This window comes from Pseudomonas sp. GZJR-8 (assembly GCF_002916705.1).
Classification (GTDB): Bacteria; Pseudomonadota; Gammaproteobacteria; order Pseudomonadales; family Pseudomonadaceae; genus Aquipseudomonas; species Aquipseudomonas synxantha_A.
This window is the reverse complement of record NZ_JXSI01000008.1, coordinates 115,343-172,341: the sequence shown is the minus strand read 5'-3', so window position 1 is coordinate 172,341 and position 56,999 is coordinate 115,343. Positions and strand designations below refer to the sequence as shown.

Genomic DNA, 56,999 nt, shown 5'->3' with positions numbered 1-56,999 from the left:
TTCTTCACACCCAGCTTTTTCAGTTCTTCATCACGCAATTCACGCCGCAGAATCTTGCCGACGTTAGTTGTAGGCAACGCATCACGGAACTCAACAGCCTTGGGCACCTTGTAGCCGGTGACGTTGGCGCGCATGTGCTCCATCACCTGGTCCTTGGTGAGGGTGGCGCCTGGCTTGACCACGATGAAGATCTTGATGTGCTCTCCGGACTTCTCGTCCGGCACACCGATGGCTGCGCACTGCAACACGCCCGGCAGGCCTGCCAGTACGTCTTCCAGTTCGTTGGGGTAGACGTTGAAGCCGGAGACCAGAATCATGTCTTTCTTGCGGTCGACAATGCGCATATAGCCGTCTGGCTGGATGATCGCGATGTCACCGGTTTTCAGCCAACCTTCGCTGTCGAGCATCTCGGCGGTGGCGTCTTCGCGCTGCCAGTAGCCCTTCATGACTTGCGGGCCCTTGACGCACAGCTCGCCGGTTTCACCCAGCGCCAACTCGGTACCGTCGTCGGCGATGACTTTACACACTGTGGACGGTACCGGAATGCCAATGGTGCCGATCTGGATATGCTGGATCGGGTTCACCGTGGCCACCGGGCTGGTTTCGGTCATGCCGTAGCCTTCGCAGATACCACAGCCGGTCACGGCCTTCCAACGCTCGGCGGCCGCCAATTGCAGGGCCATGCCGCCCGACAGGGTGACTTTGAGCGCGGAGAAATCGAGTTTGCGGAAGGCTTCGTTGTTGCACAGCGCCACGAACAGGGTATTCAAGCCGACGAACCCGCTGAACTTCCACTTCGACAGTTCCTTGACCATCGCCGGCAGGTCACGCGGGTTGCTGATCAGGATGTTGTGGTTGCCGATCAGCATCATCGCCATGCAGTGAAAGGTGAAGGCATAGATGTGGTAAAGCGGCAGCGGTGTGATCAGGATCTCGCAGCCTTCGTTGAGGTTGGACCCCATCAGCGCCTTGCATTGCAGCATGTTGGCGACGAGGTTGCGGTGGGTCAGCATCGCGCCCTTGGCCACACCGGTGGTACCACCGGTATATTGCAACACCGCCACATCGCTGCTGGCCGGGCTGACATCATTCACCGGCTGGCCATGGCCCTTGGCAAGCACGTCATTGAACGTGATGGCCTGGGGCAAGTGATAGGCCGGGACCATCTTCTTCACGTACTTGATCACGCTGTTGATCAGCAGGCGCTTGAACGGCGACAGCAGGTCGGCGACTTCAGTGACGATCACATGCTTGACGGCGGTCTTGGGCACGACTTTTTCAGCCAGGTGCGCCATGTTGGCCAGGCAAACCAGGGCCTTGGCCCCGGAATCATTGAATTGATGTTCCATTTCCCGTGCGGTGTACAGCGGGTTGGTGTTGACCACGATCAGGCCGGCACGAATGGCGCCGAACACGGCGACCGGGTATTGCAGGACGTTGGGCAGTTGCACGGCGATTCGATCGCCAGGCTTCAAGTCGGTATGCTGTTGCAGATACGCGGCAAATGCCCCGGACAATTCGTAGAGTTCACCGTAGGTGATGGTCTTGCCCAGGTTGCTGAAAGCCGGTTTGTTGGCGAAGCGCTGGCAGGACTGCTTCAGTACCGCCTGAATATTCGGATACTCGTCTGGATTGATCTGTGCAGCAATCCCGGCGGGGTACTTATCCTTCCAAAAGTCTTCATTCATGGAAGCCCACTCCTCAGCGACGCGAATTCATCATCGCATTTGATGCGATTATTATTGGTGTATGTTTTTAGGTGAATCTGGCGCTTTCAAGCAGGCCGAGACGTCACAAAGCGCGCCGAGAGTAGCAGCTTTGCCGAGGGCCGCCTAGAGCCAAAAGAGGGCCCTACAGTCATAAACATGACTCAAGAATATCCAATGGTCACTTTTAGAGCAAAAATTCTATATCAATGAAATACGCTCTGGAATGGGCTTTCCTGGGCGACGGATAACAAATGTGGGAGGGGGCTTGCTCCCGATAGCAGTGTGTCAGTCAACAGAGTCTTTGGCTGATCCACCGCTATCGGGAGCAAGCCCCCTCCCACATTTTGACCCTATTTCAATTCAGGCGATGTCGCGAAGCTCGCGCCGCAGAATTTTCCCCACCGGCGTCATCGGCAAAGACTCCCTCAGCACAATGTGCTTGGGCACCTTGTACCCCGTGAAATTGGCCTTGCAGTACGCCTTCAGCTCCTCAATGCTCACCCCTTGGGCCCGCGCTACCACGAACAGCTTCACCGCCTCCCCCGTGCGCTCGTCCGGCACGCCGATCACCGCGCAGCTGGCTACGGCCGGGTGGGCCATCACCACATCTTCGATTTCGTTGGGATAGACATTGAAGCCGGAGACGATAATCAGGTCTTTCTTGCGATCAACAATGCTGACATAGCCGTCGGTGTCGATCACGGCAATGTCACCGGTCTTGAGCCAGCCTTCAGCGTCCAGGGTTTCGGCGGTGGCCTGGGGTTGCTGCCAGTACCCCTTCATCACCTGCGGGCCCTGGATGCATAACTCGCCGCGCTCACCCAACGGCAGTTCGTGCCCTTGATCATCAACCACTTTCATGGCGGTGCCCGGCACCGGAATGCCCACGGTCCCCAGGCGCGACAGGCCGCCGTACGGGTTGGTGCTGGCCACCGGTGAAGTTTCGGTGAGGCCGTAGCCTTCGCCGATGGAGCAACCGGTCAGCGCCTTCCACCGTTCCGCCGTGGCCTTGACCAGAGCGGTGCCGCCGGAGTTGGTGATCTTGAGATGGGAGAAATCCAGGCTCTTGAAATCCGGGTGATCCATCAACGCCACAAACAGGGTGTTGAGCCCCAGCAGCCCGGTGAAGCGCCACTGCTTGAGCTCCTTGATAAAGCCGCCAATGTCCCGTGGGTTGGTGATCAGCACGTTGTGGTTGCCGGACACCATCATGCACATGCAATTCGCCGTGAATGCATAGATATGGTACAGCGGCAGCGGTGCGATCATGACCTCCTGCCCTTCCTTGATCAGCGGGTGGCCGTCTTCACCCAGTTGCGACATGCACGCCCGCACCTGCTGCATGTTCGCCACCAGGTTGCCATGGGTGAGCATCGCGCCCTTGGCCAGGCCGGTGGTGCCGCCGGTGTATTGCAGCACGGCAATATCGTCCAGGGTTACCGGATGGCGCGTCACCCCAAGGCCCGCGCCCATGCGCAACGCACGCTTGAACGACACGGCCCGTGGCAGGTGGTAGGCCGGGACCATCTTCTTCACCTTGTCGACCACGGTGTTGACCAGCCAACCTTTGGCGGCGGGCATGAAGTCGCCCATCCTGGCTTCGATCAAGTAGTCGATCTCGGTGTCGGTGCAGACCTCCTGCACCCGCGAACCGAACAGGTTGAGGTACACCAGCGCCCGCACACCTGCGTCCTTGAACTGGTGGCGCATCTCGCGGGGAGTGTACAGCGGGTTGGTATTGACCACGATCAGCCCGGCGCGCAATGCGCCGAATACCGCAACCGGATAATGCAGCACATTAGGCATTTGCACCGCGATGCGCTCGCCAGGCTTGAGGTCGGTGTGCTGTTGAAGGTAACCGGCGAACGCCGCACTCTGGCGTTCAAGCTCGGCGTAGGTCAGGGTAATGCCCATGTTGCTGAACGCCGGACGGTCGGCAAAGGTCTTGCAGGAACGCTCGAAAACTTCGATCACCGACTTGTAGGTGGTGAGGTCGATGTCATTGGGAACGCCCGCTGCGCGTTTGTCATTCCAGAAATCAGGTTGCATTATTCTTGTCCTCTTACCTGAGTATGTCCGGCCGCTTTAAGCGTTTATAAAAAGCGGAGCTTTGGGGACGTTAGCAGCTATGAGCAAACAGGCAAATACGCTAAATCGTGTCATTGATTGTATGAATCTTGCGTCTAACGTGTAGGCAGATACCCCGCAACTCTGCGAATGAGCTATACACTGCAACGACCCTGAGCAAAGGAAGCCGCCATGACCCACAGCACCTTCTGGCTGACCGCGAATGACCACAGCCGCCTGTACGTCAATCAATGGCTGCCAGACACCCCGCCCAAGGCGGTGGTGATGCTCTCCCACGGCATGGCCGAACACAGTGGTCGTTATGCTCGCCTGGCCGACGCCTTGTGCAGCGCCGGCTACGGGGTGTATGCGCTGGACCAGCGCGGTCATGGGCGTACTGCCGATGAGGGCACCCTGGGGCTGTACGCTGAAAAGGATGGCTGGAACAAAGTGGTCGGCGACCTGGCCAGCCTCAACCAGCATATCGGCCAGCAAAAACCGGGCCTGCCGATTATTTTGCTCGGCCACAGCATGGGCAGCTACATCGCCCAGGGCTATTTGCTGCACCACAGCGCCAGCCTGCATGGCGCGATTCTCAGCGGTTCGAATTTCCAGCCGGTAGCGTTGTATAGCGCGGCACGGCTGATCGCACGTATCGAACGCATGCGCCAGGGGTTGCGCGGCCGCAGTGCGTTGATCGAGTTCCTGTCATTCGGCTCGTTCAACAAAGCGTTCAAACCCAATCGCACCGCCTGCGACTGGCTGAGCCGCGACCCGGACGAAGTCGACAAGTACATCAACGACCCGCTCTGCGGTTTTCGCTGCACCAACCAGTTGTGGATCGACCTGCTGGGCGGCTTGCAGCAAATCAGCAAAGCGTCCAATCTCGCGCAGATCGACCCGGGCTTGCCGATCCTGGTGATGGGCGGCGAATGTGATCCGGTAAGTGAAGGCAAGCGTCTCAAGGACCTGGCCCATGCCCTGCGTGAGGCCGGCTGCCAGAACATACAATTGAACCTCTACCCGCAGGCGCGGCATGAAGTATTCAACGAAACCAACCGTGATGAAGTCACAACGGATGTATTGACCTGGCTCGACCAGGCCCTGGCCCTGCGCAGGCCGGCCCGCTGTGAATAATTTTTCGTTTAAAATCAGTCAATTAATTACCGCTTAGCCACAGGATGCAGCTTTAGATGACCCAGGTAACCAACACCCCGTATGAAGCCCTCGAAGTCGGCCAGACGGCCAGCTACAGCAAGTTGGTAGAAGAGCGCGATATCCAGCTGTTCGCTGCCATGTCCGGCGACCACAACCCGGTGCACCTGGATGCCGAATACGCCAAGGCAACCATGTTCAAGGAGCGCATTGCCCACGGCATGTTCAGCGGTGCGCTGATCAGTGCGGCCGTAGCCTGCGAGCTGCCTGGGCCGGGCACTATCTACATCGGCCAGCAAATGACCTTCCAGAAGCCGGTCAAGATTGGCGATACCCTTACCGTGCGTTTGGAAATCCTTGAAAAACTGCCGAAGTTTCGCGTACGCATCGCTACACGCGTATTCAACCAGCGTGATGAGTTGGTGGTAGATGGCGAGGCAGAGATTCTGGCGCCGCGCAAGCAGCAGGTGGTGACGTTGACCGAGTTGCCGCCGATCAGTATTGGCTGAGGCTGACTGCAATCTCAGCATTTACACAATACAAATGTGGGAGGGGGCTTGCCCCCGATGGCGGTGAGTCAGTCACTGAATAGGTCGACTGATTCACCGCCATCGGGAGCAAGCCCCCTCCCACAGTTGCTACAGTGCAGGTCTTACGACTGAGCACGAGCCTGGTTACGCAGGGCTTTTACTTGGTCGTGGTTGCGCTGTACGCCGTGGTACTGACGCTCCACCAGGTCACGAATGCCCAGCAGGTTGTGCTTGTTGATCTTCTCGATCGCTTCACGGTAAGCCTTCAGTGCGTGGTCTTCACCGCGCTCGGCTTCGTTCAGTACCGCTTCTTCATCCTTGCCAGTGACCATCGACTTCACGTCGACCCAGCCACGGTGCAGAGCACCTGCTACGCTGCCGGAATCTTCCGGATCGCCACCCAGGGCACGCACGGCGGTTTTCAATTCAGCGGCGGCAGTGGCGCAATCAGCAGAGCGCTTGGCAAACAGAGCCTTGAGTTCCGGATGCTTGATATCTTCAGCGCATTCCTTGAAACCCTTTTGGCCGTCGATGCTGGTTTCGATCAGGTCGTTCAGTACGGAGATCGATTCTTTATTGATGTCAGTCATTTTTCAATTCCTTGTACGGGTTAGAAGGGTGTCTTGGTTATTGCAGCGCCCGTGCCAGGTTTTTAAGAATTAACTTATCCTTTAATTTCAATAACTTATGAAATATTGAACCATCTGTATGTGCGTTATTTGCATGATCTGTCATTTGGCCTTCATGCAGAATGCCTGTATTTTCGAAGACCTCGCCTCAATCCCGCGAAGCTTATGAATCCTGAAAAACTCGAACTGCTGATCACCCGCGAAATGCCCTTCGGCAAATACAAGGGCCGGATCATCGCCGACCTGCCTGGCCCCTACCTGAACTGGTTTGCCCGTGAAGGTTTCCCCCACGGCGAATTGGGCGGTCTGCTGGCCTTGATGCAGGAAATCGACCACAACGGCCTGGCCGAACTGCTCGAACCACTGCGGGCCAAACACGGCAAACCTGCCCCCCGCCATTAAGAGACTCGCCATGCCAAGGAATGCCGACAACGAACGCCACTGGCACACCATCGCCCAGTGCTATGACCTGCAACCCGGGCCGATCAACCTGGAAAACGGCTACTTCGGGCGTATGAGCCGTGCAGTGCAGGCGCAATACCTTGAGCACATCAGCTTTATCAACCGCAGCAACTCGGTGCATGTGCGCCAACGTTTCGAGCAAGGTGAAAACGTCGAGATTCGCCGCACGCTGGCGGCATTGATTGACGTCGACCCCGAGTCGATCGCCTTCACGCGCAACGCTACCGAAGCCTTACAGTCGCTGATCCGCAACTACAACCGCCTGCAACCCGGCGACCAGGTGCTGATCAGCGATTTGGAGTACGACACGGTCAAGGGCGCCATGCGCTGGCTTGCCGATGTTCGCGGCGTGGAGGTGATCGAGGTGTCACACACCCACCCGGCCAGTTTCGACAGCCTGGTGCAGACGTATAACAAGGCGTTCGCGCAGTATCCGCGTCTTAAACTGATGGCCCTGACGCATGTCACTCACCGCACCGGCCTGGTGATGCCCGTTGCGGCCATTGCCAAGGCCGCACGCGAACAGCATATCGACGTGATCCTCGACGGCGCCCACGCCCTGGGCCAGTTCGAGTTCAACCTGGCTGAACTGGGCATCCAATTCGCGGGGTTCAACCTGCACAAATGGATGGGTGCACCGCTGACCCTGGGCTTTTTATATATCGCCCCCGAGCGCCTGGCCGATATCGACCCGGACATGGGCGAGTTTCACTACCCGGCCACGGATGTGCGCGCTCGTACGTCCTACAGCACACCGAACTTTCCCGCGCTGATGACCTTGCCGTTGGTGTTTGAAGAACATCGGCAATTGGGTGGCGCCGCGGCCAAGGGTGCGCGGGTCAATTACCTGCGGGATCTGTGGGTAAACCAGGTGCGCCCCTTGCAGGGTATTGAAGTGCTGACCTCGGATGATCCGCGGCTGTATTGCGGGATCACCGCGTTCAAGTTCCTCGGGCGGGATCAGCAGGTGATGGTGGATCGTATGCGCAGGGACTACGACTTGTTTACCACCACGCGTGTGGGTGCGTCGTTTGGCACCTGTATTCGGGTGACACCAGGGTTGGTGACATCGGCAGCGGACATCGACGTGCTAGTCAACGCCATTAACCAGTTGAGCACAGATTAAACATGTGGGAGCTGGCTTGCCTGCGATGGCGGTGTATCAGCGCAAAAGATGTCAGCTGACCCACCGCTATCGCAGGCAAGCCAGCTCCCACAGTTGAACATCGGTGTTCTTGAGGTTTCTGCAGGCAAAAAAAAGCGGCACACCGACCAAGTGCACCGCAAAAATGCCGTTAAGCACAGCAACAACGATTCTGTAAATCCGCTCAGTCCAGCAGCGCCAGCGCCTCGGCGGTAACTTCCTGGATGCGTGCCCAGTCGCCGTTCCTGACCCACTCAGGATCAAGCATCCAGCTACCGCCCACGCACATCACGTTTTTCAACGCCATGTAGCTTTTGATATTGGCCGGGCCAACGCCGCCGGTCGGGCAGAATTTCACTTCGCCAAACGGGCCGCCCAGCGCCTTGATGGCCGCGACGCCGCCGCTGACTTCGGCCGGGAACAACTTGAAGCGGCGGTAACCCAGGCCGTAGCCTTCCATGATGCCGGAGGCGTTGCTGATGCCCGGCAGCAGCGGGATCGGGCTGTGTACCGAGGCTTCCAGCAGGTCGCGGGTAATGCCAGGGGTGACGATAAATTGCGAGCCCGCCACTTCGGCCGCTTCGAGCATGTGACGATCAAGCACGGTACCGGCACCGGTGCACAGCTCAGGACGTTGCTCACGCAAGACCTGAATGGCCTTGAGGCCGAACTCGGAACGCAGGGTCACTTCCAACGCGGTCAAACCGCCAGCTGCCAGGGCATCGGCCAGCGGCAGGATGTCCTGCTCGCGGGCGATGGTAATCACCGGCAGGATCCGCGCCTTGGCGCAGAGACTGTCGATCAAGGCAACTTTATCCGCCATGGACACGGTCGGTTGAGGGCTTTTCATAGCGGCTGATCCTTGGCTCATGGGCACCAGTAAATCTCGAGAGTAGGTTGCAAAAACGCGCGAATCGGCATGGCAGCAACATCGTCGCTGGCCAGCGCGGCGCTCAAGGTGGTCAATTTCGAACTGCCGGAAATAGACAGCACGGTGTAGTTGGCCGTCGCCAGCAGCGCACGACTCATGGTCAGGCGCTGGTGCGGCACGGTTGGCGCCAGCATCGGCCAGCAACGGCGAGTACCGTCGGCCTTCAGTGCCTCTGCCAGGTTGGGGCTGTTGGGGAACAGCGAGGCGGTGTGGCCGTCATCGCCCATGCCCAGCACCAGCACATCAATGCCGGGCAGTTCGGCCAGCAGCCGATCGGCCTGCTCGGCAGCGTCTTCAAGGTTGGCGGCGGCACTGTACAGGCTGAGGAACCTGGCCGCGGCTGCCGGGCCTTGCAGCAGGTGCTGCTTCAACAGGCCGGCATTGCTGTCGGCGTGTTCGACCGGTACCCAGCGTTCATCGGCCAGGGTGACGGTGACCCTGGACCAGTCCAGCCCCTGCTTGGCCAGGTTCTGGAAAAACGCCACGGGGCTGCGTCCACCGGACACCACCAGCGTCACCTCGCCACGGGCGCTGATGGCAGCGCGCAGTTGTTCGGCCACGTCATGGGCCAGGCCATCGGCCAGCAGCGTGGGCGTACGGTACTCATGGGCAGTAACGCCCTGAGGCAGTTTCAATTCAGATATCGCCATACCACGACCTCCCATCCCGCGTAATCAGTGCAATCGAGCTCATCGGCCCCCAGGACCCCGCCGCATACGGCTTGGGTGCATCACCGGACTTTTTCCAGCCGGCGATCAACTGGTCACACCACTTCCACGCAGCTTCGATTTCATCTTTGCGAACAAACAGGTTCTGATTGCCGCGCATCACTTCCAGCAACAACCGCTCGTAGGCATCCGGGATGCGTGCGCTGCGATAGGTGTCGGAAAAATTCAGTTGCAGTGGCCCGCTGCGCAGTTGCATGCCCTTGTCCAGGCCCTGCTCCTTGGTCATCACGCGCAAGGAAATACCTTCGTCCGGTTGCAGGCGAATGATCAGCTTGTTGCTGATCTGCAGGCGCTGCTCGGGGGCGAAGATGTAGTGGGACGGTTCCTTGAAATGGATGACAATCTGCGACAGCTTTTGCGGCATACGTTTGCCGGTACGCAGGTAGAACGGCACCCCGGCCCAACGCCAGTTGCGAATATCGGCACGCAGGGCGACGAAGGTTTCGGTGTCGCTCTGGGTGTTGGAATTGTCTTCTTCCAGATAACCCGGCACGGCTTTGCCCGCACTGTAGCCGGCAATGTATTGGCCGCGTACCACCTGGGTGGTCAGGCCCTCGGGGCTGATCGGCGCCAGGGCCTTGAGCACCTTGACCTTCTCGTCGCGGATACTGTCGGCGGACAGGTCGGCCGGCGGGTCCATGGCGATCAGGCACAGCAACTGCAGCAGGTGGTTCTGGATCATGTCACGCAGCTGGCCGGCCTTGTCGAAGTAGCCCCAACGGCCTTCGATGCCGACCTGCTCGGCCACGGTGATTTCCACGTGTGAAATGTAGTTCTGGTTCCACTGGGTTTCGAACAAACTGTTGGCGAAACGCAGGGCGATCAGGTTCTGGACGGTTTCTTTGCCCAGATAGTGGTCGATACGGTAGGTGCGGTTTTCCGGGAAAAACTGCGCCACCGCATCGTTGACCTTGCGCGAGGATTCCAGGTCCGAACCGATAGGCTTTTCCAGGACCACGCGGGTGTTTTCCGCCAGGCCCACCTTGGACAGGTTCTCGCAGATAGCCCCGTACACCGCCGCGGGGGTGGCGAAGTAGGCGATCAGGCGTTGTTCGCCGCCGACCTTCTCGGCAAGAGCGACGTAGTCGTCAGCCTTCATGAAGTCGACATGCACGTAGGCCAGGCGCGCAAGGAAGCGCACGGCCACGGCTTCGTCGAGTTCCTTGCCGACGTATTTACGCAATTCTTTTTCGATATGGGCCAGGTGTTGCTGCTCGCTGCCGGCTTCACGGGCCAGGGCCAGGATGCGTGTATCGTCGTGCAGCAGCCCGGCGCCATCGAGTTGATAGAGGGCAGGAAATAACTTGCGCAGCGCCAGATCACCCAAGGCGCCAAACAGGGCAAAGGTGCAGGGTTCTACGGTTATCGAAGGCATGATGTTTGTTCTTTTATCAAGTTAAGCTACAAATACCTTTTTTCAAGGCATCACTCAAGGAAAAATGTAGTAATAACCACAACATTTTCCGGAAATACGCATTGCGAGTGGTGGTGTTCAGCTACCCTCAGTAGGATAGGCCACCGCGAAAAGCCAGTCGTCGATTGGTTGCCGCCCTTTATTTGCATCGTCGCCCGAAGGAAAGACTGAATGGACCGCGTGCGAAATCTTCTGGAACAGATCCGGAACCGCCTCGAAGAATTAAACAAGGCCGAGCGCAAAGTCGCTGAAGTCATCCTGCTCAACCCGCAGCAGGCTACACGCTTCTCGATCGCCGCCCTCGCCCAGGCCGCCTCGGTCAGCGAACCGACGGTCAACCGCTTCTGCCGTTCGTTCGGCGTCAGCGGTTACCCTGAACTTAAATTGCAGCTGGCGCAAAGCCTGGCCAGTGGCGCCGCGTATGTCAGCCGTGCCGTGGAGGCCGATGATAACCCCGAGGCCTACACCCAGAAGATCTTTGGCAGCGCCATCGCGTCCCTGGACAGCGCTTGCCAGGCCCTGGACCCGGCGCTGATCAGCAAGGCCGTGGATTTGTTGATCCAGGCGCGCCAGATTCACTTCTTCGGCCTGGGCGCCTCGGCGCCGGTGGCCATGGATGCGCTGCACAAATTTTTCCGCTTCAACCTGGCAGTGACCGCTCATGCGGACGTGCTGATGCAGCGCATGATCGCTTCGGTAGCGCATACCGGCGAGCTGTTCGTGATCATTTCCTACACCGGACGCACACGCGAACTGGTGGAAGTGGCGCGTATCGCCAGGGAAAACGGTGCGTCAGTGTTGGGCGTGACCGCCGAAAACTCGCCGCTTGCCAAGGCCAGTACAGTAAGCCTGAACATCCCGTTGCCGGAAGACACCGATATCTACATGCCGATGACTTCTCGGATCATCCAATTGACCGTGCTGGATGTGCTGGCGACCGGCATGACGTTGCGTCGCGGGGTGGATTTCCAGCCGCATTTGCGCAAGATCAAAGAGAGTTTGAATGACAGCCGGTATCCGGTGGGGGATGAGTTCAACTAAGCCTGGACCTGTGTTGGCTGCACTGGCCTCATCGGGAGCAAGCCCCCTCCCACAGTTTGATGTGTGAATACCTTCAAATGTGGGAGCTGGCTTGCCTGCGATAGCGCCATCAGCCACACCGCTAAGCTCCAGCCCGAGCCTGCAGACTCAAATGCGCCCTCTCCCCCGGCGCCAGGCTCGCACCGGCCATCGCCGACTCCACGCACACAAACCCCGACGCCTCGTTAAAGCTCACGCCCAACAGCGGTCGGCTACCTGGATGCCACACCACCGTGTCGGCGCTGTCGCCGGTGTCGATGCACAGCTCACGCTGCCAGGCGTGGTCCTTGAGCTGTAGTTCGCCCTCATGCTGGAACACCCGCTGGCAACCGCCATCGACCCGCAGTTCACCTTCCTGCTGGCAGACCTGACGGTTGAGCTGATCATAACCTTGCGCGCCGTCGAGCCCAGACAGCGCTACCTCGTCAACGTGACCAATACGCCAGTAAGCGTGCAAAGCATGGCTCAACTGGCACGGCAACTCGTCCTGGTGCTCGGTGCTCAGGCGCAGTTCCAGGGTTTCGCCCAAGTGCGCGTGCAAGTCCACCTGCCAGTCGCACAATTGCAATTGCCAGTGCAGGCGCACGCCATCGTCATCGGTGCTGCTGTCGAGCAGCTTCCAGTCAATCAGGCGCGCCCAGCCATGGGACGGCCACGCGTTTTCGCTGGGGTGACGGCCATACCACGGCCAGCACACCGGTACGCCACCACGGATAGCCCCGACTTGCGGCCATTTGGCGGCACACCACAGCCACGGCTTCTGGCCCGTCGGTTGAAAGTGCAGCAATTGCGCACCCTGGCGACTGAACACCGCCTGGCACAGGGGGTGGTCGATCACCAACACATCGCGCATCTGAAAGCGCTCCCAGGCGAACACCGGTCGCTCGCGCAGGGATTTGAAAAAGCGTTGCAGCGGTTGCTCATGCATGTGCACAGGTTCCGAATATCACAGTGCAAGCCAAAAAAAAGCGGATAGCCATGGCTACCCGCAAATGCGCACAGAGAGAGGAGCTTATCGCAACAGCGTTAGAAGGTAGACTGAATTTTCAGGCCGGCGACCAAGGCGTTGTCGACTTGATCCACACCACCTGGGTGGGTGATGTATTGCAGGTTAGGGCGTACGGTCAGCCAATTGGTGACATGGAAGCCGTAGTTGATTTCGTAGTTGTATTCGGTACCTTGCAGCGGCATGTAACCGGCCTGGCTGTAGTCAGTAAAACCACCTGCCGCGTTACGCAGCTCTGCGGTTTTCTTCACGTCATCGTTGACATGGATACGGGCAAAACCGATGCCGATGTCATCCTTTGGACGCGCATCGAACGGGCCCTTGTACACAAACATCAGCGACTGATAGTTGTCGATGAAGTTGGTGTCCTTGTCGTGGAAGGTGACGTTAGCCGCAACGTTCAGACCACGGGAGGCATCACCATTGTGAGTGGTGAGTTGCTGTTGCACCACGCCCCAGTAGCCGCTTTTGCTGTTGCGAACGCGCAGGGCATCGCCAGTGGCGCCAGCGTCGCCGCCGTTGACGTCTTCGCGCACATCATCAGCGTCAGCCGTGCTCTTGTAGTAACCCACGCGGTACTCGCCCGGCAGGCCATTGACCTTCGGCGACCACACCAATTCAACTGGCAACACGGTGCCCTTGGTACCGCTGCCGCTGAGCTTGAAGCCGTTGCCCATTTCGGTTTGCGATGGGTTCTGGTTGTACGCGCCAATTTGCGCATACAGTTCAGGCGTGATGTGGTATTTCACACGCAGAGCGGCCTGGCTGACGGGCCAGTTGTACCAGATGTTGGTGGCCCAGTTACCCACTTGGGAACCGCAGAACGCCAGGTTCTGGAACTCGCAGGGGAAGGTGTTGAAGTCTTCGCCTTCACCGAAGTAACCGGCTTTGACGTCCAGCTTGCCGTCGAGGAACTGGTGCTGGATCCACAGTTGGGTCAGACGCACCATGTGGCCACGGCCATACACTTCCTGCGATGAACTCAAGGTGCCAGCACGCGGGTCACCAACACGGTCGTTGGAGATGTTCTCGCCATTACGATTGGTCAACTGGATCTTGGCCTGGGTGTTATCCCAGCCCCACAGTTTTTGCAGGTCCAGTGCCACGCCAAGACCAAACTGGTCAGAGTAGCGACCGGTCTTGTCGTCGTTATAACCGCCGTGGGCGTTGTAGCCCATCTCCCCAACGTAGTCGGCCTTGATGTCGATACCTTGCTCGATCAGCTTGGTACGCTCGCCGCCCCAATCGCCGGTCATCCACTTGGAATCGGCACTGAAGGCTTCATCCGCCATCGCATTGGCGGACAAAACCAGGGCTGCTACCGCTGACAGCTGGCAGATCAGCCGGGTGTTGTTGTGTTGCTTTTTCATCCCTACATCCTCGTCTTTATTGTTATTAAACTGTTTTTATCTAACGCGGGTTACATTTTTTAATTAAAACAACTGGTTATCTTCTTTTTCCTGTGGGAGCCGGGCTTGCCCGCGATGCAGGCGCCTCAGTCCTGCAGTTACAACGCGGTGACACCATCGCGGGCAAGCCCGGCTCCCACAGATGCCCCCAGTGAGCCAGCAGTCCCCAATCGCTCACCGGTCTTGGCGTCAAACAGCAACACCTTGGCCGGGTCGAATTGCAGCGTCAGTGTCTCACCCACCTGCGGCGCGACGTCCGGCGCCAAACGGCAGCAGACCTTGGTGTCGTTGAGCTGCACAAACACCAGCGTGTCCGGGCCGGTCGGCTCGGTCACCTGCACTTCGGCACGAATACTCGACGAGCCATTGCCCTCGCCCGCCGCCAACACGATCTGCTCCGGGCGCAGGCCGAGGATCACATCGCGGTCTTCAAGCCCGGCGTCATTCATGCTCAGCGGCAACTCGCAACGGGCCTGGCCGCTGTCCAGCAGCGCGACCAGGCGACCGTCCTTGCGTTGCAGGCGCAAAGGCACGAAGTTCATCGGTGGTGAACCGATAAAGCTTGCCACAAACAGGTTGGCCGGGTCGTTATAGATTTCTTTCGGCGTGCCGAATTGTTGGATGATGCCGTCCTTCATCACCGCCACCTTGTCGCCCAGGGTCATCGCTTCGATCTGGTCGTGGGTGACGTAGACGGTGGTGGTTTTCAGACGCTGGTGCATCAGCTTCATTTCGGTGCGCATCTCGACGCGCAATTTGGCGTCGAGGTTGGACAGCGGTTCGTCGAACAGGTAGATCTTCGGCCGGCGCGCCAGCGCTCGGCCCATGGCCACACGCTGCTGCTGGCCACCGGACAGTTGGCCCGGCTTGCGGTTGAGCAGGTGTTCGATCTGCAGCAGCTTGGCCACGCGTGCGACTTCGGCGTCGATGTCGGCTTGCGGCATCTTGCGGATCTTCAGGCCGAATTCGATGTTCTCGCGCACGCTCATGGTCGGGTACAGCGCATAGGACTGGAACACCATGGCGATGTCGCGATCCTTGGGGCTCATGCCGCTCACGTCTTGATCACCGATCATGATCGCGCCGCCGGTAATGGTCTCAAGCCCGGCGATGCAGTTCATCAGCGTGGACTTGCCGCACCCCGAAGGGCCGACCAGGATCAGGAATTCGCCTTCCTTGATCGACAGTTCGATGTTCTTCAAGGTGTCGGGCAGGCCGGCGCCGTAGGTTTTGTTTACATTGCGAAGTTCAAGCGTAGCCATGATTACCCCTTGACCGCGCCGGCCGTGAGGCCGCGCACGAAATACTTGCCTGCGATCACATAGACCAGCAGGGTCGGCAGCCCGGCGATCATCGCCGCCGCCATATCCACGTTATATTCCTTGGCCCCGGTGCTGGTGTTGACCAGGTTGTTCAGCGCCACCGTGATGGGCTGCGAGTCGCCGCTGGAGAACACCACGCCGAACAGGAAGTCGTTCCAGATCTGTGTGAACTGCCAGATCAGGCAGACCATGATGATCGGCGTCGACATCGGCAGAATGATCTGCCGGAAGATGGTGAAGAAACCCGCACCGTCCAGGCGTGCCGCCTTGATCAGCGCATCCGGGATGCTTACGTAGTAGTTACGGAAAAACAGCGTGGTGAACGCCAGGCCGTAGACCACGTGGATAAACACCAGGCCGGTGGTGGTGCTGGCCAGGCCCATCTTGCCGAGGGTGAACGACGCGGGCAGCAGCACGGTCTGGAACGGCAGGAAGCAGCCGAACAGCAACAATCCAAAGAACAGTTGCGAGCCTCGGAAACGCCAGAACGACAACACATAGCCATTCAAGGCCCCGATGGCGGTGGAAATCAGCACGGCTGGAACGGTGATCTTGATCGAGTTCCAGAAGTAACCATCCACAGTGGCCCAGGCCTTGACCCAGCCGATGCCACTGACCACGGTCGGCCAGCTCAGCAGGTTGCCGCTGCTGATGTCTTCGGGAGTCTTGAAGCTGGTGAGCAGCATCACCACCAGCGGCACCAGGTACAGCAGCACGGCGAGGATCAGCACCGCATAGATCGCGATACGACTCAGGCTGATGGCAGGTTTGGAGGCGAGACTAGTCATTACGTTTGGTCCTCAGCTCGGAGTAGAGGTACGGCACGATGATCGCGAGGATCGCACCGAGCATCAGGATTGCACTGGCCGAGCCCATGCCCATCTGGCCACGGCTGAAGGTGAACGAGTACATGAACATCGCCGGCAGATCGGACGAATAGCCCGGGCCACCCGCGGTCATCGCCGCCACCAGGTCGAAGCTCTTGATCGCAATGTGCGCCAGGATCATCACTGCACTGAAGAACACCGGACGCAGGCTTGGCAGCACCACGCTCCAATAGATGCGCGGCAGGCTGGCACCGTCGATCTGGGCGGCGCGGATGATCGATTGATCAACCCCACGCAGGCCAGCCAGGAACATCGCCATGATAAAGCCCGAGGCTTGCCACACAGCGGCGATCACCAGGCAGTAGACCACGCGGTCGGGGTCGATCAGCCAGTCGAGACGGAAGCCTTCCCAGCCCCAATCCCGCAGAAGTTTGTCCAGGCCCATGCCCGGGTTGAGCAGCCATTTCCAGGCGGTACCGGTGACGATCATCGAAAGCGCCATCGGGTACAGGTAAATGGTGCGGATAAAGCCTTCGCGGCGGATTTTCTGGTCGAGGAAAATCGCCAGCAGCACACCGATCACCAGGGTGATGCCGATGAACATGCCGCCGAATACGGCCAGGTTCTTGCTCGCCACCCACCAGCGGTCGTTGTCGAACAGCCGCTGATACTGCGCCAGGCCCGCCCATTTGTAGCTGGGCAGGAACGTGGAAGTGGTGAACGACAGCACGAACGTCCACAGGATGTAGCCGTAAAAGCCTACCAGCACGATGAACATGCTCGGCGCCAGCACCAGTTTGGGTAGCCAGCGTTGCAGCACATCGAACGGCGAGGCCTTGCTGAACACAGCAACAGAACTCATGGGAAAATCCACTACAGGGAAAAAGGACTACAAGGTGAGTCTCTTGTCGAACGCGGTTTGTGTGGGAGCTGGCTCGCCTGCGATGGCATCACCTCGGTGTCACCGGTACACCGAGTTGTCTGCATCGCGGGCAAGCCCGGCTCCCACAAAAATCCGCTACCAAGTGTTACTTGGCCGACTTGATCGCAGCACCCAGCTTCTTGGCGGTGTCGGCCGGGTCGGCTTTCGGGTCGTTGATGTAGTTGGTCACTACGTCAAAGAACGCACCTTGCACCGCCAGGGTAGTGGCCATGTTGTGCGCCATGCTTGGCTGCAGGCCGCCCGTCTTGGCGTCGGTCAGGAAGTCCTTGGCGGCGGTCTGGGCGCAGGAGTCGAAGCCGTAGGAATCCATCTTGGTCAGCATGTCGTTACGCACAGGGATCGAGCCCTTGTTGATGCTGAACACTTTCTGGAAGTTTTCACCCAGCACGACTTTGGCGATGTCCTGCTGACCTGCGGCAGTGCCTTTGTCTTTCTGCTTGAACACCGCCAGGGAGTCGATGTTGTAGGTGAAGGCTTTGTCGGTGCCAGGGAACGCTACGCACTCGTAGTCCTTGCCAGCGACTTTCTTGGCGGCAGTCCACTCGGACTTGGCCCAGTCACCCATGATCTGCATACCGGCCTTGCCGTTGATGACCTTGCCGGCTTCGAGGTTCCAGTCCTGGCCTTTGCCGTCCACGTCCATGTAGGTCGCGACTTTCTTCAGCTCAGTGAGGGACTTGACCATTTGCGGACCGGTCAGGGCGTCGTTATCCAGGTCGACCAGGGCTTTCTTGTAGCCATCAGCACCCATGACCGAGAGCACTACCGCTTCGAAAACGGTGCTGTCCTGCCAAGGCTGGCCGCCGTGGGCAAGCGCAATGAAGCCTGCAGCTTTGAGCTTGTCGCCGGCTGCGTAGAATTCTTCGAGGGTGGTTGGGTTCTTGGTGATACCGGCTTTCTTGAAGACTTCCGGGTTGATCCACAGCCAGTTCACACGGTGGATATTCACCGGTACGGCCACGTAGTCACCGTCGTACTTCACGGTGTCGGAGACTTTCTTGTCGAGCAGGGAATCCCACTTTTCTTCTTTGGCGACGTCTTTGAGCACGTCGGTGTCGAGCAGGCCAGTGGACGCCCATTCCTGGATGTCGGGGCCTTTGATCTGGGCTACGCCCGGTGGGTTGCCGGCAACTGCACGGCTTTTCAGCACGGTCATGGCCGTGGCGCCACCGCCACCTGCAACGGCACCGTCTTTCCAGGTGAAGCCGTCTTTCTCAACTTGGGCCTTCAGGACATCCACAGCTGCTTTTTCACCGCCGGAGGTCCACCAATGCACCACTTCCACCGTACCTTTGGAGTCGGCGGCAAATGCACTGAGGGGAAACAACGAGGCAATGGAAATAGCAACGGCGAGGCGATTAATCGCGTTCATCTGAGTACCTTTTCTTGTTGTTATGCATGCAAGTCTAGAGCTTGCGCTGCACGGAGTTTAAACAGGGATTTTCCAGGCGCAGGTAACAAAGGGACGCACAAATGTCACCACTTGGTGACATAACGTCCGCTGCCCAATGCACTGGCCAGGCTGGGTGCCAAGGGTAACGCAGGCAGCACGACCGCTTGCCAGGCATGGTACAGATCAGGTTTGCCGCCCCAGATTTTGCTGCTGGGTTGGTTATGCGGGCTGAGTTCGTGGTGCCAACTGCCATGAAACCGGTCGATGAAGTGGGTTTCGCAAAACTCCCAGATGCGTCGGTACCAGATCTCGTAGTGCAGTTCACCCGTACGTTTGAGCAGTGCCTGAGCAGCGGCGCTGGCTTCTGCGTGGGTCCAGTGCAAGCGCTCGCGTACAACCGGGCGCCGACTCCAATCCAACGTGTAGACAATGCCCGGTGCACCATCCACGGCCCAGGCATATTCACAGGCGCTGGCAAACAGCCCTTTGGCGTCGTCAACCAACCAAGCCGGCGTATCCAGCCCGGCCTGCAGGCGCGCAGCTTCCAGGTGCAGTAGCAGCCGCGCCCATTCGAAACCGTGCCCGGGGGTGATGCCGTAGGGGCGAAACCCATCAGCGGGGTTATCTTCGTTGTAGCCCAGTAGAGGTTTCCACTGCGCATCAAAGTGCTCGATCACCATGAACTGGTTGCTGGCGGCGTGGGTGTGGATCACCCGCTCGACGATGCGCAGCGCACGGTCCAGCCAACGGCTGTCAGCGGTGACATCGGCCAGGGCCAGGAAGGCTTCGGTGGCGTGCATGTTGCTGTTGGCGCCGCGATAGCCTTCGACACCACTCCAGTCCCGGGCGAAAGATTCAAGCATGACGCCCTCCTCCTCGCTCCAGAAGAACTGGTCGATGATATGGATGGCGTCGTTCAACAAGGTTTGCGCACCCGGCGCGCCAGCCACCACCGCAGAGCTGGCGGCCAGGGCCACGAATGCATGCAGGTACGCTGCTTTGCCGGTGTTGCCATCCAGGGCTTGGGGCGCGGCGCACCAGCCACCGTGCTCACTGTCGCGCAGCGGGCCGCTGAGAGCCGTCACGCCATGCGCCACCAGCTCGGCATAACCGGGCAGCCCCATCGCATGGGCCATGGCGAAGCTGTGGGTCATACGGGCGGTGTTCATGGTTTCGGCGCGGGCATCGGCGGGCAACTGGCCTTTATCGTCGAGGTTGCCGAACCCGTCCGGCAGGCGCGATGCCTTGGCGAACGCCAACAGGCGCTGGCCTTCAGCGGCGAGCCAGGCGTGGTGGGCAGGTGCGTTCAGCCAACTGCTGGCAGGCAGTGGATGGGTGGTCATGGGTGGCCCTTATTGTTTTTTGTGGGATGACCGGAGTCTAAACAAGGGCGCGGTAGGGGCAAGTAACGAAGGGGAGAAGAAATGTCACTATCTGGTGACAATCAATCTCCAAGTGAAAATCCAAAATGTGGGAGGGGGCTTGCTCCCTCCTACATTTAGATCTCATTCAAAGGCCATAACTTCGTTCATTGACCCAGCGGTGTGGCCGCAGCAGGCGCATTGAGGCGCTGGTTCAGATTCTGCACCTGGCTCTGCAAGGTGGTGATATTGCGCGTGGTCTGGATGCGGAACACATCAAACTCCTTGTTGGTCGGCGCATCGACGTTGGCAGGCTGGTTTTCCTGGGCACTCTTGAGTACCAGAAAATCCTGCTCAAGACGGGCGATGGCGGCGCCTGGATTGCCCTGCTTCTTCAAGGCTGCCACATCAGTGGACAAGTCCTTGATCTCACCTTGGGCCGCCTTGAGGCTGGCGACAGCGTCGGTCAGGGCCTGCACCTGGCCTTGCAGCTTGGCATTGGCAGCCGTCAGTTCGGTGGTACTGGCGCTCATCTGGGCCAGGCGACTGTCCAGCTCGGTGGCTTGGCCGGCGACGCCCAACTGTTGCTTGCCCTGCTCCTGCAACTGGGCTTGCAACTGCTTGATCTGCAATTTCAGCGCCTCGCTGCCGTTGTTCACGCTGGCTTCGCTGGCCACGACCTTGCCGGAAATATCCTGCAGGCGCCCCGCCGCTTCCTCGCTGATGCGGGCGAAGCTTTCCTGGGTGGCGACCAGTTGCTGGCCCATCAGGGAAATCTGCTGGAAGCTCCACCAGGCCAGGCCGGCGAAAGCAATCAGCAATGCGCCTACCAACGCCCACAACGGGCCGGTGCTGGCACTTTTAACTTTGACCACTGGTGTGGTTCGCGAGCGCACCGAAGTGGCGGCAGTCGGCACGAAATCATCGTCGTCCCCGAGGTCTGCCCGCAGGCTGGGCACGTTGTCGAAGTCGTCTTTTGCATCGTTACGCATGAATCTACCTTGAATCAATGAGGTGGCTGCTCAGAGGCCGAGCGGCGCAAGTATAAACCGTGCCCCAGACGCATAGGTCGACACGGTCCGGCGAATTCGGTTCCCGATGTGTTGCTGGTTATGAACTTACTTGAGGCCCGGATCCTGGGCTTTCCACCAACTGCAGAACTCATCGAGCGCGGCCCACAGGGTGACCTTGGGGTCGTAGTCCAGATAATGCCTGGCACGGCTGATGTCGAGGGTGAAATCTTTGTTCATCACCTGCATGCCCAAACGCGATAACGAAGGCTCCGGCCGCCCCGGCCACATCGCACAGAACGCCTCATTCAAGGCCGCCACGCTGTAGGACAAACCGTAAGACCGATAACGGGTCACTTGGGGCAGCTCCATTTGCCGCATCACATAATTGACCACATCCCATATAGGCACCGGTGCGCCGTTACTGATGTTGTACGCCTTGCCCAGCGCCGAGCCGGGTGCGAGCAGGCTGCTGAGCAGCGCTTCATTGAGGTTGTGCACGCTGGTGAAGTCGACCTTGTTCAGGCCGTCGCCGACAATGGCCAGGCGGTTCTTGCGCTGCATCTTCAACAGCCGCGGGAAGATGCTCATGTCGCCGGCACCGGTGACAAAACGCGGGCGCAACGCCAACACCTCAAGACCGAACTCCTGGGCACCGAAGACCTTCTGCTCGGCCAGGTATTTGGTGGCGGCATAAGGATGCTTGAAACGTTTGGGCACCTGCTCTTCGGTGATGCCTGAATGGTCGCGGCCGTCGAAGTAGATCGACGGCGACGACAGGTGCACCAGGCGCCCCACGCGCTGCTTGAGGCAGGCTTCGACCACATTTTCAGTCACCAGCACATTGCCTTGGTGAAAGTCCTGATACTTGCCCCACAACCCGACGGCGCCGGCGCAATGCACCACGGCTTCAACGTCGCGGCACAGGTCACGCACCAGGTCGGCATCATTCAAGTCACCCTGGATAAACTCGGCACCGCGCCGAACCAGGTGTTCGACACCCTCGGCGCGTCGCCCGTTGACCCGCACATCCAGGCCCTGTTCAAGGGCAAAACGCGCAAAGCGCCCGCCGATGAAGCCGCTTGCGCCGGTGACCAGAATTTTCATGTAGTACTCCGTGTTCTTTCGTTTTTCATCGCTGTGGCCTTGACGCCCGCCATCACTTCAACGGCACCAACCAGTGGCCACAAACCTGGGCCAGATGGTCGGTCAACAAGCCCAACAGTTGCCCGCCACTGCGCCAATGATGCCAGTACAGCGGCACATCGATGGGCTTATCTGGCAATAACTCCACCAATACGCCGGTTTCCATCTGGTCGCGCACCTGTAACTCGGGCACCAGGCCCCACCCAAGACCGGCTTCCGTCAGGCGAATAAAACCTTCGGACGACGGGCATAGATGGTGCTCAAAACCTCCGTTCACCCCGAGGGAAGCCAGGTAACGGTGTTGCAGGAAATCATCCGGGCCGAACACCAGCGCCGGCGTGCGCGCCAATTGATCGGCGCGCACGCCCGCCGGGAAATGCCGGGCAATAAACGCCGGGCTGGCCAGCGCCCGATAACGCATGGCGCCCAGTAACAGGCTGCGAGCACCGGCCACCGGGCGCTCGCTGGCACAGATACAGGCCGCAACCTCACCGGCGCGCATACGCTTGAGGCCCACAGTCTGGTCTTCGACCACCAGATCCAGCAGCAAGTGCTGTTCGGCGCAGAAGTCGCTGATGGCCTCGGCCCACCATGTGGCCAGGCTGTCGGCATTCAGGGCGATGCGCAAGCGCTCGGGCATACCCTCCTCGTCCAGCGCCGGCACCTGGCTTTGCAGGTCACGCTCCAGCAAACGCACCTGTTGCACATGGTTGAGCAGGCGTCGGCCGATGTCGGTCGGGGTTGGGGGCGAGGCCCGTACCAGCACCGGCTGCCCGATACGCGCCTCCAGCAGCTTGATGCGCTGGGAGATCGCCGACTGCGACAGCCCCAGCACCTGGGCACCGCGCTCGAAGCCGGCTTGTTCCACCACCGCCGCCAGGGCGGAAAGCAACTTATAGTCGAACATCAGTTTTCCTAATGAGCGATCAGCAATATTGGTTTTTCTTATACAGGTCCGACCCGCACCATAGCCAGCATCGTTTAAGCATCAACAAGGATCCTTCAGTATGTGGCAGAGCTATATGAACGGCTTGCTGGTGGCCCTCGGGCTGATCATGGCAATCGGCACCCAGAACGCGTTCGTCCTCGCGCAAAGCCTGCGCCGCGAGCATCACTTGCCCGTCGCGGCATTGTGCGTGATCTGCGATGCGCTGCTGGTGGCCGCCGGGGTGTTCGGCCTGGCCACCGTGCTGGCCCAGAGCCCGATACTGCTTGCGGTGGCACGCTGGGGCGGCGCAGCGTTCCTGCTGTGGTATGGCGCATGTGCGCTGCGCCGGGCCTGTTCGAAACAGAGCCTGGATCAGGATGCCAGTCTCAAGACCCGCTCATTGCGCGCGGTCCTGTTGAGCGCGCTGGCGGTGACCCTGCTAAATCCCCATGTGTACCTGGACACCGTGCTGCTGATCGGTTCCCTGGGCGCGCAACAAACGCAGCCGGGGGCTTACGTGGCCGGTGCCGCCAGCGCTTCGTTCCTGTGGTTCACCACCCTGGCACTCGGCGCGGCGTGGCTGGCACCCTGGCTGGCACGCCCGGCCACCTGGCGCCTGCTGGACTTGCTGGTGGCAGTGATGATGTTCTCGGTGGCCTACCAGTTGATCAGCGCCTGACCAATAGTTGAAAACGCGCTGGAACCTCTATCCCACACAGTTGTTGCGTGGTTATGCCGCACCCCCGGTGCTATGATCGGACCCCTGCGCCGCAAAGAGTACAAACTCCCCGGCGCATGTTTGGCCGCCCGTGATCGGCCTTGCGCTCACCGCAACTGACCTGATTAGGAGAATCATCATGGCTTTCGAATTGCCGCCGCTGCCCTACGCACACGATGCCCTGCAGCCGCACATCTCCAAGGAAACCTTGGAATACCACCACGACAAGCACCACAACACCTATGTCGTGAACCTGAACAACCTGGTGCCTGGCACCGAGTTCGAAGGCAAGACCCTGGAAGAAATCGTCAAGTCTTCCTCGGGCGGCATCTTCAACAACGCCGCTCAGGTCTGGAACCACACCTTCTACTGGAACTGCCTGGCGCCAAACGCCGGCGGCCAACCAACCGGCGCACTGGCTGAGGCCATCAATGCGGCGTTCGGTTCGTTCGACAAGTTCAAGGAAGAGTTCACCAAGACGTCCGTCGGCACCTTCGGTTCCGGTTGGGGCTGGCTGGTGAAAAAGGCTGACGGTTCCCTGGCCCTGGCCAGCACCATCGGCGCCGGCAACCCGCTGACCAGCGGCGACACCCCGCTGCTGACCTGCGACGTATGGGAACACGCCTACTACATCGACTACCGCAACGTGCGTCCAAAGTATGTGGAAGCGTTCTGGAACCTGGTCAACTGGAAGTTCGTGGCTGAGCAGTTCGAAGGCAAGACCTTCACTGCCTAAGCAGCGCGTTCAGTAAAAAGAGCCCGGCGATTGCCGGGCTTTTTTGTGCTCGCCAGGCAGACCGCCCAGAAATAGCGGAACTCAACAGTAACAATTCACCACACAAACGCCAGGAGGAATAAACCTCCTAAACCAATGTGGAGAATGACGATGGATCCTATTTCGATGGCAGCAGGGGTTATGGGTGCAATCCCAATGGTGGCGGGTATTGCTGATAAAGGGATGGATCTGGCAAACGGCGCAATGGGCGCGGGACACAAAGTCCTGGACATGGCAAACAAAGTCCTGGACATGGTCGGTGAAGGCGCCAGGATCGGTGGGGAACAGCCAAAGCCTCAGGGTCAGATCAATTTTTCTTAAATCGTCACCCACTCGAAGGCGGATCTCCTCCGCCTTCTCTCCTGCCGAGCGTGCAGCCCCTAGCCTTTCCTGTTTACGACAAGCCCGAATATCCGCGGGCGCCCACCTGCGTTTATCCAGCTCAAACCTCAATTGAGCTCAGCCCCCAATGTCCCTTTGACTGCCATCCTCAGATTGCCAATACTCATGGCATATTGACGGCCACCCGCATGAGACAAGGAATGCCCCTTTGAAGCTGGAACTCAAAAACAGCTTGTCGGTGAAGTTGCTACGGGTTGTGCTGCTGTCGGCCTTGATCGTCGGCGTGGCGTTGAGCGTGGCGCAGATTGTTTTTGATGCCTACAAGACGCGCCAGGCTGTGGCTGGCGATGCGCAACGTATCCTCGACATGTTTCGCGACCCCTCGACCCAGGCCGTCTACAGCCTGGACCGCGAGATGGGTATGCAAGTGATCGAAGGGTTGTTCCAGGACGACGCCGTGCGCATGGCCTCCATCGGTCATCCCAACGAGACCATGCTGGCGGAAAAAAGCCGCGCGTTACAGCAATCCCCCAGCCGCTGGTTGACCGACCTGATTCTGGGCCAGGAACGCTCCTTTACCACCGCATTGGTCGGCAAAGGCCCCTACAGCGAATATTACGGCGACCTCAGTATCACCCTGGATACCGCCACCTATGGCAGAGGTTTTCTGGTCAGCTCGGTCATCATCTTTATCGCGGGCGTATTGCGCGCCCTGGCCATGGGGCTGGTGCTGTACCTGGTGTATCACTGGATGCTGACCAAACCGCTGTCACGGATTATCCAGCACCTGACATCGATCAACCCGGACCGCCCCAGCGCACACAAGATCCCTCAGCTCAAGGGCCACGAACGCAACGAACTGGGGCAGTGGATAAACACCGCCAACCAGTTGCTCGAGTCCATCGAGCGCAATACCCACCTGCGCCACGAGGCCGAATCCAGCCTGTTGCGCATGGCCCAATATGACTTCCTGACCGGCCTGCCCAACCGCCAGAAGCTGCAGGAACAGCTGGACAAGATCCTCACTGACGCCGGCCGCAGGCAGCGCCGGGTGGCGGTCTTGTGCGTTGGGCTGGATGATTTCAAGAGCGTCAACGAACAATTCACCTACCAGGCCGGCGACAAACTGCTACTGGCCCTGGCCGATCGCCTGCGCGCCCACAGCGGACGCCTCGGCACGCTTGCCCGCTTGGGAGGCGACCAGTTCGCCCTGGTGCAGGCCGATATCGACCAGCCTTACGAAGCCGCCGAACTGGCGCAAAGCATTTTGGATGACCTGGAGGCGGAGTTCGCACTTGAGCATGACCTGATCAGGCTGCGTGCCACCATCGGCATCACGCTGTTCCCTGAAGATGGCGACAGCACCGAGAAGTTGCTGCAAAAAGCCGAGCAGACCATGACCCTGGCCAAGAGCCGCTCGCGCAACCGCTATCAGTTCTACATCGCCAGCGTCGACAGCGAAATGCGCCGGCGCCGCGAATTGGAAAAGGACCTGCGCGATGCGCTGAGCCGCGACCAGTTCCACCTGGTGTACCAGCCGCAAATCAGCTACCGCGACCATCGCGTAGTCGGCGTAGAGGCCCTGTTGCGCTGGCAACACCCGGAACACGGCCTGGTACCGCCGGATCTGTTTATTCCGCTGGCGGAACAGAACGGCACCATCATCCCGATCGGCGAATGGGTGCTGGACCAGGCGTGCCAGCAACTGCGCGAATGGCACGATCAGGGCTTCACCACGCTGCGCATCGCCGTCAACCTGTCCACCGTGCAACTGCACCACACCGAGTTGCCGCGGGTGGTCAACAACCTGATGCAGATCTATCGCTTGCCGCCCCGCAGCCTGGAACTGGAAGTGACCGAGACCGGCCTGATGGAAGACATCAGCACCGCCGCCCAGCACCTGCTGAGCCTGCGTCGCTCCGGGGCGCTGATCGCCATTGATGACTTCGGCACCGGTTATTCATCCCTGAGCTACCTGAAAAGCTTGCCGCTGGACAAGATCAAGATCGACAAAAGCTTCGTCCAGGACCTGCAGGATGATGACGATGACGCAACGATCGTGCGCGCCATTATCCAACTGGGCAAAAGCCTGGGTATGCAGGTGATTGCCGAAGGCGTGGAGACCGCCGAACAAGAGGCGTACATCATCTCCGAAGGCTGCCATGAGGGTCAGGGTTATCACTACAGCAAACCGCTGCAGGCGCGGGAGCTGGCGGCTTATTTGAAGCAGTCCGAGCGTAATAACGCGGTGAGTCTGTGAATTAACCAACCAATACCAAATATTTCCCGCGTATAAGCCTTTACACAAAATGCAAATCTTTCGCATTATGTCGCAGCTTTTGCGCTCCCCGCGCGCCCTATTCACACTCGAAGCAGGATGTTCGCCATGATTCGTATGCCCCTGGCCACCGCCAGTCTGCTGGCCATTGCCATTTCTCTCGCCGGTTGTGGCGAAGGTAAAGACAAGGCCGCCGCGCCTCAAGCACCCGCCGCCGCCAGCACAACCGCACCGGCTGCCGGCCAGGTCGACGAAGCAGCCGCCAAGGCGGTTGTCGCGCACTACGCAGACATGGTGTTTGCGGTATACAGCGATGCCGAATCCACCGCAAAAACCCTGCAGACAGCGGTCGACACCTTCCTCGCCAACCCGAACGACGAAACCCTGAAAGCGGCCCGTACCGCCTGGATCGCCGCGCGCGTCCCGTACCTGCAAAGTGAAGTGTTCCGCTTCGGCAACACCATCATCGACGACTGGGAAGGCCAAGTGAACGCCTGGCCCCTGGACGAAGGCTTGATCGACTACGTCGACAAGTCCTACGAGCACGCCCTGGGTAACCCGGGCGCCAACGCCAACATCATTGCCAACAGCGAGATCCAGGTCGGCGAAGACAAGATCGACGTCAAGGAAATCACCCCGGAAAAACTCGCCAGCCTCAATGAGCTGGGCGGTTCCGAGGCGAACGTTGCCACCGGCTACCACGCCATCGAATTCCTGCTCTGGGGCCAGGACCTCAACGGCACCGGCCCAGGCGCGGGCAACCGTCCGGCCTCGGACTACCTGACGGGTGACGGTGCCACCGGCGGTCACAATGAGCGTCGCCGCACTTACCTGCGCGCAGTGACTCAACTGCTGGTCAGCGACCTGGAAGAAATGGTCGGCAACTGGAAACCCAACGTCGAAGACAACTACCGCGCCACCCTGGAGTCGGATCCGGCTACCGACGGCCTGCGTAAAATGCTGTTCGGCATGGGCAGCCTGTCTTTGGGCGAGCTGGCCGGCGAGCGCATGAAGGTGTCCCTGGAAGCCAATTCGCCGGAAGACGAACATGATTGCTTCAGCGATAACACCCACAACTCGCAGTTCTACGACGCCAAGGGCATCCGCAACGTTTATCTGGGTGAATACACCCGCGTTGACGGCACCAAGCTGACCGGCGCCAGCCTGTCGTCCCTGGTGGCCAAGGCCGATCCGGCTGCCGATGCCGCCCTCAAGGCGGACCTGGCGGCAACCGAAGCGAAGATCCAGGTCATGGTCGACCGCGCCAACGCCGGCGAGCACTACGACCAGTTGATCGCCGCAGGCAACGACAAGGGCAACCAGATCGTACGCGACGCGATTGCCGCCCTGGTCAAGCAGACCGGTTCGATCGAGGCCGCTGCCGGCAAGCTGGGCATCGGTGACCTGAACCCGGACAGCGCTGATCACGAGTTCTGATCCCTGCGGTACTGAAAAAGGCGACCTTGTGGGAGGGGCGGTGCGACGGTTCGACTTGCTCCCGATAGCGGTGGATCAGCAGATACATTCTGCGCTGATCAGCTGCTATCGGGAGCAAGTCCCTCCCACATTTTGCTCCGGGTAACCTCAAGCACTCTGGTTTACATGCCCAGCACCGTCGGTAGAATGGCGCCTCTGCCCAATCACCCGAGCGAACTTCATGGCGTTGCCGACCCTACGTATCATCGGTTTCATCATCGGCATCTTCCTGATCACCCTTGCCGTCGCCATGGTCATCCCGATGGCCACCCTGGTGATCTTCGAACGCACCAGCGACCTGCCCTCATTCCTGTGGGCCAGCCTGATCACCTTTATCGCCGGGTTGGCCCTGGTCATCCCCGGTCGCCCGGAGCATGTGCACTTGCGCCCCCGGGACATGTACCTGCTGACCGTCAGCAGTTGGGTGGTGGTGTGCATCTTCGCCGCCCTGCCCTTTTTGCTGACCCAGCACATCAGCTACACCGACTCGTTCTTTGAAAGCATGTCCGGCATCACCGCCACCGGCTCCACCGTGCTGAGCGGCCTGGACAACATGTCGCCGGGCATCCTGATGTGGCGTTCGCTGCTGCACTGGCTCGGCGGTATCGGCTTTATCGGCATGGCGGTGGCGATCCTGCCGCTGCTGCGTATTGGTGGTATGCGCCTGTTCCAGACCGAATCCTCGGACCGCTCGGAAAAGGTCATGCCCCGCTCGCACATGGTGGCGCGGCTGATCGTGGCCGCGTATGTGGGCATCACAATCCTCGGCAGCCTGGCATTCTGGTGGGCCGGAATGGGTTTGTTCGATGCGATCAACCACGCAATGTCGGCGATTTCCACCGGCGGGTTCTCCACCTCGGATGAGTCCCTCGCGCACTGGAAACAACCGGCCGTGCACTGGGTCGCGGTGGTGGTGATGATCCTCGGCAGCTTGCCGTTCGCCCTGTATGTGGCCACGTTGCGCGGCAACCGTCGAGCGCTGATCAAGGACCAGCAGGTGCAAGGCTTGCTCGGCCTATTGCTCGTGACCTGGCTGGTGCTCGGCACCTGGTACTGGTGGACCACCGACCTGCATTGGCTCGATGCCTTGCGCCATGTGGCGCTGAATGTGACTTCGGTAATGACGACCACCGGATTTGCACTGGGGGACTACAGCCTGTGGGGCAACTTCTCACTGATGCTGTTCTTTTACCTGGGCTTTATCGGCGGCTGCTCGGGCTCCACGGCCGGCGGCATCAAGATCTTCCGTTTCCAGGTCGCCTATATCCTGCTCAAGGCCAACTTGAACCAGTTGATCCACCCACGTGCGGTGATCAAGCAAAAGTACAACGGTCATCGCCTCGACGAAGAAATTGTGCGGTCGATCCTGACCTTTTCATTTTTCTTTGCCATTACCATCTGCACCATCGCCCTGGCCTTGTCACTGCTGGGCGTGGACTGGATGACCGCGCTGACCGGTGCCGCCAGCACCGTGTCCGGCGTCGGCCCGGGCCTGGGTGAAACCATCGGCCCGGCCGGCAACTTCGCCACCCTGCCGGATGCAGCCAAGTGGATTCTGTCGCTGGGTATGCTGCTGGGTCGACTGGAGATCATTACCGTGTTTGTGCTGTGTATTCCGGCATTTTGGCGCCACTGACCGACGACATTTCCTGCAGCCGTGCCCGGTACTCGCCGGGCGTGGCATTGAACCAGCGGCGAAACGCGCGGAAGAAGTTGCTCGGGTCGGCGAACCCCAGCAGGTAGGCAATTTCCAGCAAGGTCATGTTTGGCTGCGCCAGGTATTGCTCGGCCAGCTCGCGGCGGGTGTCATCGAGCAAGGCCTGGAAACTGGTGCCCTCCTCCTGCAAACGTCTTTGCAAGGTACGTTGGGACAGATGCAGTGTCTGGGCCACCGCTTCGCGCTTGGGCTCCCCCTGGGGCAGCAGGCGGCACAACACCTGTCGCGCGTTGTGGGTGACGCGACTTTCAGAGAAACGCGCCAGGTATTCACCGGCAAAACGATCATGCAATAGCGCCATGGCCTCGTTGGCCGTGGGCAGCGGTGCATCCATGTCGGCTTGCTCGAAGATCAGCGCGTCATAGGGCGCATTGAATTGCAGCGGCGCATGGAAGGCCTGTTTGTACGGCGCCAGGTCCGCTGGTTGATCGCCTTGCAGCAGCACTTTGCGCGGTTGCAGGGTGCGCCCGGTAAGCCAGCCGCACAGCGCCAGCGCACTGGCCAGCGAGGCTTCGGCGCTTTGCCGGGTCGGCGGAAGATGATCGCCATGCACTGTCAGAATCAACGCATAGCCTTCGGGTAAGAGTCGGAAGCTCAAGTCGGCGCTTTCGGCGATGATGCGCTGGTAGCGCACCAATCGCATAAAGCCTTCAGCCAGAGTGTTGCTGGACATCAGTGCATAACCGGCAACATGGAACGAGGCCGGCCGCACCACCTTGCCCATGTTCAAGCCAATCGCCGGGTTGCCTGACACCTCCACCGCCCGCTGCCACAGGCGGGTCATGGAATCCTGGGGAAAACGCGCGTCCGGGTCACTGAGGGCGGCATAGTCCAGGCCCAGTTGCTTGAACAACGCACGGCAATCCAGGCCGTCCATTTCCAACGCCTTGACTATCCCCATCGCCCAGCTTGCAGAAGTTGTTCGTTCGCTCATGGCGTCTTCTTATTGAAAGCAGGCTCAAACGGCAGCCAGGAAGCCAAGGATACTAAAGTGGCATCTATTGTCACTGGCTGATACCACTGATCACTCTAGACTCAAATAAGCTCCCCGCCGAACACCTGTTGGGCGGCACAACAACCAGAGGGCCGGCCACCGTGGAAAACACCAGGAAATTCAACAGCTTTTCCGAGTTTTACCCGTACTACCTGAGCGAACATGGCAACAGCACCTGCCGGCGCTTGCATTTCATCGGCACCACCCTGGTGATCGGTATCCTCGCGTACGCCATAGGCCGGGGGTCACTGCTCCTGTTGCTGGCCTTGCCAATCGCTGGCTACACCTTTGCCTGGATTGGCCACTTCTTTTTCGAAAAGAACCGTCCGGCGACCTTTCAGCACCCGTTCTATAGCTTGCTGGGGGATTTCGTGATGTACCGCGACATGATCCTGGGCAAGGTACCGTTCTAGGGGGCGTTCTCAATTAGTTTCCCCGTCGCGCCGGGCGACAACGCGGCGGGGAAACTAATTGAGAATGCCCCTAGGTGTGACCTCATGTCACTTGCGTCGCAAGTATGAAAAATTGTGCATCCGCCGAGATAAAAGTCTTTTTGTCATTTACGGTGCTGTATCCTGCCAAGGCTTTTTGAGAGCGCGCAATCACCTGCGATTGAAAACAGACCTTGCGAGGAGCGACGACGATGCACGAGATACCTAATCTCCCCTTCCCAAGCCTGCACCCAACCGAGCAGCCAACACCGCAGCAGGCCAGCAACAAGCAGCCTGCGACCAAAGAAGCAAAACCAGTCGACAGCAAACGCCAAGACTGACGCCGTACCAGACCGTGTGGAAAGCGCACCTTTGAGCGCTTTCCACACTGCCTGAATCATTCGAGACGCTCATCATGACCACAACCCTTCCCGATACGCCGGATGCCGCCGTGCTCGACGCTGCCTTGCAGATGGTCGAAGTCTGGAACCGCCTCAGTGCAGACAAGCAAGCCGCACTGCTCAAGCGCTTCGGCACCCAGGAAAATGCCCTGGCAGCCCTGGTGACGACTCAATTGCTGGCTCCCGCCCAAGCCTGATGCATCTTTGATCCGAGGTTTTACATTTTTGCCGCCCTGCCCGGCCTGCGCGCCGGTATCATTAGCAGCCTATCTTTACCTGCTGCGACAGTGGACCTCTCCCATGCCAGATACCCAGCGACCCATGGCCGTCACGCTGCAAGTCGTTTCCATCGTGCTGTTTACCTTTATCGGCTACCTGAATATCGGCATCCCCCTGGCTGTATTGCCGGGCTATGTGCATAGCCAATTGGGCTATGGCGCCGTGATCGCCGGGCTGGTCATCAGCGTGCAATACCTGGCGACCCTGTTGAGCCGCCCCTATGCCGGCAAGATTATCGACAACCTGGGCAGCAAGCGCGCCGTGCTGATTGGCCTGGTGGGCTGCGGTTCAAGTGGCGTGTTCATGTTGCTGGCGGCGTGGTTTTCCAGCCTGCCGGCAGTGAGCCTGGGCAGTCTGTTGATCGGTCGACTGGTGCTGGGCAGCGCCGAAAGCCTGGTGGGTTCAGGCGCGATCGGCTGGGGCATCGGCCGCGTTGGCGCGGCGAACACCGCCAAAGTCATCTCCTGGAACGGTATCGCCAGCTACGGCGCGCTGGCGGTCGGCGCACCATTGGGGGTGCTGTTGGTCAGCCGGTTCGGGCTGTGGAGCATGGGCGTGAGCATCATTCTGCTCGCCGTGCTGGGCGTGTTGTTGGCCTGGAAAAAACAAGCCGCGCCGATTGTACCCGGCGTACGTCTGCCGTTCATGAATGTGCTGGGCCGCGTGTTGCCACACGGTTGCGCGCTGGCGCTGGGCTCCATCGGCTTTGGCACCATCGCCACCTTTATCACCCTGTATTACACCACCCAGCACTGGGATAACGCGGTGTGGGCCTTGAGCCTGTTCGGCGCCAGTTTTATCGGCGCACGCTTGCTGTTTGGCAATTTGATCAACCGCATTGGCGGCTTTCGCGTCGCGATTGCCTGCCTGTCGGTGGAAGTCCTCGGCCTGCTGTTGCTGTGGCTGGCGCCGGATGCCCAACTGGCGCTGGCTGGCGCGGCGTTGAGCGGCTTCGGCTTTTCCCTGGTATTTCCGGCGCTGGGCGTGGAGGCGGTCAACCTGGTGCCCGCCTCCAGCCGTGGCTCGGCGGTAGGCGCCTATTCGCTGTTTATCGACTTGTCCCTGGGCATCACCGGGCCACTGGCGGGCGCCGTGGCAGCAGGTTTCGGCTTTGCATCGATCTTCCTGTTCGCCGCCCTCGCCGCCGCCGCCGGTTTGCTGCTGAGTCTGTACCTGTACCGCCAGGCACCCAAGGCCCGGGAAACGCGCGACGCCTAGAAGTCGACCTTGCCTCGCCCGGCCTTGATGCTGCCGCGCTTGGTCTTGGACTCCAGGCGGCGCTTCTTGGACCCCAGGGTGGGCTTGGTCGGACGGCGCTTTTTCTCGACCTTGGTGGCGCTCTGGATCAACTCCACCAGGCGCTCCAACGCATCGGCACGATTCTGCTCCTGGGTACGGTATTGCTGGGCCTTGAGCACCAGCACACCTTCGCTGGTAATACGACTGTCGCGCAGCGCCAGCAAGCGTTCCTTGTAGAACTCCGGTAACGAAGACGCCGGAATATCAAACCGCAGGTGCACCGCACTCGACACTTTATTGACGTTCTGCCCACCGGCACCCTGGGCGCGGATCGCGGTCAGCTCGATCTCGGCATCGGGCAACTGTACGTTGTTGGAAATCACCAGCATGAGTAACACGGTCCTCCGGAAGAAGCCCTAGGATACGCGAATGCACCTTGGCCATCCCCTCAAACAACAAACCCGGCACAAGGCCGGGTCTGCTTAACAACATTGACGCTTACTTCACCGCAGGGACCGCCGTAGCCAACGATTGCTGCGCCCGCTTGTTCTTGATCCAGTAACACACCCCCATGAACGCCACCCACACCGGGATCGCGTACACCGAGCGGTCAATGCCCGGAATCATCAACATGGTGCCCAGGATAAACACCACGAACGCCACGCAGATAATGTTGCCATACGGATACCACAGCGCCTTGAACAGCGGCACCTGGCCGGTGCGATTCATGTGCTGGCGGAACTTGAAGTGCGAGAAGCTGATCATCGCCCAGTTGATCACCAGCGTGGCCACCACCAGCGACATCAGCAGTTCCAGCGCGTTATGGGGCATCAGGTAGTTCATCAGCACGGCCACCAGGGTGATCGCCGCCGAGGCCAGGATCGAGCGCACCGGCACGCCACGCTTGTCGATCTTCGCCAGGGCCTTGGGCGCGTCGCCCTGTTCGGCCATGCCCAGCAACATGCGGCTATTGCAGTAGGTGCCGCTGTTGTACACCGACAGCGCCGCCGTCAGCACCACGAAGTTGAGGATATGCGCGGCGGTATTGCTGCCCAGCATCGAGAATACCTGCACAAACGGGCTGCCACTGTAGGCATCGCCGGAGGCGTTGAGAGTCGCCAGCAGGCTGTCCCACGGCGTCAGCGACAACAGCACCACCAGGGCACCGATGTAGAAAATCAGGATACGGTAGATCACCTGATTGATCGCCTTGGGGATCACGGTGCGTGGTTGATCGGCTTCGGCGGCGGTAAAACCGAGCATTTCCAGGCCGCCGAACGAGAACATGATGATCGCCATGGCCATCACCAACCCGCCAACACCATGGGGGAAAAACCCGCCGTGGTCCCACAGGTTGCTCACCGAGGCTTGCGGGCCGCCGCTGCCGCTGACCAGCAGGTAGCTGCCCAGGGCAATCATGCCGACGATCGCCACCACCTTGATGATGGCGAACCAGAACTCGGCTTCACCGAAGACTTTGACGTTGGCCAGGTTGATCGCGTTGATCAGCACGAAAAACGCTGCCGCCGAGACCCAGGTCGGGATTTCCGGCCACCAGTAGTGCACGTACTTGCCGACGGCCGTCAGCTCCGACATGCCCACCAGGATGTACAGGATCCAGCAGTTCCAGCCCGACAAGAAGCCGGCGAAACCACCCCAGTACTTGTGGGCGAAGTGGCTGAAAGAGCCGGCAACCGGCTCCTCGACAATCATTTCGCCAAGCTGGCGCATGATCATGAAGGCGATAAAGCCGCAGATGGCATAGCCCAGGATCATCGACGGGCCGGCGGATTTGAGCACCCCGGCCGAGCCCAGGAACAGACCGGTACCGATGGCGCCACCGAGGGCGATCAACTGGATATGCCGATTTTTCAGGCCGCGTTTCAGCTCGCCTGAAGAGGAATGGGTTCCACTCATGAAAGGGTCTCACGCAAGGTTTGAGGATATGAATGCAGGTTGCTGCCTTGAATTACCAACTCAAGCAGCGCCGTTCAAACCCCAGCGCAGGCACCAGGAGTACAGCGTCTTTCTAATGGTCATACGTCACCTGTTTGTTTTTATCTGTGACGAAATCGAACCCGTCCGGCTCGTGGCCAGGCGGAATGATCAGGGGGATCGAACCCTGAGGTCTTGGCCTTTTGCGTGGGTACGCAAGGGGGGTCACAGTAAAACGCGGCGCATTGTACACCGCTCGACAGCTTCGGCACGCCCCAACAGAGTGCACGCGACAAACTGTCAGCCAATCCTTACAGCTACAGGTCGCCCAAGACTCCCGGGGAAAATTCGTAAACTTATCGTTACAATGCGGAAACACTGCGTTACAGCCAGGTTTTACGGCCAGCCAACGGAAAATTGTCAGTGGGGATTTTCTGAATAAACGGTTCAGCCAATTCGCTGTTTTTTCTGAATAAAAAATAGCTCGCCAAAAACAGAAGAAAAAATCCAAATGAAACCGTGTCAATAAATTTTTTGCATTTTGAAACACTCTCTTCTAGGTTCTTTCCACTTGCCCACGAAGCCTGCGGGCAAGCCGTTCTCAATCAACGTCCTCTAGGAGATACACCATGCAAGCACTGGAAAAAGACCTGGAAACCGAACTGCAACTCGACGATTGGTTTGAAGCGCCGACCCATGAGGCCGCCGTTGAAATGATGCAAGCCGATGCCGTTGTGCCTTTCGGCACCGCGATGTGGCCTTTCTAATACCCGGCAGGCATCCGGCAGGTGCTGTGCACGGCACCTGCCCCCCTTACCCAAGGCACAGAAGGACACCCGTCATGGACAAGGCCCGCGCCGTCGAACACTTTCTCTACTACCTCGCACACCACCCAGCCCTCAGCGGCCTGAGTCGCCCCACCGTGCTGCTGGGCCATACCGAACGCTACGACGCCATCGCCCAGGCAATCACCCACGGCAGCGCCGCCCGCTTCAACTTCCAGTTGCAACGCCTGGACCTGGCTCCCAGCGAAGCCCTGGTGCAAGCCATCGAAGACTGTGACCTGTACCTGTTTCTCTACGACTCTTCCACCCTGCCCAACCCACGCGCCGAAGGCCCGGACTTTATCCGCGCCCTGCACGGCGTGATGGCCGAGCACTGGAAGAAATCCCTGCTATTCAAGGATTATGGTGATTACTTCTACGACACCTTCAGCGTCGAGCCACAGCGTATTGCCGACCTTAACGCCACGCTGATCCGACGCATGTCCCAGGCCAATGTGCTGAGCTTCACCGACAAGCACGGTTCGCGCCTGGAAGCGCCGATGAGCAGCATCAAGAAATGGACCAATATCAACGGCGTCGGCAACCACGACCTGGCGCCCGGCGAAATCGCCACCCACAGTGAAGCCATCAATGGCCAGGTGCGGTTTGTCGGTACCTTCCTCAGCACTATTCCGTTTGCGCGCAAATACGGCGTGCTGCAATCACCGCTGGAATTGTGGATCGAGAACTCGACCATTTGCAGCGTGGCCAGCGACGTGCCGGGGCTGGCGGATGATTTCAACAAGTACCTGAATGCCAACCCGTCCAACCGTCGGGTGGAGGAGCTGGGGATTGGCACCAACGAAGGGGTCAAGGATCTGTATGCGCGCAATGCCGGGTTCGAGGAGCGCCATTGCGGGCTGCACCTGGGCCTGGGCGGCGGGCAGAAAGGCAGTCATCACCTGGATTTGATCTTTGCCAGTGGAACGTTGGCCTTGGACGATAAACCGGTTTTCGATGGAACGTTTGCCTTCTGAACACAAGACTCAAAAACACCGCAGACCAAATGTGGGAGGGGGCTTGCTCCCGATAGCAGTGTGTCAGTAACAGATACTTAGGCTGATATACCGCTATCGGGAGCAAGCCCCCTCCCACAGTTGATTGCATTTCAAATTCAGATCAAAAAAAACGCCAACCCTAGGGTTGGCGTTTTTATGCAGCGCTTAACGCATCACTGCGGCTTCTTGCGACCAAAACCAGGACGCTGACCCGAACCTGCCGGGGCGCCACGGCGCTTGCCCGACGGCTCATCAGCTACCAGTTTCGGGCCAGGGCGCTTGTTCGCCGCTGGCTTGGCTGGACGCTTGGTACTGGCATTGTCGGCCGGGCGATCGGCTTCACCACGGTTGCTGCGACCGCCGCTTGGCGCTTCGCCACGGGCCGGGCGCGGTGTGCGTGGTGCACGATCACCTTCCTGGCGGGACGGTGCGGTTGGGCGACGCTCACCTTCGATCTGCGGCTCGCGAGAAATACGACCGCCGGTTGCCGGTGCATTCAGCGCCGGGCGCAGGGTGCGAGCCACGCGCTCGGTACGCGCAACAGGGCGCGACGATTTACGCTGCATACGCTCAAGCTTGTCTTTGCTCTTGGCGTTCATCTGCGGCATGGCGACAGGCGTCAGGCCAACTTCGGCGCTGAGGATGTCGACTTCGTACTGGCTCATTTCGCGCCAGCGGCCCATCGGCAGGTCGGAGTTCAGGAACACCGGGCCGAAACGCACGCGCTTGAGGCGGCTGACCACCAGCCCCTGGGATTCCCACAGGCGACGCACTTCACGGTTACGCCCTTCCATCACCACGCAGTGGTACCAGTGGTTGAAACCTTCGCCGCCTGGCGCCTGCTTGATGTCGGTGAACTTGGCCGGGCCGTCTTCCAGCACCACGCCGGCCTTGAGGCGTTCGATCATCTCGTCATCGACTTCACCGCGTACACGCACGGCGTATTCACGATCCATCTCGTAGGACGGGTGCATCAGGCGGTTGGCCAGTTCGCCGTCAGTGGTGAACATCAGCAAGCCGGTGGTGTTGATGTCCAGACGACCGATGTTGATCCAGCGGCCTTCCTTGGGCTTGGGCATCTTGTCGAACACGGTCGGACGGCCTTCCGGGTCGTCACGGGTGCAGATTTCGCCATCGGGCTTGTTGTACATGATCACGCGGCGCACCGATTCGGCGGCCTCTTCACGCTTGATGACCTTGCCATCAATGGTGATTGCATCGTGCAGGTCGACGCGCTGGCCGAGGGTAGCCTCGACGCCGTTGACCTTGATGCGCTTCTGGGTAATCCAGGCTTCGACGTCGCGGCGCGAGCCCACGCCGATACGCGCCAGCACTTTTTGCAGCTTTTCGCCTGCTGGGCCGATTTCCTGGTCTTTCTGGTCTTGGTCATTCATCGTAAGCACCTCCCGGTGGGTCGATTCAGGCGTGGCCTGAGGGGTCTTGAAAGCGGGGCCTTGGCCGAATAGGTCGGCAAGGGGTCGCGAATCATACGCGCATGGCGCGTGTTGCGCATCACAGACTAGTCGATAACGCCCAAGTCATTTGCTTTTCCGCCGACCGGTGGCACCCAGCGCCAGCAATCGCAGCTCGGCTTCAGCCAGCACCGTGCGCTTGTCGACTTTGTCGAGCTTCTTCCAGGCGCGGATTTCGCGCTTGCTGCGGCCACAACCGACGCAGATGTCGTCGGCGAACTTGCAGATGCTGATGCACGGGTCTTTGGTGGAACTCATGTTTTCTCCCAGACAGTGGAGATCCAATGTGGGAGGGGGCTTGCTCCCGATAGCAGTGGATCAGTTGATGCATCTGCTGCCTGACACTCCGCTATCGGGAGCAAGCCCCCTCCCACAGTTTTTATTGCGTCAGTCTTCGAGTTGGCGGCGTTCGTTTTCGATGGCTTCGGCCAGCGCCCGGGCTTCGTCTTCTTCGTCGCTCAGCGGCGGCTGTTCCAGGGCGGCGACGGCGGCCAGCAGTTTTTCCCGGGCATCGGCGACGCCGAGGATGTCTTCTTCGACTTCGGGCTCGGGTTCAACGTTCACCTCGGTCTGCGGCTCGTCGGCAGCATCACGCAACAGGTCGTCAAAATCAGTCTTGATCCCTTGCTCCATATCATCGAGCTCCAACAGCAGCGTATGGAAGCTGGTTTCGTCCTTGGGCTCCTCCGGCTCGGCGCTGGCATCGGCCAGTTCCTGCAGGCTTTGCGGCACCGGCGCATCGTCGAAGTCGAGCACCGGCTCGGCCTCCATTTCGCGCAGTTCAGCCAGGGGCGGCAGGTCGTCGAGGTTCTTCAGGTTGAAATGATCGAGGAACACCTTGGTGGTGGCGAACATCGCCGGTTTGCCGGGCACGTCGCGGTAACCCACGATGCGGATCCACTCGCGCTCCAGCAGGGTCTTGACGATATGGCTGTTGACCGCCACACCACGCACGTCCTCGATTTCGCCACGGGTAATCGGCTGGCGATAGGCGATCAGCGCCATGGTCTCCAGCATTGCCCGCGAATAACGCTGCGGCCGCTCTTCCCACAAGCGCCCCACCCACGGCGAAAACTTCTCACGGATCTGCAGGCGATAACCCGACGCCACTTCGCGCAACTCAAAGGCACGGCCGTCGCAGGACTTGCGCAGGATCTCCAGCGCCTTCTTGAATACCGGCGGCTCCGGGCGTTCAGCTTCTTCAAAGAGTTCGAACAGGCGCTCCAGGGATTGCGGTTTGCCCGAGGCCAAGAGAAAGGCCTCCAGCAAGGGTGCCAGTTCGCGGGGTTCAGTCAGATTCATCGATTCAGCTCGTTATTCGGCTCGCGCCCGCACGTGGATAGCCGCAAAAGGCTCATTCTGCACCAGCTCGACCAAGGATTCCTTGACCAGTTCGAGGATCGCCATAAAGGTCACCACCACACCTAGTCGGCCTTCTTCGGCGGTGAACAGCTCCACAAACGGCACAAACCCACCGCCCTTCAGGCGTTCCAGCACATCACTCATGCGCTCGCGGGTAGACAGCGCTTCGCGGCTGACCTGGTGGCTTTCAAACATATCGCCACGGCGCAGCACCTCGGCCATGGACATCAGCAATTCTTCCAGGCTCACGTCCGGCAGCAATTTGCGCGCACGGGCCTCGGGTGCGTCGAGCTTGGGCACCACCACATCACGGCCCACGCGGCTCAGGCCGTCAATGCCTTCGGCGGCGGCCTTGAAGCGTTCGTACTCCTGCAAGCGGCGGATCAGTTCGGCGCGCGGGTCATCCTCTTCGGCTTCGACGGTCTCCGAACGCGGCAACAACATGCGCGACTTGATCTCGGCGAGCATGGCGGCCATCACCAGGTACTCGGCGGCCAGCTCCAGGCGCACCGACTGCATCAGCTCGACGTAGCCCATGTACTGACGGGTGATTTCTGCCACCGGGATGTCGAGGATATTGATGTTCTGCTTGCGGATCAGGTACAGCAGCAAGTCCAGCGGGCCTTCGAAGGCTTCCAGGAAGACCTCCAGGGCATCCGGTGGAATGTACAGGTCCAGGGGCATTTCCATGACCGCCTGGCCATAGACCATGGCGAACGGCAGTTCCTGCTGGGCGCCGGCCTGGGGATCAGCGGTTTCCACGGCCGACATTCAGGCCTCGACCATAAATGGCGCCGGATCGCCACAGCCCACACGCACCACTTCAGGCTCGCCGTCAGCCAGGTTGATCACCGTCGAGGCTTTGTTGCCGCCGTAGCCGCCATCGATGATCAGGTCGACGTGCTTTTCCAGCAGGCGCCGCATTTCGTAAGGGTCGTACAACGGTTCGGTTTCACCGGGCAGGATCAACGACACGCTCATCAGCGGCTCACCCAGCTCGGCCAACAGCGCCAGGGCTATCGGGTGTTCCGGCACGCGCAGGCCGATGGTGCGCTTCTTGGGGTGCAATAACAGGCGCGGCACTTCGCGGGTGGCATTGAGAATGAAGGTATAAGGCCCCGGCGTATGGGCCTTGAGCAGGCGGAACGTACCGGTGTCGACCTTGGCGAACAGGCCCAGTTGAGACAAGTCGCTGCAAATCAGTGCGAAGTTGTGCTTGTCGTCCAGCTGGCGCAGGCGCCTTACACGCTCGACCGCGCCTTTGTCGCCGATCTGGCAACCGATGGCGTAGGACGAATCAGTTGGATAGATCACCACGCCGCCGGCTCGGATGATCTCCACGGCCTGTTTAATCAGGCGCGCCTGAGGGTTTTCCGGATGAATCTGGAAGAATTGACTCACGTGCTCTACCTGTTCAGACGGTGGCAATAATGGGGTCATGCTTGAATCGCCCCCACAACAGCGGCAGATCTTCCGGGACCTGGCGATACTCGCCAATCTCGGACCAGCCGCCTGGGCCATGAAAATCACTGCCGGCACTGACCAGCAGACCAAATTCGCGAGCAAGGATCGCCAGGCTGCCGACCTGTTCCGCCGGTTGATGCCCGTTGACCACCTCGATCGCGTGGCCACCCGCACCAATATAGTCGCTGATCAGCTTGCGGCGCTTGCTGCGGGTGAAATCGTAATGCCAGGGATGCGCCAGGCTGACCCAGGCCCCGGAAGCCCGCAAAGTCTGGACGGTGTCTTCCAGGGTCGGCCAATGCAGCTTCACATCGCCCAACTTGCCGGCCCCCAGCCATTTGCGAAAGGCTTCGGCGCGATCCTTGACATAGCCTTCGCGCACCATCCAGTCAGCAAAGTGCGGACGGGCCGGTGCGTTGCCGCTGTCCCCCAGTTCCTGCTGGATGGCACGGGCGCCGTCGAGGGCGCCGGGCATACCTTTAAGGCTGAGCTTGCGGCTTATTTCTTCGGACCGCAGCCAGCGGCCATCGTGCAATTGGGCAATGGCCGCCACCAACGGCGGGGCATTCTGATCGAAACCGTAGCCAAGTACATGAATGGTGGCGCCGCCCCAGGTGCAGGACAATTCCACCCCGTTGACCAGTTGCATGCCCAAAGAATGCGCGGCTTCGCGGGCCTCATCGAGCCCCTCGAGGGTGTCGTGGTCGGTCAACGCCAGCACTTGCACGCCTTTTTCAAACGCACGCGCAACCAGTACCGCGGGCGCCAGGGCGCCGTCGGAGGCCGTGCTGTGGCAGTGCAAATCAACATTCACGTGGGTATGTAACCTCAAGTCAGCTGGCGCTATCGCAACCAAGGATGTTTGTTATTATGCCGCCACATCCAGCTTCTGGCTCTTACTGTGAAACAATTCATCGACTTCATCCCGCTGTTGCTGTTTTTCATCGTTACCAAACTCGACCCCAGGGTCATCGAAATCGCCGGTCACGAGCTGTCGTTCGGGGGTATCTACAGTGCCACTGCCGTACTGATCATCAGCTCCATCGTGGTCTACGGCGCCATCTTCATCTCCCAGCGCAAGCTGGAAAAAAGCCAATGGCTGACCCTTATCGCCTGCCTGGTCTTTGGCGGACTGACCCTGGCCTTCCACAGCGAAACCTTCCTTAAATGGAAAGCCCCGGTGGTCAACTGGCTGTTTGCCCTGGTCTTTATCGGCAGCCACTTCATCGGTGACCGCCTGCTGATCAAGCGGATCATGGGCCACGCGCTGACCTTGCCGGAACCGGTGTGGGTGCGCCTGAACATGGCCTGGATCGTGTTTTTCCTGTTCTGCGGTGCCGCCAACCTGTTCGTGGCCTTTACCTTCCAGGACTACTGGGTCGACTTCAAGGTGTTCGGCAGCCTGGGCATGACCGTATTGTTCCTGATCGGCCAGGGGATCTACCTGTCGCGTCACCTGCATGACACCGCGCCTACCACGCCGAAAACCGAGGACTGACATGCTCTACGCCATCATTGCCACCGATATTGCCAACTCGCTGGAAAAACGCCTGAGCGTACGCCCTGCCCACGTCGAGCGCCTTAAACAGCTGCAAGCCGAAGGCCGTATCGTACTGGCCGGCCCGCACCCGGCGGTCGACAGCAATGACCCGGGCGACGCCGGTTTCACCGGCAGCCTGATTGTCGCCGAGTTCGCCTCCCTGGCCGACGCCCAGGCCTGGGCCAAGGCCGACCCCTATGTCGCCGCAGGCGTCTACGCTGATGTGGTGATCAAGCCGTTCAAGCAAGTCCTGCCTTGAACCCGGCTGCGTCGAACCTAATCGTTTCGGCGCACTCCTAATGGCTCACGGCGTCACCGGTGGGGTCGTCGCCGTCGACAATGGCTAAATCGAGTGAGTCATGAGCGAGCTGTTACTGATAGATGATGACCAGGAGCTCTGTGAGCTGCTGAACAGTTGGTTGAGCCAGGAAGGCTTCCAGGTGCGCGCCTGCCACGATGGCCTGAGCGCCCGCAAAGCCTTGGCCGAAGCCGCCCCGGCGGCGGTGGTGCTCGACGTGATGCTGCCCGACGGCAGCGGCCTGGAGCTGCTCAAGCAACTGCGCAACGACCACCCGGAACTGCCGGTGCTGATGCTCTCGGCGCGGGGCGAACCCCTGGACCGCATCCTCGGCCTGGAGCTGGGCGCCGACGACTACCTGGCCAAGCCTTGCGATCCGCGCGAACTGACCGCCCGCCTGCGTGCCGTATTGCGCCGCAGCCACCCGACCGCGGTCTCGACCCAGCTTGAGCTGGGCGACCTGTGCTTCAGCCCGGTGCGCGGCGTGGTGAGCATCGATGACCAGGAGTTCACCCTGACCGTCTCCGAAAGCCGCCTGCTCGAAGCCTTGCTGCGCCAGCCCGGCGAGCCCCTCGATAAACAGGAACTGGCGCAGATCGCCCTGGGCCGCAAGTTGACCCTTTACGATCGCAGCCTGGACATGCACGTCAGCAACCTGCGCAAAAAGATCGGCCCGCACCCGGATGGCCGGCCGCGGATCGTGGCGCTGCGCAGTCGCGGCTACTACTACAGCCTCTAAACATCACGCTTAACCCTGTGGGAGCTGGCTTGCCTGCCCCCACCATTGATTTCATCACCTTCAAGGGTTTTGTCAGCTCCTGTCAAACCCGTCTTTACCGAAGCTTTACTCTCCCCTGACCGCCGCTGACCTTGCTCTGCGTAACCTACTCACATCCGGACTCACCGGAATAGAGACAGGAGAATCACCATGCGCAAGACCCTTATCGCTTTGATGCTCGCCGCTGCACTGCCTACCGTCGCCATGGCCATGCCTGAAGGCCCGGGCCCGATGGGCGGTCACGAAGGCCACATGATGGGCGGCCCAGGCCACGGTGAACACGGCCCGCGTGGTAAAGGCGGCCCGTTCAGCCAGTTGGACTTGAGCAAGGAACAGCGTGAGCAGATCCGCAAGCTGATGGGTGACCAATGGCACGCTCGCAAAGACCTGACCCAAAAGTATCTGGACAAACTCCCGGCCGCTGACCAGAAAGCCATGCAGGACGAGATCGCCGCCGGCAAGCAGAAAACCCAGGCCAATATCCGCGCCGTGCTCAAGCCTGACCAGCAGAAGCAATACGACGAGATCGTCAAAAAGCAAGCCGAGCGCCGTGCCGAGTGGAAGCAATTCCAGGAATGGAAAGCCCAGCAAGCGCAAAAAGCGCAATAATGCGAACGTAATGCCTACGGCCCAGTGGTTCACACCACTGGGCTTTTCCTGTTTGAGGGTTTCCTGTGCGTTCATTGTTCTGGCGTATCCTGGCGAGTTTCTGGCTGGCCATCGCCCTGGTTGGCGGGTTGTCGATTCTGCTTGGGCATATGCTCAACCAGGACGCCTGGATTCTCAGCCGCCACCCCGGCCTCAACAACCTGGCGCAAGAGTGGACGCAACTCTACGAAGCCCAGGGTGAGGACGCCGCCCAGGACTTGCTGCAACAGCGCAAACGCCAGTACCACATCGATGTGCAAGTGCTTAACGAGAGCGGCGAGCCGGTGGTGCGCGGTACCTTCCCGCGTCGCGCCGCCGCCTTTGAAGCCCGGCAGAATGACAGCCAGGACGGCCACCTGCCCTGGCGGCGCCTGACCGCCGAGTACACCAGCGACAAAACCGGCGACACCTACCTGCTGATCTACCGCATTCCCCACCCGGAGTTGGAAGCCTGGCACCGCAGTAGCCTGCTGTGGCCGCTCAGTGCCCTGGCAATCACCCTGGTGGTGTTGACCCTGTTCAGCCTGCTGGTGACCTTGTCCATCACCCGCCCACTCAGCCGCCTGCGCGGCGCGGTGCATGACCTGGGGCAAACCACCTATCAACAAAACAGCCTGGCGCAACTGGCCAACAGGCGCGACGAATTCGGTGTGTTGGCCAATGACTTCAACCGCATGGGCGCGCGCCTGCAAAGCCTGATCGGTAGCCAGCGCCAGTTGCTGCGCGATGTGTCCCACGAACTGCGCTCGCCCCTGGCACGCTTGCGTATCGCCCTGGCCCTGGCCGAGCGCGCCAGCCCCGAAGAACGGGAAAAACTCTGGCCACGCCTGACCCGCGAATGCGACCGCCTGGAAGCCTTGATCAGCGAAATCCTGGTCCTGGCGCGGGTCGACGCCGACAACGCCAGCGCCGAAGACATTGACCTCAACGCATTGCTCAAGACCCTGCAAAAGGACGCCCAGCTCGGCGCGCCGGAGCAAGTGGTGCACCTCAGCACCGACGTCGACCTGCGGCTCAAGGGCTGGCCGACCATGATCGAGCGCGCCGTGGATAACCTTCTGCGCAATGCCCAACGCTTCAACCCGGCCGGCCAACCGATTCAATTGCAGGCCCAGCATCAAAACGGGCGCATTCTGATCAGCGTACGCGACCACGGCCCCGGCGTTGATGCCGAGCACCTGGGCCAACTGGGCGAGCCGTTTTACCGTGCGCCGGGCCAGACTGCGCAAGGTCATGGCCTGGGCCTGGCCATTGCCCGCCGTGCTGCCGAGCGCCATGGCGGCACCCTGATCCTGGCCAATCATCCCGACGGCGGTTTTGTCGCCAGCATCGAACTGCCCTTGGTCCCAGGGGCTGCCACACCGGTGTGATGTTCTTCTATAGTGGCCCTTCTCTTACGGAGGGCCTTAGATGACTGACCTGCTGACTCCCATCCAAGCTGCACTCGATTTACCGCACATTGCGCTGCCCGAGACCTCGGCAGGCGCACTGCCCTCGTCCTTCGCCGTGACCGACCTGGCCGTCGCCAGCATCGGCGCCGCTGGCCAGGCTGTTGCCCAGTTGATCCAGCAACAGACCGGGCGGCTGCCCAGCGTCAGCGTGGATCGGCGTCTCGCCTCGCTGTGGTTTTCTTCGTCGATTCGCCCAGTGGGTTGGCAAGTACCGCCGCTGTGGGACCCAGTGGCCGGTGACTACGCCAGCGCCGAGGGCTGGATTCGTCTGCACACCAACGCCCCCCATCACCGTGCAGCGGCCGAACGGGTGCTTGGGCCTGTGGCCGACCGCGCCGAGATGGCGACTAAAGTGGCTACATGGAACGCCGCAGAACTGGAACAGGCCATTGTCGACGCCGGCGGTTGTGCGGCGCAGATGCGTACGTGGCAAGCCTGGCAGCAGTATCCGCAAGGCTTGGCGGTGAATGCCGAAGAGTTGATACAGCGTCAGGTCTTCGACACTGGTATCGACAAACCCTGGCTTGGCTCACCTGCGCGCCCGCTGGCGGGTATCAAGGTGCTGGACTTGACCCGCGTATTGGCCGGCCCCGTGGCCAGTCGTTTCCTCGCCGGATTGGGTGCAGATGTACTGCGCATCGATTCGCCAACCTGGAACGAACCGGGCGTGGTACCGGAGATGACCCTGGGCAAGCGCTGTGCCCGCCTCGACCTGAAAAGCCCTGAAGGCCGGCAGGTATTCGAAGCCTTGCTCAAGCACGCTGACGTACTGTTCCATGGTTACCGCGCCGATGCACTGGAACAGCTGGGTTACACCCTCGGCGAGCGCCAACATATCGCCCCCGGCCTGATTGACGTCAGCCTCAATGCCTATGGCTGGAGTGGCCCGTGGCGTAACCGTCGCGGTTTTGACAGCCTGGTGCAGATGAGCAGCGGGATCGCCGAGGCGGGCATGGCCTGCAAGCAAGCGGATAAGCCCGTGCCGCTGCCGGTGCAGGCGCTGGATCACGCTACCGGTTACCTGATGGCCGCCAGTGCGATCCAGGCCTTGAGCGAGCGGTTTGCGTCAGGTCGGGGCGGTTCGGCGCGGTTGTCACTGGCGCGCACGGCCAAATTGCTGGTGGACGCAGGGCAGGTGCCGCAGCAGGCAGCGTTGCGCGGCGAAGACATCAATGATCAAGGCTTGGTGGTAGAGCAGACCACCTGGGGCCAGGCCCATCGGTTACTGGCGCCGCTGAGCATCAGTGGCACGCCGTTGCAGTGGGATTTGCCGGCAGGGGAATTGGGCGCGCACCGGCCTCAGTGGTGAACTGAAGACCGCCATCGGGGGCAAGCCCCTCCCACTTTTGAATGTATTCACACATCAAATGTGGGAGGGGGCTTGCCCCCGATGAGCATGGGTATCTACACAACTTCGTAGCAGTCACCAGTAACCACGATGCGAAGCGAGCTGCTCTTGATCTTGATCTGCTTTTGATCTCAGGCGCCCCGTTAAACCACGCTGGCCGGAATTCGACAGGGATTTGTGGGGTAAACCGGCAGGGATGCCGGTTTAGCCGCCCCGCGCCATGGATGGCGCGTGGCGGCGGCCCCCCAAATCCCTGTCGGATTACGGGCACACCGAGCCTGAGCGAGGTGCCGAGTGGTGGGGCGAGGACCTTTTGCTTACTTTTGGGTCCTTCCAAAAGTGAGCCGCTGTAAGAGCGGAACCCTAAGTGGCCGTTACCTAAATAACGGATATGTACTCGGTTTGATCCGGCATCCTGGTCGGCCCTAAGGCCGCCATCGCGAGCAAGTCGAATCGTCGCACCGCCCCTCCCACAGGGACAGCGCCATACCAGAAGTTGTGTAGATACCCATGCCCCGATGAGGCCAGTACAGCCCCCATCAATCCCCGCGATTCAACGACGTCCACAAATGCTGCGCCGCATACGCCCTCAACGGCTGCCACGCCTCGGCCCGCGCCAGCAACTGCCGTGCCGACACCGGCCCGCCTTCCAGCGCCGTCAGCGCATTGATCAAGCCGATGTCCCCCGACGCAAACGCATCCGCCTCGCGCAACTGGCGCATGGCGATGTACTGCGCGGTCCAGTCGCCTATCCCCGGCAACGCCACCAACCGTGCAACACCTTCCTTGAGACTGGCCTTGGGCTCGAAAATCCGAGGGTCATCCAACAACGCCTGGGCCACACCGGACAAGGTGCGGCCTCGCGCCTTGGGCATGCCCAGGGCCGCCAGGTCCGCCGCCGCCAGCACCTCGGGTGCCGGGAACAGGTGAGTGATACCGGCGTGGGGGGTTTGCAGCGGCTGGCCATACTGCGCCACCAGCTTGCCCGCCAACCGGATCGCCGCCATCACCGTGATCTGCTGGCCCAGCACTGCGCGAATGGCCAACTCCAGGCCGTCCCATGTACCCGGCAACCGCAGCCCTGGTCGAGCCGCAACCAGTTGCGCCATCAACGGGTCCCTGGCCAATTGCAGGTTGATCACGGCGGGCACGGCATCCAGATCAAACATCCTGCGCAGGCGCCGCTCGATCTCGGGCAGCGCGACCGGCTCGGGAAAGTCGACCGTCACCTCCAGCCAATCCCCCGCCCCCGGCGCGACGCTGATCCAGCCATGTCGCCCGCCCACACTGATGCTGCGTCGATACACTCCGGCCACCACGGTTTCCAACCCGGTGATTGCCCGCGCCGATAAGAACGCCACCATCGCCGCCCAGTCGTAAGGCGGTTGATAGGCCAACCTCACAGCGACAATACCCCGCTATACAGCCCGTACGCAGCCAACCCGGCGCCCGCGATCACACAACCGAAAATGCCTTTTTCAAGCGATGTAAACAACGGGCGGCCCTGCTCCCGCTTGGCCAGGGCAAACAGAATCACACCCGGTGCATACAGCAGCGCCGACAGCAGCAAATATTTCAAACCGCCCGCATACAACAGCCACACCGCGTAACCGAGGGCAATCAAGCCTACCAGCAGATCTTTCATGCGTCGGCGCTGAGCGCCTTGATAGGTTTCGCCGCGCGCGCTCAACAGCACCGCATAGGCCGCCGACCACAGGTACGGCACCAGAATCATCGAAGACGCTAGGTAGATCAGGGTGGTGTAGGTACTGGCCGAAAACAGCGTGATCACCAGAAATGCCTGGATCATCACATTGGTCAGCCACAACGCGTTAACCGGCACCTGATTGGCATTTTCCTTTTTCAGGAACGCCGGCATGGTCTTGTCATGGGCAGTGGCATAGAGGATTTCCGCGCAGAGCAACGCCCACGAAAGCAATGCCCCGAGCAGCGAAACCGCCAGGCCGAGGCTGATCAATATCGCTCCCCAGGGCCCGACAATGTGTTCCAGCACGCCCGCCAGGGACGGGTTCTGCAACTGCGCCAGTTCCGGCTGGCCCATGATGCCCAACGACAGCACATTCACCAGCACCAGAAGCGCCAGCACGCCCAGGAAACCAATCACCGTCGCGCGCCCCACATCCGAGCGTTTCTCGGCCCGCGCCGAGTACACACTGGCGCCTTCGATACCGATAAACACAAACACCGTGACCAGCATCATGTGGCGCACCTGCTCGACCACGCTGCCCATCTGCGGATTGCCCAGGCCCCAGATATCACGGGTGAAGATGTCGGCCTTGAACGCTACGGCGGCAATCACGATAAACATCAGCAGCGGCACGATCTTCGCCACGGTGGTGATCTGGTTGATGAACGCCGCTTCCTTGATCCCGCGCATCACCAGAAAATGCACCGCCCACAGCAACAGCGATGCACAACCGATGGCCAGTGGTGTATTGCCCTGACCGAACGCCGGGAAAAAGTAACCCAGGGTGCTGAACAGCAACACGAAATAGCCGACGTTGCCCATCCACGCACTGATCCAGTAGCCCCAGGCCGAGGAGAACCCCATGTAATCGCCGAAGCCGGCCTTGGCGTAGGCGTACACCCCGGAATCCAGTTCCGGTTTGCGGTTGGCCAGGGTCTGGAACACAAACGCCAGGGTCAACATGCCAACCGCGGTAATGGCCCAACCGATCAGCACTGCGCCTACTTCGGCGCGGGCCGCCATGTTTTGCGGGAGCGAGAAGATCCCGCCGCCGATCATCGAACCTACTACCAGGGCGATCAGGGCACTGAGCCGAAGTTTCTGGGCTGGTTGGGACATGCAGGTTCCTCGCAATAAATGTTTGAGCCGACCACCGCGCACTCAACTAATTCAATTTAATGACGCTAGCGTTTCATAACATAAGGGTATGTAAACGCAGGAAGTTTAGGCTTATTTAGAATTTAAATACGGCAATTATGAAGTGCTCGTCAGACAACGTACAAAAAGTTTGCACATTCGCAAATACGAACTAGCTTCAACACCCATGCCCCGGACCAAATGATTAACCACATTGTAGGAGACCGCTCTAGCGAGCGCCTTTGCACAGGCCGTGTCGCCCCGCAACTGCCACCCTAAGTCGTTAATTCACAATGGAATGTGCCAATGAACTGATCTGAGTCAGCTGTTTTATTAGCGCACGGAATTATTCTGTGATCTCTCTTCTCCTGCATTGGAGTCACGCAATGTCTGATTCTCCCGGAAAACTTAGGCTTGGTGCGCTGGTTGCACTTGTCGTGGGCTCAATGATTGGCGGCGGGATCTTTTCACTCCCGCAAAACATGGCCGCCAGTGCCGACGTAGGCGCCGTGTTGATTGGTTGGGTGATCACCGCCATCGGCATGTTGACCCTCGCATTCGTGTTCCAGACCCTTGCCAACCGCAAGCCCGATCTCGACGGCGGGGTGTACGCCTACGCCAAGGCCGGTTTTGGCGATTACATGGGGTTCTCATCGGCCTGGGGTTACTGGATCAGTGCCTGGCTGGGCAACGTCGGGTACTTCGTACTCTTGTTCAGCACCCTGGGTTACTTCTTCCCGATCTTTGGCGAAGGCAACACGCCAGCGGCGGTGATAGGTGCCTCGGTACTGCTGTGGGCGGTGCACTTTCTGGTGCTGCGCGGCATCAAGGAAGCAGCGTTCATCAACCTGGTGACCACCGTTGCCAAGGTGGTGCCGCTGCTGCTGTTCGTGCTCATCGCCCTATTCGCGTTCAAGCTGGACATCTTCACCGCAGACATCTGGGGCGTAAAAAACCCTGACCTGGGCAGCGTGATGAACCAGGTGCGCAACATGATGCTGGTCACTGTGTGGGTGTTCATCGGCATCGAAGGCGCGAGCATCTTTTCCTCCCGTGCCGAGAAACGCAGCGACGTGGGCAAGGCCACCGTGATCGGTTTTATCACCGTGCTGCTGTTCCTGATGCTGGTGAACGTGCTGTCTTTGGGGATCATGACCCAACCGGAACTGGCCAAGTTGCAGAACCCGTCGATGGCTGCCGTGCTTGAGCACGTGGTGGGCCACTGGGGTGCGGTGCTGATCAGCGTCGGCTTGATCATCTCGCTGCTGGGCGCGTTGCTGTCGTGGGTGCTTCTGTGTGCGGAGATCATGTTTGCCGCCGCCAAGGACCACACCATGCCGGAGTTCTTGCGCAAGGAAAACGCCAACCATGTGCCGGTCAATGCCCTGTGGCTGACCAACGCGATGGTTCAGATATTCCTGGTGATCACCCTGTTTTCCGCGAGCACCTACCTGTCGCTGATCTACCTCGCCACCTCGATGATCCTGGTGCCTTACCTGTGGTCGGCGGCCTACGCCCTGCTGCTGGCGGTGCGCGGCGAAACCTACGAAAACGCGCTCAAGGAGCGCAAGAAAGACCTGTTCATCGGCGCCGTCGCCCTGATCTACGCGATCTGGTTGCTCTATGCCGGCGGCACCAAGTACCTGCTGCTCTCCGCCCTGCTCTACGCCCCCGGCGCGATCCTGTTCGCCAAGGCCAAGCGTGAACTGGGCAAACCGATTTTCACCAACGTCGAGAAGCTGATTTTTGCCGCAGTGGTCATTGGCGCCCTGGTGGCGGCCTATGGGCTCTACGACGGCTTCCTGACTCTGTAATTGTATGTTCACTGGAGGATCTGTAATGACCACGGAAAAAGTTAAGTACGGCGTACATTCCGAAGCCGGCAAACTGCGCAAAGTCATGGTGTGCTCCCCAGGTTTGGCCCACCAGCGGCTGACCCCCAACAACTGCGACGAGCTGCTGTTCGATGACGTGCTGTGGGTGGCCCAGGCCAAACGCGACCACTTCGACTTCGTGACCAAGATGCGCGAGCGGGATATTGATGTGCTGGAAATGCACAACCTGCTCACCGATATCGTCGCCATCCCCGAAGCGCTGGACTGGATCCTGCAACGCAAGATCACCGCCAACACCGTGGGCCTGGGCCTGATCGACGAAGTCGGCTCGTGGCTGCGTAGCCTGGAGCCGCGCAAGATCAGCGAGTATTTGATCGGTGGCGTATCGGCCGATGACCTGCCGAGCAGCTTTGGTGGCAAGACCATCGAAATGTTCCGCGACTTCCTCGGCCACGCCAGCTTCATCCTGCCGCCGCTGCCCAACACCCAGTTCACCCGCGACACCACCTGCTGGATCTATGGCGGCGTAACGCTCAACCCGATGTACTGGCCGGCGCGACGCCAGGAAACCCTGCTGACCTCCGCCATCTACAAGTTCCACCCGGAATTCACCAACGCGGACTTCCAGATCTGGTACGGCGACCCCGACCAGGAGCACGGCGCTGCCACACTGGAAGGCGGCGACGTGATGCCGATTGGCAATGGCGTGGTGTTGATCGGCATGGGCGAGCGCTCGTCCCACCAAGCCATCGGCCAACTGGCGCGCAACCTGTTCAAGAACAAAGCGGTGGAGCGCGTCATCGTGGCCGGCCTGCCCAAATCCCGCGCAGCGATGCACCTGGACACCGTGTTCAGCTTCTGCGACCGCGACCTGGTCACCGTCTTCCCGGAAGTGGTCAACCAGATCGTGCCGTTCACCCTGCGCCCTGACGAAAGCAAGCCTCACGGTATCGACATTCAACGGGAGAAAACCAACTTCCTCGAAACCGTCGCCGCGGCCCTCAACCTCAAGGCGCTACGTGTCGTCGAGACCGGCGGCAACAGCTTCGCCGCTGAACGCGAGCAGTGGGATGACGGCAACAACGTAGTGGCCGTGGAACCCGGCGTGGTGATCGGTTACGACCGCAACACCTACACCAACACCTTGCTGCGCAAGGCCGGTGTGGAAGTCATCACCATCAGCGCCGGTGAGCTCGGCCGTGGCCGTGGCGGCGGCCACTGCATGACCTGCCCGATCATCCGCGACCCTATCGACTATTAAGGAGATTCCATCATGGCTTTCAATATGCGCAACCGCAGCCTGCTGTCGCTGATGCACCACACTACTCGCGAACTGAACTACCTGCTGGACCTGTCCCGCGACCTCAAACGCGCCAAATACACCGGCACCGAGCGTCCGCACCTGCAAGGCAAGAACATCGCGTTGATCTTCGAAAAAACCTCGACCCGCACCCGCTGCGCCTTCGAAGTCGCGGCCCATGACCAGGGCGCCCACGTCACCTACATCGACCCGGTGTCGTCGCAGATCGGCCACAAAGAAAGCATGAAAGACACCGCCCGCGTCCTGGGCCGGATGTTCGATGCCATCGAGTACCGTGGCTTTGAACAGGAAATCGTCGAAGAGCTGGCCAAGTTCGCCGGTGTGCCGGTGTTCAACGGCCTTACCGCTGAATTCCATCCGACCCAAATGATCGCCGACACCCTGACCATGCGCGAACACAGCGACAAGCCGCTGCATGACATCAGCTACGCCTACCTGGGGGACGCCCGCTACAACATGGGCAACTCGCTGCTGATGATCGGCGCCAAGCTCGGCATGGACGTGCGCATCGGCGCGCCGAAAGCGCTGTGGCCGCACGAGGATTTCATCAAGCAATGCCAGGCATTTGCCGAGGAAAGCGGCGCGCGCATCACCATCACCGAAGACCCGAAAGAAGCAGTGAAGGGCGTGGACTTCATCCACACCGATATCTGGGTGTCCATGGGCGAGCCGGTGGAAGCGTGGGACGAGCGTATCGAGCAACTGCTGCCGTACCAGGTCAACGCGAAGATGATGAAAGCCTCGGGCAACCCCCGGGTGAAATTCATGCACTGCTTGCCGGCGTTCCATAACAGCGAAACCAAGGTCGGCAAGGACATCGCGGCGCGCTATCCGCACCTGGCCAATGGTGTGGAAGTGACCGAGGAAGTCTTCGAGTCGCCGGCCAATATCGCGTTTGAGCAGGCGGAAAACCGCATGCATACCATCAAGGCGATCCTGGTGTCGGCGTTGGCGGATATCTAACTCTCACTGTCGGAACAGGGTTCAAAAATGTGGAAGGGGGCTTGCTCCCGATAGCGGTGGCTCAGCTATAGATAGATTGACTGTCCTGCCGCCATCGGGAGCAAGCCCCCTCCCACATTGGGCTCTGCTCACACCCTAAAAGGATTGCATTATGCGCATCGTCGTAGCCCTGGGCGGCAACGCCCTCCTGCGCCGTGGTGAACCCATGACCGCAGACAACCAACGCGCCAATATCCGCATCGCTACCGAACAGATCGCCAAGATCCACGCCGGCAACGAACTGGTGATCGCCCACGGCAATGGCCCGCAAGTCGGCCTGCTGTCGTTGCAGGCGGCGGCCTACACCAGCGTCTCACCCTACCCGCTGGACGTACTGGGCGCTGAAACCGAAGGCATGATCGGCTACATCATCGAACAGGAACTGGGCAACCTGCTGGACTTTGAAGTGCCGTTCGCCACCCTGCTTACCCAGGTGGAAGTGGACGCCAAGGACCCCGCCTTCCAGAACCCCACCAAGCCTATCGGCCCGGTGTATGCCAAAGCCGAAGCGGAACAACTCGCCGCCGAAAAAGGCTGGGCCATCGCCCCCGATGGCGACAAATACCGCCGTGTGGTTGCCAGCCCGCGTCCCAAACGCATCTTTGAAATCCGCCCGATCAAGTGGCTGCTGGAGAAAAAAGCCATCGTGATCTGCGCCGGCGGCGGCGGCATCCCGACGATGTATGGCGAAGACGGCAAGCTGCGCGGCATTGAAGCGGTGATCGACAAAGACCTGTGCTCCTCCTTGCTGGCCGCGCAACTGGACGCCGACCTGCTGGTAATCGCCACCGACGTCAATGCCGCTTTTATCGACTTCGGCAAGCCAACCCAGAAGGCCATCGGCCAGGCCCACCCGGACGACATGGAAAAACTCGGCTTCGCCGCGGGCTCCATGGGCCCCAAGGTACAGGCAGCCTGCGAGTTCGCCCGCCAGACTAGCAAAACCGCGGTGATCGGTTCACTCTCGGACATCGAAGCCATCGTCCAGGGCAGCGCCGGCACCCGCATCAGCACGGCCACACCTGGCATCACCTATCTGTGAAGTAGAGGAGAAACGCCTATGGCTATCTTTGAACCCGGTCACTTGCACGTCGAACGTCACGCGCTCAACAAGGACGACTACAGCTACAACCTGTGCATCGACTATGAAGTCAGCCAGGACCCCAAGGAAGGCAAAGGCATGTTATTCAAACTGCACGGTTCGGTGCAGGGCAAGGACCTCAAGGAGGAGTTCTTCCTGCCCAAGGACCAGGCATTCGACTTTGCGCGGCTTGCGATGAACATTGCGCAGAAATACGGCATGCCGAAAGTCGCGGTGTTGAACGGCTCGATGCACAAGCAGTACGACTTGATGTTTGAGGACGTGCGGCATCAGTTGGATGTGAAGCCAGGCGACCCGGTCAAACCCGAACACCTGGAGTAAGTTCAAAATGTGGGAGGGGGCTTGCTCCCGATAGCAGTGTGTCAGCCACAGGTTGATTGGCTGATCCACCTATATCGGGAGCAAGCCCCCTCCCACATTTTGATCTCCATCATTTGTCAGATTTCACCTGCGCCCCGCGCCAAGGCATACTTGCCGCCTCTGCTCTCCAGAATTGCTAGCACCCCATGCGTATCCACGTCAGCTTCATCGACCGCGTCGGCATCACCCAGGAAGTCCTGGCCTTGCTCGGTGGGCGCAATCTCAACCTGGATGCGGTGGAGATGGTGCCGCCCAACGTCTATATCGACGCACCCACCCTCAGCGCCGAGGTGCTTGAAGAACTGCGCGATGCGTTGTTCAGCGTGCACGGCGTGCAAGCGGTGAAGGTGGTCGACATCCTTCCGGGCCAACGCCGCCACCTGCAACTGGACGCCCTGCTGGCAGCCATGACCGACCCGGTGCTGGCCCTGGACAGCGCGGGCAAGATTTTGCTGGCCAACCCGGCATTAATCGCGCTGTACGGGCGCGAACCGGCCGGCGAAAGCATCGCCGAGCTGTTCAACGACCCTGCGCTGCTGGAGACCTTGCTGGAGCATGGCTTTCGCTTGCCG

At 60.1% G+C, this 56,999-nt stretch carries 55 protein-coding genes (2 of these 55 running past the window's edge); 28 read left to right on the top strand and 27 right to left on the bottom strand.

Annotation, left to right across the window (positions count from 1 at the left end):
• Together fadD1 and fadD2 are read right to left on the bottom strand one after the other, a co-directional pair.
• On the bottom strand, window positions 1–1,688 hold the 5' portion of the coding sequence (gene fadD1, locus TK42_RS17375) for a long-chain-fatty-acid--CoA ligase FadD1 (protein ID WP_005790755.1). It extends 4 nt beyond the left edge of the window; the window shows 1,688 of its 1,692 coding nt (coding positions 1–1,688); it begins with the start codon at window positions 1,686–1,688; its stop codon lies beyond the left edge, outside the window.
• Between the two features lie 381 nt (window positions 1,689–2,069).
• A complete protein-coding gene (fadD2, locus tag TK42_RS17370; protein WP_078822156.1) occupies window positions 2,070–3,758 on the bottom strand; it encodes a long-chain-fatty-acid--CoA ligase FadD2 in 1,689 nt (562 codons plus the stop codon).
• Between the two features lie 210 nt (window positions 3,759–3,968).
• Between fadD2 and TK42_RS17365 the strand changes: the two genes are divergently transcribed.
• Window positions 3,969–4,913 (top strand): alpha/beta hydrolase, encoded by a 945-nt coding sequence (locus TK42_RS17365; RefSeq protein WP_103734751.1) that lies wholly within the window; start codon window positions 3,969–3,971, stop codon window positions 4,911–4,913.
• A gap of 56 nt (window positions 4,914–4,969) precedes the next feature.
• A complete protein-coding gene (locus TK42_RS17360; protein ID WP_015885544.1) occupies window positions 4,970–5,440 on the top strand; it encodes a MaoC family dehydratase in 471 nt (156 codons plus the stop codon).
• A gap of 143 nt (window positions 5,441–5,583) precedes the next feature.
• Here TK42_RS17360 and TK42_RS17355 read toward each other — a convergent pair whose 3' ends face one another.
• Entirely contained in the window at window positions 5,584–6,051 is a 468-nt protein-coding gene (locus TK42_RS17355) for a PA2169 family four-helix-bundle protein (RefSeq protein WP_003175720.1), read from the bottom strand.
• Between the two features lie 204 nt (window positions 6,052–6,255).
• Here TK42_RS17355 and TK42_RS17350 point away from each other — a divergent pair, with 204 nt between their 5' ends.
• Window positions 6,256–6,492 carry a DUF3820 family protein gene (locus tag TK42_RS17350; protein WP_005790761.1) on the top strand — a complete coding sequence of 79 codons (237 nt, stop codon included), beginning with the start codon at window positions 6,256–6,258 and terminating at the stop codon, window positions 6,490–6,492.
• 10 nt (window positions 6,493–6,502) lie between these two features.
• A complete protein-coding gene (locus tag TK42_RS17345) occupies window positions 6,503–7,678 on the top strand; it encodes an aminotransferase class V-fold PLP-dependent enzyme (protein ID WP_103734750.1) in 1,176 nt (391 codons plus the stop codon).
• Window positions 7,679–7,880: 202 nt separating this feature from the next.
• On the opposite strand, the gene TK42_RS17340 is transcribed toward TK42_RS17345, so the two are convergent.
• From TK42_RS17340 to zwf, 3 genes are read right to left on the bottom strand one after another with little or no spacing between them, the layout of a single operon-like run.
• Window positions 7,881–8,546, bottom strand: a complete 666-nt coding sequence (locus TK42_RS17340; RefSeq protein ID WP_065949399.1) for a bifunctional 4-hydroxy-2-oxoglutarate aldolase/2-dehydro-3-deoxy-phosphogluconate aldolase — start codon at window positions 8,544–8,546, stop codon at window positions 7,881–7,883.
• A 17-nt stretch (window positions 8,547–8,563) separates the two neighbouring features.
• Entirely contained in the window at window positions 8,564–9,277 is a 714-nt protein-coding gene (pgl, locus tag TK42_RS17335; RefSeq protein ID WP_103734749.1) for a 6-phosphogluconolactonase, read from the bottom strand.
• Complete coding sequence (gene zwf, locus TK42_RS17330; protein WP_103734748.1) at window positions 9,264–10,730, bottom strand: glucose-6-phosphate dehydrogenase; 1,467 nt, start codon at window positions 10,728–10,730, stop codon at window positions 9,264–9,266. Before zwf ends, pgl begins: the two co-directional genes overlap by 14 nt.
• 219 nt (window positions 10,731–10,949) lie before the next feature.
• Between zwf and TK42_RS17325 the strand changes: the two genes are divergently transcribed.
• Window positions 10,950–11,810 (top strand): MurR/RpiR family transcriptional regulator, encoded by an 861-nt coding sequence (locus tag TK42_RS17325; protein WP_169856377.1) that lies wholly within the window; start codon window positions 10,950–10,952, stop codon window positions 11,808–11,810.
• A 121-nt stretch (window positions 11,811–11,931) separates the two neighbouring features.
• Here the strand turns inward: TK42_RS17325 and TK42_RS17320 are convergent, their stop codons facing one another.
• The 10 genes from TK42_RS17320 to TK42_RS17275 all read right to left on the bottom strand — a co-directional run bounded on the left by TK42_RS17320 (window position 11,932) and on the right by TK42_RS17275 (window position 23,173).
• Window positions 11,932–12,777 carry a D-hexose-6-phosphate mutarotase gene (locus tag TK42_RS17320; RefSeq protein ID WP_005790774.1) on the bottom strand — a complete coding sequence of 282 codons (846 nt, stop codon included), beginning with the start codon at window positions 12,775–12,777 and terminating at the stop codon, window positions 11,932–11,934.
• Between the two features lie 98 nt (window positions 12,778–12,875).
• Window positions 12,876–14,225: a carbohydrate porin gene (locus TK42_RS17315; protein ID WP_078822158.1), complete on the bottom strand. Its 1,350-nt coding sequence runs from the start codon at window positions 14,223–14,225 to the stop codon at window positions 12,876–12,878.
• Between the two features lie 137 nt (window positions 14,226–14,362).
• Window positions 14,363–15,526: an ABC transporter ATP-binding protein gene (locus TK42_RS17310; protein WP_103734747.1), complete on the bottom strand. Its 1,164-nt coding sequence runs from the start codon at window positions 15,524–15,526 to the stop codon at window positions 14,363–14,365.
• Between the two features lie 2 nt (window positions 15,527–15,528).
• The gene (locus tag TK42_RS17305; RefSeq protein WP_005790778.1) at window positions 15,529–16,374 is read right to left on the bottom strand and encodes a carbohydrate ABC transporter permease; all 846 of its coding nucleotides are present in this window, start codon (window positions 16,372–16,374) and stop codon (window positions 15,529–15,531) included.
• On the bottom strand, window positions 16,367–17,275 hold the full coding sequence (locus TK42_RS17300; protein ID WP_003193765.1) for a carbohydrate ABC transporter permease: 909 nt from the start codon (window positions 17,273–17,275) through the stop codon (window positions 16,367–16,369). Before TK42_RS17300 ends, TK42_RS17305 begins: the two co-directional genes overlap by 8 nt.
• A 166-nt stretch (window positions 17,276–17,441) precedes the next feature.
• Window positions 17,442–18,728: an ABC transporter substrate-binding protein gene (locus tag TK42_RS17295; RefSeq protein ID WP_078822160.1), complete on the bottom strand. Its 1,287-nt coding sequence runs from the start codon at window positions 18,726–18,728 to the stop codon at window positions 17,442–17,444.
• 104 nt (window positions 18,729–18,832) lie between these two features.
• Window positions 18,833–20,092: an AGE family epimerase/isomerase gene (locus TK42_RS17290; RefSeq protein ID WP_103734746.1), complete on the bottom strand. Its 1,260-nt coding sequence runs from the start codon at window positions 20,090–20,092 to the stop codon at window positions 18,833–18,835.
• 185 nt (window positions 20,093–20,277) lie between these two features.
• Window positions 20,278–21,102: an ATPase gene (locus TK42_RS17285; protein WP_103734745.1), complete on the bottom strand. Its 825-nt coding sequence runs from the start codon at window positions 21,100–21,102 to the stop codon at window positions 20,278–20,280.
• Between the two features lie 126 nt (window positions 21,103–21,228).
• Complete coding sequence (locus tag TK42_RS17280) at window positions 21,229–22,227, bottom strand: NAD(P)-dependent oxidoreductase (RefSeq protein WP_032879753.1); 999 nt, start codon at window positions 22,225–22,227, stop codon at window positions 21,229–21,231.
• Between the two features lie 52 nt (window positions 22,228–22,279).
• Complete coding sequence (locus tag TK42_RS17275) at window positions 22,280–23,173, bottom strand: LysR family transcriptional regulator ArgP (protein ID WP_032879751.1); 894 nt, start codon at window positions 23,171–23,173, stop codon at window positions 22,280–22,282.
• Window positions 23,174–23,273: 100 nt separating this feature from the next.
• Between TK42_RS17275 and TK42_RS17270 the strand changes: the two genes are divergently transcribed.
• The 6 genes from TK42_RS17270 to TK42_RS17245 all read left to right on the top strand — a co-directional run bounded on the left by TK42_RS17270 (window position 23,274) and on the right by TK42_RS17245 (window position 30,419).
• Complete coding sequence (locus TK42_RS17270; protein ID WP_103734744.1) at window positions 23,274–23,873, top strand: LysE/ArgO family amino acid transporter; 600 nt, start codon at window positions 23,274–23,276, stop codon at window positions 23,871–23,873.
• A 178-nt stretch (window positions 23,874–24,051) separates the two neighbouring features.
• Complete coding sequence (locus TK42_RS17265; protein WP_003212997.1) at window positions 24,052–24,648, top strand: superoxide dismutase; 597 nt, start codon at window positions 24,052–24,054, stop codon at window positions 24,646–24,648.
• Between the two features lie 150 nt (window positions 24,649–24,798).
• Window positions 24,799–25,008 (top strand): hypothetical protein, encoded by a 210-nt coding sequence (locus tag TK42_RS17260; RefSeq protein ID WP_146097885.1) that lies wholly within the window; start codon window positions 24,799–24,801, stop codon window positions 25,006–25,008.
• Between the two features lie 229 nt (window positions 25,009–25,237).
• Entirely contained in the window at window positions 25,238–27,289 is a 2,052-nt protein-coding gene (locus tag TK42_RS17255) for a bifunctional diguanylate cyclase/phosphodiesterase (protein WP_103734743.1), read from the top strand.
• A gap of 126 nt (window positions 27,290–27,415) precedes the next feature.
• Window positions 27,416–28,744, top strand: coding sequence for an imelysin family protein (locus tag TK42_RS17250; protein WP_032879743.1), 1,329 nt, complete (start codon window positions 27,416–27,418; stop codon window positions 28,742–28,744).
• 220 nt (window positions 28,745–28,964) lie between these two features.
• A complete protein-coding gene (locus tag TK42_RS17245; RefSeq protein ID WP_103734742.1) occupies window positions 28,965–30,419 on the top strand; it encodes a TrkH family potassium uptake protein in 1,455 nt (484 codons plus the stop codon).
• On the opposite strand, the gene TK42_RS17240 is transcribed toward TK42_RS17245, so the two are convergent.
• Complete coding sequence (locus TK42_RS17240; protein WP_032879739.1) at window positions 30,376–31,434, bottom strand: AraC family transcriptional regulator; 1,059 nt, start codon at window positions 31,432–31,434, stop codon at window positions 30,376–30,378. The two genes, TK42_RS17245 and TK42_RS17240, sit on opposite strands and share 44 nt — an antisense overlap.
• 161 nt (window positions 31,435–31,595) lie before the next feature.
• Here TK42_RS17240 and TK42_RS17235 point away from each other — a divergent pair, with 161 nt between their 5' ends.
• From TK42_RS17235 to TK42_RS17225, 3 genes are all read left to right on the top strand, one after another.
• Window positions 31,596–31,907 carry a DUF962 domain-containing protein gene (locus TK42_RS17235; protein WP_103734741.1) on the top strand — a complete coding sequence of 104 codons (312 nt, stop codon included), beginning with the start codon at window positions 31,596–31,598 and terminating at the stop codon, window positions 31,905–31,907.
• Between the two features lie 433 nt (window positions 31,908–32,340).
• Window positions 32,341–32,523, top strand: coding sequence for a hypothetical protein (locus tag TK42_RS17230; RefSeq protein ID WP_032879737.1), 183 nt, complete (start codon window positions 32,341–32,343; stop codon window positions 32,521–32,523).
• A 103-nt stretch (window positions 32,524–32,626) separates the two neighbouring features.
• Window positions 32,627–33,823: an MFS transporter gene (locus tag TK42_RS17225; protein WP_005790807.1), complete on the top strand. Its 1,197-nt coding sequence runs from the start codon at window positions 32,627–32,629 to the stop codon at window positions 33,821–33,823.
• Here TK42_RS17225 and arfB read toward each other — a convergent pair.
• On the bottom strand, window positions 33,820–34,233 hold the full coding sequence (gene arfB, locus TK42_RS17220; RefSeq protein WP_003193787.1) for an alternative ribosome rescue aminoacyl-tRNA hydrolase ArfB: 414 nt from the start codon (window positions 34,231–34,233) through the stop codon (window positions 33,820–33,822). The genes TK42_RS17225 and arfB overlap by 4 nt on opposite strands.
• Window positions 34,234–34,342: 109 nt before the next feature.
• Window positions 34,343–35,761 (bottom strand): amino acid permease, encoded by a 1,419-nt coding sequence (locus TK42_RS17215; protein ID WP_103734740.1) that lies wholly within the window; start codon window positions 35,759–35,761, stop codon window positions 34,343–34,345.
• Window positions 35,762–36,408: 647 nt separating this feature from the next.
• On the opposite strand from TK42_RS17215, the gene TK42_RS26990 reads away from it, so the two are divergent.
• Both TK42_RS26990 and TK42_RS17210 read left to right on the top strand, forming a co-directional pair.
• A complete protein-coding gene (locus TK42_RS26990) occupies window positions 36,409–36,546 on the top strand; it encodes a hypothetical protein (protein ID WP_003237751.1) in 138 nt (45 codons plus the stop codon).
• Between the two features lie 74 nt (window positions 36,547–36,620).
• Window positions 36,621–37,580 carry a leucyl aminopeptidase gene (locus TK42_RS17210; protein ID WP_103734739.1) on the top strand — a complete coding sequence of 320 codons (960 nt, stop codon included), beginning with the start codon at window positions 36,621–36,623 and terminating at the stop codon, window positions 37,578–37,580.
• A gap of 194 nt (window positions 37,581–37,774) precedes the next feature.
• Here the strand turns inward: TK42_RS17210 and rluB are convergent, their stop codons facing one another.
• The 6 genes from rluB to TK42_RS17180 form a co-directional block, all read right to left on the bottom strand.
• On the bottom strand, window positions 37,775–38,995 hold the full coding sequence (rluB, locus tag TK42_RS17205) for a 23S rRNA pseudouridine(2605) synthase RluB (protein WP_005790814.1): 1,221 nt from the start codon (window positions 38,993–38,995) through the stop codon (window positions 37,775–37,777).
• A gap of 144 nt (window positions 38,996–39,139) precedes the next feature.
• Complete coding sequence (locus tag TK42_RS17200) at window positions 39,140–39,331, bottom strand: DUF1289 domain-containing protein (RefSeq protein WP_032879732.1); 192 nt, start codon at window positions 39,329–39,331, stop codon at window positions 39,140–39,142.
• Window positions 39,332–39,460: 129 nt separating this feature from the next.
• A complete protein-coding gene (gene scpB / locus TK42_RS17195) occupies window positions 39,461–40,375 on the bottom strand; it encodes an SMC-Scp complex subunit ScpB (RefSeq protein ID WP_032879731.1) in 915 nt (304 codons plus the stop codon).
• Between the two features lie 12 nt (window positions 40,376–40,387).
• Window positions 40,388–41,086 (bottom strand): ScpA family protein, encoded by a 699-nt coding sequence (locus TK42_RS17190; protein ID WP_164365898.1) that lies wholly within the window; start codon window positions 41,084–41,086, stop codon window positions 40,388–40,390.
• A 120-nt stretch (window positions 41,087–41,206) separates the two neighbouring features.
• On the bottom strand, window positions 41,207–41,836 hold the full coding sequence (locus TK42_RS17185) for an L-threonylcarbamoyladenylate synthase (protein ID WP_003193796.1): 630 nt from the start codon (window positions 41,834–41,836) through the stop codon (window positions 41,207–41,209).
• A 13-nt stretch (window positions 41,837–41,849) separates the two neighbouring features.
• Window positions 41,850–42,713 carry a PHP domain-containing protein gene (locus TK42_RS17180; RefSeq protein ID WP_103734738.1) on the bottom strand — a complete coding sequence of 288 codons (864 nt, stop codon included), beginning with the start codon at window positions 42,711–42,713 and terminating at the stop codon, window positions 41,850–41,852.
• 87 nt (window positions 42,714–42,800) lie between these two features.
• On the opposite strand from TK42_RS17180, the gene TK42_RS17175 reads away from it, so the two are divergent.
• From TK42_RS17175 to TK42_RS17150, 6 genes are all read left to right on the top strand, one after another.
• A complete protein-coding gene (locus TK42_RS17175; RefSeq protein WP_103734737.1) occupies window positions 42,801–43,397 on the top strand; it encodes a septation protein A in 597 nt (198 codons plus the stop codon).
• Between the two features lies 1 nt (window position 43,398).
• Window positions 43,399–43,698 (top strand): YciI family protein, encoded by a 300-nt coding sequence (locus TK42_RS17170; protein WP_005790820.1) that lies wholly within the window; start codon window positions 43,399–43,401, stop codon window positions 43,696–43,698.
• A gap of 100 nt (window positions 43,699–43,798) precedes the next feature.
• A complete protein-coding gene (locus tag TK42_RS17165; protein WP_078822169.1) occupies window positions 43,799–44,476 on the top strand; it encodes a response regulator transcription factor in 678 nt (225 codons plus the stop codon).
• 189 nt (window positions 44,477–44,665) lie between these two features.
• The gene (locus tag TK42_RS17160; RefSeq protein ID WP_005790823.1) at window positions 44,666–45,124 is read left to right on the top strand and encodes a hypothetical protein; all 459 of its coding nucleotides are present in this window, start codon (window positions 44,666–44,668) and stop codon (window positions 45,122–45,124) included.
• Between the two features lie 65 nt (window positions 45,125–45,189).
• Window positions 45,190–46,533, top strand: coding sequence for a HAMP domain-containing sensor histidine kinase (locus TK42_RS17155; RefSeq protein WP_103734736.1), 1,344 nt, complete (start codon window positions 45,190–45,192; stop codon window positions 46,531–46,533).
• Between the two features lie 40 nt (window positions 46,534–46,573).
• Window positions 46,574–47,923, top strand: coding sequence for a CoA transferase (locus TK42_RS17150; RefSeq protein ID WP_103734735.1), 1,350 nt, complete (start codon window positions 46,574–46,576; stop codon window positions 47,921–47,923).
• Window positions 47,924–48,501: 578 nt separating this feature from the next.
• Here the strand turns inward: TK42_RS17150 and TK42_RS17140 are convergent.
• Together TK42_RS17140 and arcD (TK42_RS17135) are read right to left on the bottom strand one after the other, a co-directional pair.
• On the bottom strand, window positions 48,502–49,365 hold the full coding sequence (locus tag TK42_RS17140; RefSeq protein WP_103734734.1) for a DNA-3-methyladenine glycosylase: 864 nt from the start codon (window positions 49,363–49,365) through the stop codon (window positions 48,502–48,504).
• The gene (gene arcD / locus TK42_RS17135) at window positions 49,362–50,789 is read right to left on the bottom strand and encodes an arginine-ornithine antiporter (RefSeq protein ID WP_005790831.1); all 1,428 of its coding nucleotides are present in this window, start codon (window positions 50,787–50,789) and stop codon (window positions 49,362–49,364) included. The genes TK42_RS17140 and arcD (TK42_RS17135) overlap by 4 nt, the downstream gene beginning before the upstream one ends.
• A 404-nt stretch (window positions 50,790–51,193) precedes the next feature.
• Here arcD (TK42_RS17135) and arcD (TK42_RS17130) point away from each other — a divergent pair, with 404 nt between their 5' ends.
• From arcD (TK42_RS17130) to TK42_RS17105, 6 genes are all read left to right on the top strand, one after another.
• Window positions 51,194–52,621 carry an arginine-ornithine antiporter gene (gene arcD / locus TK42_RS17130; RefSeq protein WP_032879725.1) on the top strand — a complete coding sequence of 476 codons (1,428 nt, stop codon included), beginning with the start codon at window positions 51,194–51,196 and terminating at the stop codon, window positions 52,619–52,621.
• A 25-nt stretch (window positions 52,622–52,646) separates the two neighbouring features.
• On the top strand, window positions 52,647–53,903 hold the full coding sequence (gene arcA, locus TK42_RS17125) for an arginine deiminase (RefSeq protein WP_103734733.1): 1,257 nt from the start codon (window positions 52,647–52,649) through the stop codon (window positions 53,901–53,903).
• A 12-nt stretch (window positions 53,904–53,915) separates the two neighbouring features.
• Window positions 53,916–54,926, top strand: coding sequence for an ornithine carbamoyltransferase (locus TK42_RS17120; protein WP_005790837.1), 1,011 nt, complete (start codon window positions 53,916–53,918; stop codon window positions 54,924–54,926).
• 151 nt (window positions 54,927–55,077) lie between these two features.
• Window positions 55,078–56,007: a carbamate kinase gene (gene arcC, locus TK42_RS17115; protein WP_103734732.1), complete on the top strand. Its 930-nt coding sequence runs from the start codon at window positions 55,078–55,080 to the stop codon at window positions 56,005–56,007.
• An 18-nt stretch (window positions 56,008–56,025) separates the two neighbouring features.
• Window positions 56,026–56,388 (top strand): DUF5064 family protein, encoded by a 363-nt coding sequence (locus tag TK42_RS17110; RefSeq protein WP_103734731.1) that lies wholly within the window; start codon window positions 56,026–56,028, stop codon window positions 56,386–56,388.
• Window positions 56,389–56,573: 185 nt separating this feature from the next.
• A protein-coding gene (locus TK42_RS17105) for a sigma-54-dependent transcriptional regulator (protein ID WP_005790844.1) crosses the window boundary here: on the top strand, window positions 56,574–56,999 show its beginning. 1,083 nt of this gene lie beyond the right edge of the window; 426 of the gene's 1,509 nt are visible here — the first part of the coding sequence; it begins with the start codon at window positions 56,574–56,576; the stop codon falls past the right edge of the window.

Excerpts from the sequence above, each read along its gene's own strand:
- pgl (WP_103734749.1), bottom strand. The coding sequence starts at position 9,277 with ATGGCGATATCTGAATTGAAACTGCCTCAGGGCGTTACTGCCCATGAG.
- TK42_RS17170 (WP_005790820.1), top strand. The coding sequence starts at position 43,399 with ATGCTCTACGCCATCATTGCCACCGATATTGCCAACTCGCTGGAAAAA.
- TK42_RS17110 (WP_103734731.1), top strand. The coding sequence starts at position 56,026 with ATGGCTATCTTTGAACCCGGTCACTTGCACGTCGAACGTCACGCGCTC.
- TK42_RS17270 (WP_103734744.1), top strand. The coding sequence starts at position 23,274 with ATGTGGCAGAGCTATATGAACGGCTTGCTGGTGGCCCTCGGGCTGATC.
- TK42_RS17240 (WP_032879739.1), bottom strand. The coding sequence starts at position 31,434 with ATGAGCGAACGAACAACTTCTGCAAGCTGGGCGATGGGGATAGTCAAG.
- TK42_RS17275 (WP_032879751.1), bottom strand. The coding sequence starts at position 23,173 with ATGTTCGACTATAAGTTGCTTTCCGCCCTGGCGGCGGTGGTGGAACAA.
- TK42_RS17280 (WP_032879753.1), bottom strand. The coding sequence starts at position 22,227 with ATGAAAATTCTGGTCACCGGCGCAAGCGGCTTCATCGGCGGGCGCTTT.
- rluB (WP_005790814.1), bottom strand. The coding sequence starts at position 38,995 with ATGAATGACCAAGACCAGAAAGACCAGGAAATCGGCCCAGCAGGCGAA.
- TK42_RS17160 (WP_005790823.1), top strand. The coding sequence starts at position 44,666 with ATGCGCAAGACCCTTATCGCTTTGATGCTCGCCGCTGCACTGCCTACC.
- TK42_RS17365 (WP_103734751.1), top strand. The coding sequence starts at position 3,969 with ATGACCCACAGCACCTTCTGGCTGACCGCGAATGACCACAGCCGCCTG.
- arfB (WP_003193787.1), bottom strand. The coding sequence starts at position 34,233 with ATGCTGGTGATTTCCAACAACGTACAGTTGCCCGATGCCGAGATCGAG.
- TK42_RS17215 (WP_103734740.1), bottom strand. The coding sequence starts at position 35,761 with ATGAGTGGAACCCATTCCTCTTCAGGCGAGCTGAAACGCGGCCTGAAA.
- TK42_RS17315 (WP_078822158.1), bottom strand. The coding sequence starts at position 14,225 with ATGAAAAAGCAACACAACAACACCCGGCTGATCTGCCAGCTGTCAGCG.
- TK42_RS17165 (WP_078822169.1), top strand. The coding sequence starts at position 43,799 with ATGAGCGAGCTGTTACTGATAGATGATGACCAGGAGCTCTGTGAGCTG.
- TK42_RS17290 (WP_103734746.1), bottom strand. The coding sequence starts at position 20,092 with ATGACCACCCATCCACTGCCTGCCAGCAGTTGGCTGAACGCACCTGCC.
- TK42_RS17245 (WP_103734742.1), top strand. The coding sequence starts at position 28,965 with ATGGCGTTGCCGACCCTACGTATCATCGGTTTCATCATCGGCATCTTC.
- TK42_RS17200 (WP_032879732.1), bottom strand. The coding sequence starts at position 39,331 with ATGAGTTCCACCAAAGACCCGTGCATCAGCATCTGCAAGTTCGCCGAC.
- TK42_RS17340 (WP_065949399.1), bottom strand. The coding sequence starts at position 8,546 with ATGAAAAGCCCTCAACCGACCGTGTCCATGGCGGATAAAGTTGCCTTG.
- TK42_RS17250 (WP_032879743.1), top strand. The coding sequence starts at position 27,416 with ATGATTCGTATGCCCCTGGCCACCGCCAGTCTGCTGGCCATTGCCATT.
- TK42_RS17265 (WP_003212997.1), top strand. The coding sequence starts at position 24,052 with ATGGCTTTCGAATTGCCGCCGCTGCCCTACGCACACGATGCCCTGCAG.
- TK42_RS17300 (WP_003193765.1), bottom strand. The coding sequence starts at position 17,275 with ATGAGTTCTGTTGCTGTGTTCAGCAAGGCCTCGCCGTTCGATGTGCTG.
- arcA (WP_103734733.1), top strand. The coding sequence starts at position 52,647 with ATGACCACGGAAAAAGTTAAGTACGGCGTACATTCCGAAGCCGGCAAA.
- scpB (WP_032879731.1), bottom strand. The coding sequence starts at position 40,375 with ATGAATCTGACTGAACCCCGCGAACTGGCACCCTTGCTGGAGGCCTTT.
- TK42_RS17350 (WP_005790761.1), top strand. The coding sequence starts at position 6,256 with ATGAATCCTGAAAAACTCGAACTGCTGATCACCCGCGAAATGCCCTTC.
- TK42_RS17225 (WP_005790807.1), top strand. The coding sequence starts at position 32,627 with ATGCCAGATACCCAGCGACCCATGGCCGTCACGCTGCAAGTCGTTTCC.
- TK42_RS17360 (WP_015885544.1), top strand. The coding sequence starts at position 4,970 with ATGACCCAGGTAACCAACACCCCGTATGAAGCCCTCGAAGTCGGCCAG.
- TK42_RS17230 (WP_032879737.1), top strand. The coding sequence starts at position 32,341 with ATGACCACAACCCTTCCCGATACGCCGGATGCCGCCGTGCTCGACGCT.
- TK42_RS26990 (WP_003237751.1), top strand. The coding sequence starts at position 36,409 with ATGCAAGCACTGGAAAAAGACCTGGAAACCGAACTGCAACTCGACGAT.
- TK42_RS17320 (WP_005790774.1), bottom strand. The coding sequence starts at position 12,777 with ATGCATGAGCAACCGCTGCAACGCTTTTTCAAATCCCTGCGCGAGCGA.
- TK42_RS17285 (WP_103734745.1), bottom strand. The coding sequence starts at position 21,102 with ATGCGTAACGATGCAAAAGACGACTTCGACAACGTGCCCAGCCTGCGG.
- TK42_RS17150 (WP_103734735.1), top strand. The coding sequence starts at position 46,574 with ATGACTGACCTGCTGACTCCCATCCAAGCTGCACTCGATTTACCGCAC.
- fadD2 (WP_078822156.1), bottom strand. The coding sequence starts at position 3,758 with ATGCAACCTGATTTCTGGAATGACAAACGCGCAGCGGGCGTTCCCAAT.
- arcD (WP_032879725.1), top strand. The coding sequence starts at position 51,194 with ATGTCTGATTCTCCCGGAAAACTTAGGCTTGGTGCGCTGGTTGCACTT.
- TK42_RS17210 (WP_103734739.1), top strand. The coding sequence starts at position 36,621 with ATGGACAAGGCCCGCGCCGTCGAACACTTTCTCTACTACCTCGCACAC.
- TK42_RS17120 (WP_005790837.1), top strand. The coding sequence starts at position 53,916 with ATGGCTTTCAATATGCGCAACCGCAGCCTGCTGTCGCTGATGCACCAC.
- arcC (WP_103734732.1), top strand. The coding sequence starts at position 55,078 with ATGCGCATCGTCGTAGCCCTGGGCGGCAACGCCCTCCTGCGCCGTGGT.
- TK42_RS17295 (WP_078822160.1), bottom strand. The coding sequence starts at position 18,728 with ATGAACGCGATTAATCGCCTCGCCGTTGCTATTTCCATTGCCTCGTTG.
- TK42_RS17305 (WP_005790778.1), bottom strand. The coding sequence starts at position 16,374 with ATGACTAGTCTCGCCTCCAAACCTGCCATCAGCCTGAGTCGTATCGCG.
- arcD (WP_005790831.1), bottom strand. The coding sequence starts at position 50,789 with ATGTCCCAACCAGCCCAGAAACTTCGGCTCAGTGCCCTGATCGCCCTG.
- zwf (WP_103734748.1), bottom strand. The coding sequence starts at position 10,730 with ATGCCTTCGATAACCGTAGAACCCTGCACCTTTGCCCTGTTTGGCGCC.
- TK42_RS17345 (WP_103734750.1), top strand. The coding sequence starts at position 6,503 with ATGCCAAGGAATGCCGACAACGAACGCCACTGGCACACCATCGCCCAG.
- TK42_RS17355 (WP_003175720.1), bottom strand. The coding sequence starts at position 6,051 with ATGACTGACATCAATAAAGAATCGATCTCCGTACTGAACGACCTGATC.
- TK42_RS17310 (WP_103734747.1), bottom strand. The coding sequence starts at position 15,526 with ATGGCTACGCTTGAACTTCGCAATGTAAACAAAACCTACGGCGCCGGC.
- TK42_RS17260 (WP_146097885.1), top strand. The coding sequence starts at position 24,799 with ATGGATCCTATTTCGATGGCAGCAGGGGTTATGGGTGCAATCCCAATG.